The organism is Streptomyces erythrochromogenes (genome assembly GCF_036170895.1).
GTDB classification, from domain to species: Bacteria; Actinomycetota; Actinomycetes; order Streptomycetales; family Streptomycetaceae; genus Streptomyces; species Streptomyces erythrochromogenes.
Genome location: NZ_CP108036.1, coordinates 6,807,857 through 6,862,280, shown reverse-complemented (window position 1 = coordinate 6,862,280; position 54,424 = coordinate 6,807,857). Strand labels below are relative to the sequence as shown.

Below are 54,424 nucleotides of genomic sequence, written 5' to 3'. Positions count from 1 at the left end.
CTGCGCCGTCAGGGCGTCCGCGCCAAGCACACCGTCCCCGGCGCACGGCTGGTCCGCCTCCCGGGCTGCGGCCACGTCCCGATGAGCGACGATCCGGCGCTCGTCGCCCGCGTGGTGCTGGACACGGCACGCCGCGCCGCCGTCCCGGTCGCGTGAGTGTGCGGACCGGGTCCCGGTCAAGAGGTTGAACGTCTGAACGGATGAGCGGCCGGCGGCTGTTCATCCGCGGTTCGCGTGGGCGACGCGGCCGGGCCGGTGCGCGACCGCACGCTGGTCCGACCCGTCCTCGCCGCCCCCTGGAGACGCACCGATGGCATCGACCCCACACACCCGACGGTCCCTCATCGGCGGTTCCCTCGCCCTGTCCTCCGCGCTGCTTGCCGCTCCGACGCTCGCCGCCCCCGCCTTCGCCCGCTCCGGCCGGCCGAACGCGCACTGGGGCGTCCAGTCCGGCGAGATCACCGCGCACTCGGCCACCGTGTGGACCCGTTCCGACCGCCTCGCGCGGATGTACGTCGAGACCTCTCCCAGCGAGGCGTTCCGCTACGCCGTACGCCGCCACCGCGGCCCGCTGCTCGGCCCGTCGAGCGACTTCACCGGAACGACCGTCCTGCGCGATCTCCCGCCCGGGCAGCAGGTGCACTACCGGGTCGTCCTGGCCGACCCCGACGACCCCCGCCGCACCGCCGAGCCGGTCCACGGCACCTTCCGCACCACCCCGGTCTCGCGCCGCCGCGACGTGCGCTTCCTGTGGTCCGGGGACCTGGCGGGCCAGGGCTGGGGCATCAACCCCGACGTCGGCGGCTACCGCGTCTTCGACGAGATGGGCCGGCGCAACCCCGACTTCTTCCTCTTCAGCGGGGACACGATCTACGCCGACGGGCCGATCAAGTCGGCCGTGCCCCTGCGCGACGGCACCGTCTGGCGCAACGTCACCACGGCCGAGAAGTCCAAGGTCGCCGAGACCCTCGACGAGTTCCGCGGGAACTTCCGCTACAACCTCCTCGACCGCAACCTCCTCGACTTCAACGCCCAGGTCCCCGTCCTCGCCCAGTGGGACGACCACGAGGTGCGCAACAACTGGTACCCGGGCCAGCTGATCGACGACCCCCGCTACACCGTCAAGGAGGCCGACACCCTCGCCACCCGGGCCCGCCGCGCCTTCGGCGAGTACTTCCCGGTGACCGACCTGCGCGGCGGCCGCGCCGAGGGCCGGATGTACCGCGTGATGCGGTACGGCCCGCTCCTCGACGTCTTCGTGCTCGACATGCGCACCTACCGCAACGCCAACTCCCCCGGCGACCGGGCCGAGGACCCCATCGGCATCCTCGGCGCCGAGCAGCTGGCCTGGATCAAGCGCGAGCTATCCCGCTCCCGGGCCACCTGGAAGGTCATCGCATCCGACATGCCCCTGGGCATCGTCGTCCCCGACGGGGCAGCGAACTTCGAGGCCGTCGCCCAGGGCGACCCGGGCGCCCCTTTGGGCCGGGAGCTGCAGATCGCCGAGCTGCTGCGGCACATCAAGCACCAGCGGATCACCGGCACCCTCTGGCTCACCGCCGACGTGCACTACACCGCCGCCCACCACTACTCGCCCGAGCGGGCCGCCTTCACCGACTTCGCGCCGTTCTGGGAGTTCGTCTCCGGCCCCATCGGGGCCGGCGGCTTCCCGGCCGGGCGGCTCGACGCCACCTTCGGCCCGCAGACGGCCTTCGTCCAGTCGGCCCCCTTCGCCAACATGTCGCCGTCAGAGAACCCCCCGTACTACGGGGAGGTCGACATCGACGGCGGCAGCGGGGAACTCACCGTCCGGTTGCGCCGCCAGGGAGGGGACGTACTCTTCACCCGGACCCTCCAGCCCGGGCGCGTGGGCCAGTAGGGCGACCGGGAGAAGGCCCCGAAAACTGGGTGAAATCGGCCAGATGGACACTTAACCAGTCGGTCACAGATCGTTCGTGATCACGCAACACCCTTGGGCAACAGTGGTGTGCATGACTGACCGTACCCACGCCTCCGCCCAGCGTCCCCACCGCCACCACTGGCGCCGCGACGTCGTCGAACTCGCCGCACTGTTCTGCGCCGTCGCGGTCGCCGACGCCATCGCCAATCTCGTCGTGCACGGCCCCCGGGGCCCGATCCTGCTGGTCGCCTCGGCCATCGCGCTGCTGGTGACCGCGGCGTTCCACACGTGGTGGGCGCGGCGCCACAGCCATGCGCCGCCGCCCAGCACACCGCCGCCGGGCGATCCGGCACCGTCGGCGGCCGCCGCCCCCGGGTCCGCCGGGGCCACCGCCCTGTGGCGGATGCGCACGACCGTACGCGACCAGCCCGGCTCCCTGGCCGTCCTGTGCACCGCCCTCGCCCGCAACGGCGTGGACATCCTGACCCTCCAGACGCACCCGCTGCCCGAGGGCGGCACCGTGGACGAGTTCCTGCTGCGCGCCCCGCAGCAGCTCCCCTCCGGCGACCTCACCCGCGCCGTCTCCCGGGCCGGAGGCCACAGCACCTGGATCGAGCGCGCCGACGCCCACGACCTCGTCGACACCCCGACCCGGTTGCTGGGCCTGGCCACCCGCACCGCGCTGGACGCCGCCGAGCTCCCCCTCGCCCTGCGCCAGCTGCTCGGCCGGTGCACGATCCACTCGATCCCGGCGACCACCCTCTCCGGACGCCCGAACGCCGGCGCGGACGCCCCCGTCGAGGGCGTGCTGGAGGCGACGGTCATGCGGCTGCGTGACCCCTCGGGCGGTGCGATCACCGTGGAGCGGCCCTACCTGCCCTTCACGCCGACCGAGTTCGCCCGGGCCCGCGCCCTCGTCGAGCTCGACGCCCGGCTCGGCCCGCGCGTCCCGCGCAGCCAGGACGTACTGACCCTCCCCGAGGGCAACGAGATCACCGTGCGCCGTGCCGACGCCTCCGACCTGCCCGCGGCCCGCGCGATGCACGACCGCTGCTCCGAGCGGACCCTCGGGCTGCGCTACCACGGCCCCGTCGCCGACGCCGACCGCTACCTCGGCCACCTGCTCAGCCCCCGCTTCGGCCGCACCCTCGCCGCCACCACCGCCTCCGGCAAGCTCGTCGCCCTCGGCCACCTGCTGTGGGACGGCGACGAGACCGAGATCGCCCTGCTCATCGAGGACGACTGGCAGCGCCGCGGCATCGGCTCCGAGCTGCTGCGCCGGCTCGTCGCCATGGCCGTCGAGGCCGGGTGCGACAGCGTGTACGCCGTCACCCAGGCCGCCAACACCGGCATGGTCGCCGCCATGCGCGGCCTCGGCCTCCCCCTCGACTACCAGATCGAGGAGGGCACGCTGGTGATCACGGCCCGGCTGGACGCGAAGCCCGTCGGCTCGCGGCTCCCGTACGAACTCCCCCTCGGGCTGCCGCACGAGCACCAGGCTCCGCGCCGCCCGCACTGAGCCCCGGCCGACCGCGGAACCCCCGGGCGCCCGCTCCGGCCGGAGCGGGCGCCTCCGTTCAGATCCGGCCAAACTCCGGACCTCGCCGTCACCGGCCGCGTCCCCCGGATCCCCTGAAGTCGCTTGTGCGCAGGGCCGGTTGATCACTTCGCGCCGCTTCCGACAGCCGTGCTCCAGCCCGTGTCAGGAGGCTGACGACAATCGGTGATGACGGGAGTACGCATGACATACGAAGATGGCCGCATGTCAGAGACCCTCCACACCGGCAGCGCCCCCCGGCTGCCCCGCCAGGTGGCCGACGATTACGTCGACGGCCTCATCGCCCTCGACCCGATCACCGGCACCTACCTGGGTGTAGCCGAGAGCTCCGCCAAGCTCCCCGACTTCTCCCCGGCGGGCCGCGCCGCCGTCGCCGAGCTCTCCCGTGAGACCCTCGCCCGCCTCGACGCCGCCGAGGCGCTGCCCGGCGCCGACAGCGATGCCGAGCGCCGCTGCGGCCGCCTGCTCCGCGAACGCCTCACGGCCGAGCTCGCGGTGCACGAGGCCGACGAGGACCTGCGCGCGGTCAGCAACATCCACAGCCCCGTGCACTCGGTCCGCGAGGTCTTCTCCCTCACCCCGGCCGACACCGACGAGGACTGGGCGGCCATCGCCGAGCGGCTGCGAGCCGTCCCCACCGCCTTCGCCGGCTACCGCGAGACCCTGCAGCTCGGCCTGGACCGCGGTCTGTACGGCGGCCCGCGCGCCACCGAGACCATGATCGGCCAGCTGACCACCTGGGCCGGCCAGGACGGCTCCGCCGCGGCCTTCTTCGAGGACTTCGCCTCCGGCGGCCCCCAGGCCCTGCGCGCCGAGCTGGACACGGCGGCCGCCGGCGCCACCGCCGCCGTCGTCGAACTGCGCGACTGGATGGCCGCGGTGTACGCCCCCGCCGTCGAGGGCCGGCCCGACACGGTGGGCCGCGAGCGCTACGCCCGCTGGTCCCGGTACTTCAACGGCACCGACCTGGACCTGGACGAGGCGTACGCCTACGGCTGGTCGGAGTACCACCGGCTGCTCGCCGAGATGAAGACCGAGGCGGCCAAGATCCTCCCGGGCGCCGGCCCCTGGGAGGCGCTGAAGCACCTGGACGAGCACGGCACCCACATCGAGGGGGTGGACGAGGTCCAGGCCTGGCTGCAGGGCCTGATGGACGAGGCCATCGAGAACCTCGACGGCACCCACTTCGAACTGGCCGAGCGCGTCCGCAAGGTGGAGTCCCGCATCGCCCCTCCGGGCGGCCCCGCGGCTCCGTACTACACCTCCCCGTCGGAGGACTTCTCCCGGCCCGGCCGCACCTGGCTGCCCACCATGGGGCAGACCCGCTTCCCGGTCTACGACCTGGTGTCCACCTGGTACCACGAGGGCGTGCCGGGCCACCACCTGCAGCTCGCGCAGTGGACGCACGTGGCGGACCAGCTCTCCCGCTACCAGGCCACCGTCGGCTGGGTCAGCGCCAACTGCGAGGGCTGGGCGCTGTACGCGGAGCGGCTGATGGACGAACTGGGCTACCTCAAGGACGCCGAGCAGCGCCTGGGCTACCTGGACTGCCAGATGATGCGCGCGGCGCGGGTCATCGTCGACATCGGCATGCACCTGGGCCTGGAGATCCCGGCGGATTCGCCGTTCCACCCGGGCGAGACGTGGACCGTGGACCTCGCGCAGGAGTTCTTCGGCCTGCACAGCGGCCGGCCGGCGGAGTTCGTGGAGAGCGAGCTGACCCGCTACCTGTCCATGCCGGGGCAGGCGATCGGCTACAAGCTGGGCGAGCGCACCTGGCTGCTGGGCCGGGACAACGCACGTGCCGCGCACGGCGATTCCTTCGACCTGAAGGCCTGGCACATGGCGGCGCTGTCGCAGGGTTCGCTGGGGCTGGACGACCTGCTGGACGAGCTCTCGAAGCTCTGACGGCACCGCAGCCGGCTGCCGGACGAGGTACGGGCCGCTCCTCTCCCCCGGGAGCGGGCGGCCCGTGCGCGTGGGGCGGGCACATCAGCAGCCGCAGTCGTCCGAGTCGGTCGGCGCGGTCAGCGGGTCGGCCTCGCCGCGCTGCTGCGTGCCCTGCCAGGTCTCGACCTCGAAGCCCTCCCGGATCCAGTACTCGATGCCGCCGAGCATCTCCTTGACCTGGAAGCCCAGTTCGGCCAGGGCGAGGGCGGAGCGGGTGCCGCCGTTGCAGCCGGGGCCCCAGCAGTACGTCACCACGGGGAGGTCCTTGTCCAGGAGCCGCTCGGCCTGCTCCGGGACCAGGGCGGTGGGCAGGTGGATCGCACCGGGCACGTGCGCCTGGTCCCAGGAGGGCGTGGAGCGGGAGTCGACGAGCTGGAAGCCCAGCTCGGCGCCCGTCTCGCGGTGGGCCTTGAAGGCGCTCGCGACGTCCGAGACGTCCGCGTGGAAAGCCAGGCTGGCAGCGAAGTACGCGGCGGCCGCGGCCGGGGAGGCCGGGGGCACGCGGAGCACCGGGTTGGTGGCGGCGGGGGCGGAGGAGGCGTTCTGCGTCGTCGTCATGGCCAGAAATCTACGATCTGTTGATCATCCCTGGAAGTCGGTTTCCCCGGCCTTCTCCTTGTCTCACCGGGGAATCCCCTGCTAGACCTGCCACATGACCGACTATTCCCCTGACGCCACCGACTGGCGGATCCTCGAAGCGCTCCAGCGGGACGGCCGCGCCAGTTTCACCGAGCTCGCCCGCTCCGTGTCCATGTCCGCGAGCGCCGTCACCGAGCGGGTCCGCCGGCTGGAGGAGGCCGGAGTGATCACCGGCTACACGGCCGTGGTGGACCCGGAGAAGCTCGGCAAGTCGATCCTGGCGCTGGTGCGGCTGCGCTATCCGCACGGCAACTACAAGCCGTTCCACGACTTCCTGGAGGCCACCCCGGAGATCCTGGAGGCCCATCACGTCACGGGCGACGACTGCTTCGTCCTCAAGGTCGCGACCCGCTCGATGGGGCACCTGGAGGAGGTCACCGGCCGGATCTCGGGACTCGGCTCGGTGACGACGAGCATCGTCTACTCCTCGCCGCTGCCCCGCCGCCCGCTCAGCCCGTGAGCCTTCCGGGCCCGCTCGGTCCGTGATCCGCTCAGTCCGTGAGGGCCGCCGTGCGGTGGCGCACCACCGAGCCGCCGCGCTGCTTGACGATCTCCAGCTGGGCCTGGACCCGGGTCCGCAGGTCGGCGACGTGGCTGACGATGCCGACACTGCGGTCCCGCTCGCGCAGCGAGTCCAGCACGTCGAGCACCTCGTCCAGCGCCTGGTCGTCGAGGCTGCCGAAACCCTCGTCGATGAAGAGGGTGTCGAGGCGCGTGCCGCCCGCCTCGTCGGTGACCACGTCGGCGAGGCCCAGCGCGAGGGCGAGCGAGGCGAAGAAGGTCTCGCCGCCGGACAGGGTGGCGGTGTCCCGCTCGCTGCCGGTCCAGGCGTCGACCACGTGCAGCCCGAGGCCGGAACGCCCCCGTCCACCCGCTCGCGCGTCGGAGTGGACCAGGGTGTAGCGGCCACCGGACATGCGCAGCAGCCGTACCGTCGCGGCGGCGGCAACCTGCTCCAGGCGGGCGGCCAGTACGTAGGCCTCCAGGCGCATCCTGCGCTCGTTGTCGGCGGAGGTGCCCGCGGTCAGGCCGGCCAGCCGGGCCACCCGGTCGTAGGCCTCCCGCAGCGGGCCGAGCGCGCGCAGTTCCTGCTCCATCTGCCGGGAGAGCCGGTCCAGCTCGGTGCAGCGGACCCGGGCCGCGTCACAGGCGGAGCCTGCCGTACGAAGCTTCGCCGCGGCCCGTACCGCGTACGCCTCGGCCGCGTCCGGTGCGGCCGGAGGCAGCGCCGCCGCCTCGGCGGTGCCGCTCTCGCCGAGGCGGTCCGCCAGGAGGGCCTCCTCCGCCTGCCAGGCGTCCGACCGGTGCTGGAGCGCGGTGCGTTCGTACTCGGGGAGGACGGCGTCGGCGGCGGCCTCGATGGTGTCGAAGCCGGCCTTGAAGGCGGCGTCGGCGAGCTGGTCGTCGGCCTCCTTCAGCCGGGCGGCGGCCGTCTCGGCCCGGCGCAGGCAGGCCGCGGCCCCGGCGACGATGCGGACCCGGTCCTCCAGGGTCCGGGCACGGGCCGCGACGGTGGGCGCGTCGCGGCGTACGAGGGCGAGTTCGGCCTCCAGCGAGGCCTGCTCCCGGTCCAGGGCCTCGCGGCGGGAGGCGCGGGCGGCGGCCCGGGTCTCGGCGTCGAGCCGGTCGGCACTGCGCGCGGAGTGCTCCCGTTCGGCCCGGGCGAGCTGCTCGCGGGCGGCGTGCAGGCCGGCGGCCGCCGCGTGGGCGGCGGCGTGGCGGGCACTCAGGTCCGCGGTCAGGGCCAGGAGTTCGGCGGTGGTGGCGTCCCCGGCGGCGGAGGCCGCCTCGGCGCGGGCTTCCCGGGCGGCGGCCAGGCGGCGCTCGACGGCGGCCCGGGCCTGCTCGGCCTCTTCGAAGGCGGCGTGGGCGGCGTCCTCGGCGGCCCGGTCCACGTGGCCGGGGGCGGGGCGGGCCGGAGCGGGGTGCTCCGCGGATCCGCACACGGTGCAGGCCTCTCCGGCCACCAGTGCCTCGGCGAGCTCGGCGGCGATTCCGCGCAGCCGGGCCTCCTTGAGCTCCAGCCAGCTTTCGCGCGCGGCGGCCGACTCCTCGCGCAGGTCGAGCAGTTCGCCCTCGGCACGTTCGGCGTCGGCGGCGAACTCGTCCCGCCTGCGGGCGGCGTTCAGGTTCATCCGGGCCGGTTCCAGCCGGCCCGCGAGCTGCTCGGCCAGCGTGGCGGCCTGCTGCGCGGCGTCCACCCGCTCCTGGAGGGCGGTGCGGGTCTCCTGCCAGCGCTCCAGCCACTCGGCGGACTCCTGGTGCTGCTCCTCGGCGGCCCGCGACTCCCGTTCCAGGTCGGCCCGTTCACGGCCGATCCCGGCGCAGCGCTGCTCGGCGCGGTGGGCGGCGCCGAGCGCGCCCAGCTCCTCGCGCAGCCGCTGCTCGACGGTGGCGAGCTGCTCGGCGCCCGCCTCCCGCAGCGGGGGCGGCAGTTCCGCCCGCGCGGCCGTCTCGGCGTGCGCGGCGGCGAGGTGCGCCGAGGAGGCCGCGCCGCGCAGTTCCAGGGCGGGGGCCACCAGGGCGCCCCGCCGGGCCCCGTCCAGCAGGCCGCGCACGCGCTCGCGCTCGGGCCCCGCCTCGGCGAGCAGGGCGGCGCGGCGGGCGGTCTCCGCGTGCCGGCGCTGGAGCCGGTCGAGCTCGCGCGCGTCCTCGGCGGCCAGCCGGGCGGCGGCGTGCCGGCTTTCGACGGCGGCCAGCGCGTACTCGGCGACGTCGAGCCGTTCCCGGGCCGAGCAGCGGGCGACGGCCGCCCAGGCGCGGACCGCCCCGGCCAGCCCGGGGTCTCCCGGCTGGTGTCCGGGCAGCGGCCAGGCCCGCAGATCGGCGCTGTCCCCGGCGGCCTGGGCGAGCCGCTGGGCGGTGTGGAGCACCTTCTCGTCGCCGGCCCGGACCCTGGCCTCGGCGGCGCGGCGCCGCTCCCCGAGCAGGGTCTCGACCGCGGCGAACCGGCGGGTGTCGAAGAGCCGGCCGAGGAGCCGGCCGCGGGCCGCCTCGTCGGCGCGCAGGAACCGGGCGAACTCCCCCTGCGGCAGCAGCACGACCTGGCAGAACTGCTCGCGGCTCATGCCGAGCAGCTGCTCGACCTCCTCACCGATCTCCTGGTGGGAGCGGCTGAGCGCCTCCCAGCCCTCGCCGGTGTGCTCGCGCAGCCAACTCTGCGCCTTGTCCTTGGTGGTGCCCGTGCCCCGCTTCTTCGGACGCTCCTGTTCGGGGCGGCGGGTGATCTCCAGGCGGCGGCCGCCCGCGGTGAGTTCGAGGGTGACCTCGGTGGGCGTGCCGGCGGCGGCGTGGTCGCTGCGCAGGCTGGTGCCGGGAGCCTGCCGGGCGCCGGGCACGGAACCGTAGAGGGCGTAGCAGACGGCGTCGAGCACGGAGGTCTTGCCCGCGCCCGTGGGGCCGTGCAGCAGGAAGATCCCGGCGCCGGACAGGGCGTCGAAGTCGATCTCCTGTGGGTCGGCGAAGGGCCCGAAGGCGGTGACGGCCAGCCGGTGCAGCCTCATCGGTGGGTCTCCCGGCGGCTGTCGTCGGCGCGTACGTCGTCGAAGGCGCCCTGGAGGACGGCCCGTTCGGCCTCGTCCGGGTGTCCGCCGCCGCGCACGTGGGCGACGAAGTCCTCGGCGATCTGCTGGTCGGTGCGGCCGCGCAGCCGCTGGGCGTAGGAGGCGCCGGTCTCCTCCTGGCGGCCCTCGGGGTCGAAGGCGAGGGTGAGGGTGTGCGGGAAGCGGGCGGCGAGGCGGGCCATGGGATCCTCGGGACGGACCGGGTCGGTGAGGGTGGCCTCCACCCACGCGTCCTCGTGCACGGCGTACGCGGGGTCGTCGAGCAGGTCGTCGATCCGTCCGCGCAGCCTCGCGAGGGCGCGCGGCACGGGGGTGTCGATGCGCTCGGCGGCGGCGATCTCTCCCTGCGCCCCCAGTTCGATCAGCCACATGGTCTTGCGGTGGTCCGCCTCGGAGAAGGAGTAGGCGAGCGGGGAACCGGAGTAGCGGACCCGTTCGTTGATCGTCTGGCAGCCGTGGAGGTGGCCGAGGGCGGCGTAGTCCACCCCGTCGAAGACGGAGGCGGGCACGGCCTCGACGCCGCCGACGCTGATGTCGCGCTCGCTGTCGCTGGCCTGCCCGCCGGTGACGAAGGCGTGCGCCAGGACGACGGAGCGGGTGCCGGGCGGGCGGGTGGCGAGGTCGGCCCGGATCCGGTCCATGGCCGCGCCCAGGACCGCCTCGTGGCTGACCTTCCGCGCGGCGAACTCGTCCTTGACCAGGGCCGGCTCCAGGTAGGGCAGCCCGTACAGCGCCACGTCACCGTGTACGTCGGCCAGCACGACGGGGTCGGCGCAGCCGGCCGGGTCGGTCCGCAGGTGGATCCCGGCGCGGCCGATCAGCCCGGCCCCGACCCCGAGCCGGCGCGCGGAGTCGTGGTTGCCGGAGATCATGACGGTGGGCACCCCGAGCCCGGCAAGCCGGTGCAGGGCCCGGTCGTACAGCTCGACGGCGGGCAGCGGGGGCACGGCACGGTCGTAGACGTCGCCGGCGACGAGGACGGCGTCGACCTCGTGCGCGCGGACCGTCTCGACGAGGTGGTCCACGAAGGCGGCCTGGGCGCCGAGCAGGTTCACCCGGTGGAAGGCCCGGCCGAGGTGCCAGTCGGAGGTGTGCAGGAACTTCACTCGCCGGCCCCGCCGCACATGCCGTCTCCCCCTGGTCGTCTCCCGCTCGCTGAACCCCACTACGCTAACCCGTCCCCGGGGGCGCTCAGGGCGCGTACGTCTCCCCGCCGAGGGTGAGGGCGGCCGTACCGGCCGTGCTGTCGGCGAGCCAGGCCTCGAAGGCGGGCAGATCCGCCTCGGGGAGGGCGACCTCGATCTCCACGGCGGCCCCGTAGCGCAGGTCCACCACGGTCCGGCCGGTGGAGCGCAGGTCGTTCTGGGTCTTGCCGGCCCGCTGGTGGTCGACGGTGACGGTGGCCAGCCGGTAGCGCCGCCGGGTCACGGTGCCGAGTTCGTCGAGCGCCTCGCCGACGACGCCGCCGTAGGCCCGGATCAGCCCGCCTGCGCCGAGCTTGACGCCTCCGTAGTAGCGGGTGACGACGGCGACGGCGTAGCGGACGTCCCGGCGCATGAGCATCTGCAGCATGGGCACCCCGGCGGTACCGCCGGGCTCCCCGTCGTCACTGGCCTTCTGGACGGCTGCGTCGGCGCCGATGACGTAGGCGTAGCAGTTGTGCGAGGCGGTGGGGTGCTCCTTGCGGATGCGTGCGACGAACTCCTGCGCCTCCCGCTCGGTCGCGGCGGGCGCGAGCGAGCACAGGAAGCGCGAGCGGTTGATCTCCGACTCGTGCACGCCCTCACGGGCCACCGTCACGTACTGGTCTGCCTTCACCGCTCCACCCTAGTCCGTGGCCGCTCAGGCCCCGGCGCCCCGCTGCGGCACCGCCTTCCCGGGCGGGCCCGGCCTGCCGGGCGGGGTGTGTGCCGAGCGGCCAGCGGGAATCGGGGGTGCGGGATTTCGGTTGATGCGGCTGAGCAGCAGACGACGGCAGACAGCAGCAGGAGGCGGCACGCGTGTACGGCGATCCGGCAACCATTCGCAAGATCCTCACCGAGCTCGGCGACACCTGGGCCGTGGTGGGCCTCTCGAACAACCGGGACCGGGCGGCCTACGGGGTGGCCCGTGTGCTCCAGCAGTACGGCAAGCGCGTGGTCCCCGTGCACCCCAAGGCCGAGACCGTGCACGGCGAGCCGGGGTACGCCTCGCTGGAGGCGATCCCGTTCAAGGTGGACGTGGTGGACGTCTTCGTGAACAGCGAGCTGGCCGGGGCCGTGGCCGACCAGGCGGCCGCCGTCGGCGCCGAGGCCGTCTGGTTCCAGCTCGGCGTGATCGACGAGGCCGCCTTCGACCGGACCCGCGAGGCCGGGCTGACGATGGTGATGGACCGCTGCCCGGCGATCGAGATCCCGGCCCTTTAACCTTCCCGGCCCGCGGCCGTGCCGCCGTGTGCGTGCGCGGTCGCGGTCGCGGGGACCGGCGCGGACACCGGCGGGACCGACACCGCGAGGGTCATCTCCATCGGCACGGAGCCTTCGTTGCGGTAGGAGTGCGGGAGGTTGGCCTCGAAGGCGGCCGCGGCTCCGGTGGGGACGCGGAACTCCTCCTCGCCGACCACCAGGGTCAGCTCCCCGGCGGTGACGTGCAGCATCTCGATGGTGCCGGAGGGGTGCGGGACGGAGTCCGTGCCCTCCCCCGGTACCAGGTGCCAGGTCCACAGCTCCATGGGCCCGCGCTCGTCGGTGCCGATCAGCATGGTCGTGGAGCTGCCCGCCTCGCTCGACCAGATCCGCACCACCTGCTCCGGTGGGACGACCCGGACCTGGGGGCCGCGGTCGTAGTCCAGGAGCGCGGAGATGCTGACGCCCAGCGCGTCGGCCAGCCGGACCGTGGTGCCCACGCTGGGGTTCGTACGGGCCTGCTCGATCTGGATGATCATCCCGCGGCTCACGCCGGCGCGGGCCGCCAGGGAGTCCAGCGTGAAGCCGCGCTCTCCGCGCCACCTCTTGAGGTTCCGGGCGAGCGCCTGGCTGAGCTGTTCGAGATCCGACACCATTCCGTCCAATATCCTGGATGACACGGTCCAACAGGGTGCACTAACGTGTTCCGTATTCGATGCTGCACTCCGGCGTTCACTGCACTGTACTGCGAGGCCTCCCGATGACCGCCCTCTTCGCCCTGGCCACAGCCGTGCTGTGGGGCCTCGCCGACTTCGGCGGCGGGCTGCTGACCCGCAAGATACCGGCGCTCACGGTGGTCGTCGTCTCGCAGGTCGTCGCCGTCGTCGTGCTGGGCGCCGTGGTCCTCGGCACCGGCGCCTGGCACGAGGCCGACCCCCGGCTGTGGTTCGCCGTCGCCGCCGGCCTGGTCGGACCGGTCGCCATGCTCAGCTTCTACAAGGCGCTGGCCCTCGGCCCGATGGGCGTGGTCTCGCCGCTCGGCTCCCTCGGCGTGGTCGTGCCCGTCGCCGCCGGGCTGATGCTGGGCGAGCGGCCCGGCCCGGGCCAGTTCGCCGGTATCGCCGTGGCCGTCGTCGGCATCGTCCTCGCCGGCGGACCCGAACTGCGCGGCGCCCCCGTCCAGCGGCAGGCCGTGGTCCTCACCCTGGTCGCGGCCTTCGGCTTCGGCGCCGTGATGGCCCTGATAGCGCAGGCCTCCACCACCCTCACCGGGCTCTTCCTCGCCCTGTTCGTCCAGCGGGTCACCAACGTCGCCGTCGGCGGCGCAGCCCTCTGGGTGCAGTCCCGGCGCGGTGTCCCCGCCCTCCCGGAGGGCACCGGCCCGCGGATCCTGTGGGGGCTGCTGCCCGCGCTGGCCTTCGTCGGCCTGGCGGACGTCGCGGCGAACGGCACGTACTCCGTCGCCGCCCAGAACGGCCCCGTCACCATGGCCGCCGTACTGTCCTCGCTCTACCCGGTGATCACCGCGCTCGCCGCCTTCGCCTTCCTCAAGGAGCGACTGCGCACCGTCCAGGCGGCGGGTGCCGGCCTGGCCCTCGCGGGAACGGTCCTGCTGGCCGCCGGCTGAGGCTTCCCTACGGGCGCCCTACTTCTCGGCCTCGGCGAGCTCGGCCCCCGCGTGCCCGGCCCCCGCGCGCCCGGCCTCCGCGTGCTCGGCCTCCGCGTGCTCGACCTCCGCGTGCTCGGCCCCCGCGTGCTCGACCTCGGCCAGCTCGGCCTCGGTGAGCTCGGCCAGCCCCCGCAGCTGCTGCGATGTCATGCCGTCCGGGATCGGAACGGGCGCCGGGGTCCGCAGCGGCGGCTGCCAGCCCGTCTCCGGCGTCCAGCGCCGTACGATGCGCGCCGGCGCCCCCGCGACCACGGCGTGATCGGGCACTTCGCCCCGTACCACGGCCCCCGCGGCCACGACGACGTTGCGACCCAGTCGCGCGCCCGGCAGGATCACCGAACCGGTGCCGAGCCAGCAGCCGGAGCCGATCTCCACCGGTGCACTGCGCGGCCACTGCCGCCCGATGGGCTCGTGCGGATCGTCGTAGCTGTGGTTCGTGGACGTGATGTAGACGCCGGGCCCGCAGAAGGTGTTCGACCCGATCGTGATGCGGGCGTCCGCGATGACGTGACTGTCCCGGCCGATGACCACCCCGTCGCCGAGCACCAGCATCGGTTCGGCGCCCAGGTCGAGGTCCGGCATCATGCCGGCGGTCAGGGTGACCTGCTCGCCGATGATGCAGTGCCCGCCGAGCCGGATCCACCGCTCGCCGAAGACCGTGCCCTGCGGGAACGCGAGCCGGGTGCCGTCCCCGATCGCACCGAACCGCAGCCGGCCCGGAGTCTGCGCGGTCACGGCGCCGGCCTGCTGCATCCAGCGCCAGCCGGTGTGGACCACGCGGCTCGCCAGCCTGCGGCGCAGGGCCGCCACAGATGAGAACGTGTTCTGTTTCTTCGGCACCCGGCCACGGTAGTGCGCCGGGCCCCGGTCGGCCGGACGACGATCCTGTGATCTTCACCCCATCGCGGGAGCGGTGGGCCGTGTGCCCTACCGTGCTGTTGGCGCGGCACCAGGACGACAGACCACTGACCACAGACGACGGACGGCAGAGGAAGAGAACATGACGCACCAGGCGGCCCAGGCACTCGTGGCGGGTGTCGGCGGAAAGACCCCGGACATCGACCCCACGGCCTTCACCGCGCCCACCTCGGTCGCGGTCGGCGACGTCACCCTCGCCGCCGGCGCCAGCATCTGGTACTCGGCGGTGCTGCGCGCCGACTGCGGCCCGATCGCCCTCGGCGCCGACAGCAACGTGCAGGACAACTGCACGCTCCACGTGGACCCGGGCTTCCCCGTGTCCATCGGGGAGCGCGTCTCCATCGGCCACAACGCCGTCGTGCACGGCTGCACCGTCGAGGACGACTGCCTGATCGGCATGGGCGCCACCATCCTGAACGGCGCGGTCATCGGCGCCGGTTCCCTGGTCGCCGCGCAGGCGCTGGTCCCGCAGGGCATGGTCGTCCCGCCCGGCTCGCTCGTCGCGGGCGTCCCCGCGAAGGTGCGGCGCGAGCTGACCGAGGAGGAGCGCGAGCACATCCGCATCAACGCCCTGATGTACGTGGAGCTGGCCAAGCAGCACCGCGCCTCGGTCACCCCGGACGCCTAGGACGCCGTCCCCGGATGCCGCTCCCGCCCTTCCCGAACCGTCCGCTCGGTGGGGCGGCGCCGCGTGCGAGAGCCCTCCCGGCCCCCGTCCGACCACTCCGGCCGGCCGGTCCGGCCCCGGCGTCTCCGCCGCCGTCAGTCGCCGACGGTGGCGCGGGCCGCCGACTGCGCGGGGATCTCCGCGCCGGCTGCCCCGGCGGCCTCGGCCGCCTTCTTCATCCGGCTGCGCACCACCAGGGTCACGACGAGCCCGAACACCACGGCGAGGCCCAGGGCCAGCCAGGAGAACCGCTTCAGCCAGGGCTCAGCGACGATGCCGACCGAGTAGATGACGGCGGTCGTTCCGCCCGCCCAGAGGATCCCGCCGAGGACGTTGGCGACGAGGAACCGCCAGTACGGCATCTGCAGCACGCCCGCCAGCGGCCCGGCGAAGATCCGCAGCAGCGCCACGAACCGGCCGAAGAAGACGGCCCACATGCCCCACTTCTCGAAGGAGCGTTCCGCCAGGGCCACCTGCTGGGGTCCGAAGTGCTTCGGGAAGCGCCGGCCCAGCCGGTCCAGCAGCGGCTTGCCGCCCCTGCGCCCGATGGCGTAGCCGATCGAGTCGCCCACGATGGCGCCGGTGATCGCGCAGAGCCCCAGTACGACGGGGTCGATCTCCCCGTGCTGCGAGGCCAGCAGCGCCGAGCTGACCAGGACGATCTCGCCGGGCAGCGGGATGCCGAGGCTCTCCAGGCCGATGACCAGACCCACCAGGAGATAGATGCTGACCGCCGGAATCGTCTCCAGCCATTCCTGGATGTGCACCGGTACGTCCTCCCGAATCGTCCCCGGCGCGCCCCCTGTGACACGCCGAACGGGCAGCCTATCGGCTCGCCGGCACGACCTTTGACCTCAGAGGCAGTTCCCGCGAGGAACGTCCCGCGAACACCTCGCGGCGGCCGGTGCCCCGCACCCAGGCGTGCTTGTCCGGGTCCCACGACGACAGCGTCCGGGCATCGATGTCGACGGTGACGCGCTGCGCCGCGCCCGGCGCGAGGGTGATCCGCCGGTAGCCGGCGAGTGCGCGCACCGGCTGGTCGAGCCGGAGCTCCTCGGAGGGGCCGACATACACCTGGGCCACGTCCGTGCCCTTGCGCCGGCCGGTGTTGCGGACCGTGAACTCCACGCGCAGCCCGCCGCGCTGCGGCCGGACCGTGAGCTTCTCGTACTGCCAGGTCGTGTAGGACAGGCCGTGCCCGAAGGGGAAGAGCGGGGTCTCCCGCTCGGTGTCGTACCAGCGGTGGCCCACGTGGACGCCCTCTGCGTACTCCTGTCGGCCGCCCACCCCCGGGTAGCGCGACGGGTCCGAGCCGACCGGGGTCGTCCGCTCGTCGGCCGGGAAGGTCTGGGTGAGGCGGCCCCCGGGGTCCACGTCGCCGAAGAGCACGTCGGCGGTGGCTCCGGCACCCTCCTGCCCCGGGTAGTACATCTGGAGGACGGCTCCGGTACGGGAGAGCCACGGCATGGTGGTGGCGGACGAGGTGTTGAGCACGACCGTCGTACGGGGGTTCGCGGCGGCCACCGCCTCGATCAGCCGCTCCTGCCCGCCGGGGAGCGCGAGCGAGGTGCGGTCCCTGCCCTCGGTGGAGTCCTCGTAGGCGAACAGGACCACGCTGCGGGCCGCCTTCGCGGTGCGCACCGCCTCGGCGAGGTCCGCGGCCCGGATCGCCCCGGTGATGTGGCGCAGGCGCAGGCGCTGGCCCTTGTCCCCGCCGGCGGCGGTCAGGGCGAGCCGGTGGGTGCCCGCCTTGAGCGCGAGGGTGCGGCGGCGCACGGCCATCCCGTCGGGTGCGGAGCCGAGCAGTCCGCCCGCGTAGTGCTCGGCCATGCCCGGCCGGACGGGGAACAGCTCCTCCCCGTCGAGGCGTACGCCGGGCCGCTTCCCGGTGTAGTGGACCAGCAGGGTCCACTCGTCGTCCGCCGCCAGGCGGAACTCGCCCTCGTACGTCCACACGCGCCCGGGGCCGACCTCGCGGGCCTCCAGGTCCGCGGCCGGAGTCAGCAGCTTCGCGGGGAGCGGCCGCCCGTAGAGGTCCTCGCCGAGGGCGTGGTGCACGGCCCCTCCGTTCCCGGCCCGCCGCCGGATGGCGGTGAGCGGGGCGGCCGCGCCGTCGGGGACCACGTGCGAGCTGCCCCCGCCGCCGGTGAACGGCACCTGGGCGGTGGGCCCGATCACCGCGATCGAGCGGGCCGCGGCCCCGGTCAGCGGCAGGGTGCCGTGCTCGTTGCGCAGGAGCACCGCCCCGGCGGTGGCCACCTTGCGGGCGACGCGGGCCCCGGCCGCGGCGTCGCGCGGGGGCCGGGCGGATTGCCGGGCCGCGAGCAGCCCGAAGCGGTCCATGGTGGTCAGGATCCGGTGCACGGCCTGGTCCACGGCGGCCTCCGGTACCGAGCCGCCGCGCACCGCCTCGCGCAGCGGCTCGCCGAAGTGGGTGCCTCCGGGCATTTCCATGTCGAGGCCGGCGCGGATGGCGGCGACGGTGCTGTGGGCGGCACCCCAGTCGGAGACCACCCAGCCGTCGAACCCCCAGCTCCCCCGCAGCAGTTCGTCGAGCAGGGGCCCGCTCTCGCAGGCGTGGACGCCGTTGACCTTGTTGTAGGAGCCCATGACGGCGCCCGCGCCGGCGGCGACGGCGGCCTCGAAGCCCCGCAGCTCGGTCTCGCGCAGGGTCTGCTCGCCGACGGTCACGTCGACGGTGTCGCGGCCCTGTTCCTGGTTGTTGAGGGCGAAGTGCTTGACGGTGGCGATGAGTCCCTCGTCCTGGATGCCGCGGACCAGCTCGCCGACCAGGTCGGCGGTCAGGCGCGGGTCCTCGGAGAAGGTCTCGAAGTTCCGGCCGGCGTACGGGGTGCGGATGAGGTTGACCATGGGGGCCAGGACGACGTCCTGGCCGAGGGCCCGGCCCTCGCGGCCGATGACGCGTCCGTACTCGCGGGCCAGCGCCGGGTCGAAGGCGGAGGCGAGCAGCACCGGCGCGGGCAGTGCGGTGGCGGGCCGGTCGACCCGCACCCCGGCGGGCCCGTCGGCCAGGCGCAGGGCCGGGATGCCCAGCCGCGGTACGCCGGGCACGTATCCGGCCTGGCCCCGGGGGGCGGGGTCGGCGGCCCCGTGCAGCAGGGCGGTCTTCTCCTCGAGGGTGAGCCGCTCCAGCAGGGCGTCGATCCGGGCGGCGCCTCCCGTGCCGGTGCCGGTACCGCTCCCGGCGGCGGGTGCGCCCGGTGCGCCGCCGGCGGACCCCCGCGGGACGGCGCCGGGCGGCGGCACGGTCGGGGCGCAGCCTCCGGCGGCGAGGGAAGCACCCGCAGTGCCCGCCGCCGCGATCAGCCTCATCGCCGAACGTCTGGACACGTCCTCGCTCATGGGTGCTCCCTGCGGCGTGGGTCGGCGGGAGCGGCCCGCGCCGGACCGCTCCCCGTGCCACTGTGCGCCGCGGGCCCCCGGGCCCTGCCGAGACGCGCCACCGGGGGCGCCCAGGTTCAGCCCTCCGGCAGGGGCGGCAGGCTGTCGGTGGTGCGCCGGGGCTCGTCCTGACGCTGGACACGGGCCTCGGTGCGGTGTCCGCGCGCGATGTAGTCCCGTACGACGGCCTCCACCGCGTCCTGCGGGGAGCCGACCCCGGCGAGCACCATCACCTCCACCACGAGCTCGGCGTCGAGGCTGATGTTGACCTTGGCCACGGGTACCCCCTCCATCGTCGTGCCAGGACTCTAGCGCCGGAAGCAGGACGTGCCCGCCGCCCCATGGGGCGGCGGGCACGTACCGGGCCGGGCGTTACGCGTTGGGGCGCAGGGTCCAGACGACCGTCATCTCGCCGGTCACGGCCTCGTCCTCGCGCTGGATGGCGATGGTGACCGGGAACTCGGGGCGGCCGCCCGCGTCGAGTTCGGCCACGACGTCGGCGGCCGGGCGGCCGAGGGTGGCGGTGGCGGTGACGACGCCCTTGGCGAGCTTCTTGTAGCCGATCTCCGCCTTCACGGCGAGGGGCACGGCCCGGGAGAGCTGGTCGCCGAAGGCGGCCAGGACGATGGCGCCGCTCGCGGACTCGGCGAGGGTGAACATGGCGCCGGCGTGCGGGCCGCCGACGTGGTTGTGGTAGTCGGGCTGGTCCGGAAGGCGGACGACCGCACGCTCGGGGGTGGTCTCCAGGAACTCGAGGTTCAGGGTCCGGGCCATCGGCACGGTCGCGGCGAGCAGTTCGCCCACGTTCATCTGATCTGCGCTCATGAAACGCGATGTTACCCGCGAGTAGACAGGATTGGCCAGAGCTCTTCAGGGGGCGGCCGTGGCTCCCCGGCACCGCTCCCACTATCGTTACCGGCCATGTGGCCAGGACAGCAGCAGCCGCCCGGGGGCGAGCAGAACCCCCAGGACGCGCATCAGAACCCGTACGCGCAGCCGCCGGGACAGCCGGCGCAGCCGAACCCGTACCAGCAGCAGCCGGGTTACGGATACCCGCAGCAGCCCGGCTACCCGCAGCAACCGGGCTACCAGCAGCCCCAGGCCGCCCCGGGCCAGCCCTGGGCCCAGCCCCAGCCGCCCCAGCAGCCCCAGCCCTCCGGCGGGAGCCCGTACTCGACGAGGACAGTGGCCATCGTCGCGGCCGCCGCGGTGGTCGTGGCGGCCGCCGCGACCGGCGCGTACGTCCTGACCCGGGACGACAAGAACACCGAGGCCAACGACAAGCCGGCCGCGAGCTCCTCGGCACCGGTGGAGGCACCCGCCCCGGCCGGCAGCAGCGCCAACCCGCGGGCCGGCGGCGCCATGCAGCCCGTCATCCCGGGCTGGAAGGTCGTCACCAACACGAAGTACAACGTCGCCTACGACGTGCCCCCGGAGTGGAACGTCAACGACCCCGGCGTCTCCCTCTTCTACGACGACGACGTCAAGAACGACGGCAAGCCGGTCATCACCATGTCCGGCACCGCCACCCTCAAGCAGGAGTGGTGCACGGTCGACAAGGACGCCGACGGCAACCTCGAGAAGTTCTCGATCGCTGACGCCGGCGTCAAGGGCGCCCAGGGAGCCAAGGACACCGCCCAGGCCGCGACCGACAACACCGGCACGTGGGTGTGGGCGGGCTTCGCCCAGAAGGAGCCCAAGGGAACGGTCAAGGTGACCGACCCCAAGGAGTTCACGACCGCCTCCGGGATCAAGGGCCACATGGTCGTCGCGACCGCGCCGAACGTGAAGAAGGAGCACAAGTGCTCCACCGACGGCAAGGCGGTCGGCTTCGCCTTCAAGAACGCCGCCGGTGACTTCGCCAGCTTCGCCCTGGTCACCGCCGCCGGTGTGAAGGAAGAGGTCCCGACGGACATCTCCGACAAGATCCTCAGCTCCATCCGGCTCAGCACCGGATGATCACCGGCTGAACCCGCCCCGGACCGGACCGGTAATCCATTTGGATTTCTCGGCCCGGGGCGGGGATAGTCCGGGGGTGAGCTCTCCACCCGACGCACCGCACCGCACACGCGCGCCCCGCCCCCGCCGCAGCCGGCCGGAGTGGGCCGGCCGCAACTACACCCTGCTCACGGGTGCGGCAGTGGTGACGAACCTCGGCAGTCACGGGGCGCTCATCGCCTCCGCCTTCGCCGTCCTGGAAGCCGGCGGCTCGGGCGGCGACGTGGGCCTGGTCGCGGCCGCCCGCACGCTGCCGCTCGTCCTCTTCCTGCTCGTCGGCGGAGCCGTGGCCGATCGGCTGCCGCGCCACCGCGTGATGGTCGCCGCCAACGCCCTGAACTGCATCTCGCAGGCCGTCTTCGCGCTGCTCGTCCTCACCGGCGACCCGCAGCTGTGGCAGATGATGCTGCTGACGGCCCTGTGCGGCACCGGTACGGCCTTCTTCAACCCTGCGGCCGAAGGCATGCTGCTCTCCACGGTCTCCGGCGAACACGCCAACCGCGCCTTCGCCCTCTTCCGCATGGCCATGAACGGCGCCGGCATCGGCGGGGCGGCCCTCGGCGGGGCGATGATCGCCGCGATGGGCCCGGGCTGGGTGCTGGCCGTGGACGCCGCCGCCTTCGCGATCGCCGGGGCGCTGCGCGCCTTCCTCGACGTCAGCCACACGCCCGACCGGGCACCCGGCGGCGGTCTCCTGGCCGACCTGCGGGAGGGCTGGGTGGAGTTCCGCACCCGGCCCTGGCTGTGGAGCATCGTGCTCCAGTTCTCCGTCGTCGTCGCCGTCGTCGGCGCCGCGGAGGCGGTCTACGGGCCGCTGGTCGCCCGGGACCAGCTGGGCGGGCCGGCGCCCTGGGGCCTGGCCCTGGCGCTGTTCGGCGTCGGCACCATCGCCGGGGCCGTCCTGATGGTCGCGTGGAAGCCGCGGCGGCTGCTGCTGGTCGGGACGCTGTGCGTGTTCCCGCTGGCGCTGCCGTCGGCCGGACTGGCCGTGCCGCTCCCCGTGTGGGGGCTGTGCGCGGTGATGTTCGTCAGCGGAGCCGCGATCGAGGTCTTCGGCGTGAACTGGATGACGACGATGCACCAGGAGATCCCGGAGGAGAAGTTCTCCCGGGTCTCCGCCTACGACTGGTTCGGCTCGGTCTCGATGCTCCCGCTCGCCACGGCCCTGGCCGGGCCGGTCGAATCGGCCTTCGGCCGCACCGAGGCGCTGTGGGGCTGCGCGGCCCTGGTCGTCCTGGTCACCGCTCTGGTCCTGCTGGTCCCGGACGTGCGCCGCATGACGCGCAAGCCGTCCGTCCACAAGACCGGGGGTCCGCTCGCGTCCGACCCCGCCGCTGCCGCGGCCCCCGCGGTGTCCTCGCCGTCCTCGTCCGGCCTCACCCCAGGCTGAAGGCGCCCTCCGGCGGAGCCGGCGAGGGGGCCGCGTCCGCGTCGGAGACGGTGGCCGCGCCCCTGACGAAGCGGGCCAGGCCGTCACCGTACTCGACTCGGGCGGGAAAGGCGTCGGACGCGCACCGCCGGGCCAGCGCCCCCACGTCCAGCGGGGCGTCGGAGGCCAGCAGCACGGCGTTCCCGAAGCGCCGCCCCCTCAGCACGGACGGCTCGGCGACGAGGGCGAGCTCCGCGAAGGCGGCGGCGAAGTTCGCCAGTTGCGTCCGCAGGAACTCGAAGGGCGCCCCGTCCGCCAGGTTCGCCGCGTACAGCCCGCCGGGCCGCAGCACCCGTGCGGCCTCCCGCGCGTACTCCAGCGAGGTCAGCTGCGCCGGCACCCGTGAGCCGCCGAACACGTCGGCCACCACCACGTCCGCGCTGCCCGCGGGCGCCGCCTCCAGCCAGGCCCGGGCGTCGGCGGTGTGCACGGTGATCCCGGCCCCCTCCGGCAGCGGCAGGTGCTCGGCGACCAACTCGACCAGGCCGGCGTCGAACTCCACCACCGACTGCCGGGATCCGGGCCGGGTTGCCGCGGCGTAGCGGGGCAGGGTGAGCGCGCCGCCGCCCAGGTGCAGCAGGTCCAGCGGGAGCCCCGGCTGCGCCGCGCAGTCCAGGACGTGCGCGAGGCGGCGTACGTACTCGAATTCCAGGTGCTGCGGATCGTCCAGGTCCACATAGGACTGCGGGGCCCCGTCGACGGTCAGCAGCCAGGCCCGTTCCCCGTCGACGTCCGGCATCAGCTTGGCGGTGCCCTGGCCCACGTCCCGTATCACCGGGATCCGTTCGTCGCTCACCGCTCCATTGTCCGGCAGGCGCCGGGCTACCGGAGCGGGGGCCTCAGGTCGCCCGGCCCGCGCGCCTCAGTCCGTCGCGCCCGACCAGACGGCAGCCGCCTCGGAGGCGTGCGCCGCGGCCTGCGCCAGGCCGGCGCGGGCCGCCGGGTCCCGCCGGGCCGGGTCCAGGACGTTGCGCCCGAAGGCCTTCCGGGCCGTGGCCGACGGGGTGATGAGCAGGACCTTCGCCCCGGCCTCGCGCAGCCGGGCCGCCTGCGCGGCCGGTGAGGGGACGAGCCCGGAGCCGAGTGCGATCGGGGCGATGATCACCACGCGCGCGTAGTCGGCGGCGAGGTCGGCGTTGGTGGCGGAGCGGATGCCTCCGTCGATGAAGCGGCGTTCGCCGACCGTCACCGGGGGCCACACCCCGGGCACCGCGCAGCTCGCCGCCACCGCGTCGACCAGCCCGCTGCCGCTCTCGCGGTCGAAGGCCTCGAGCTCACCGGTGAGCGCGTCCACCGCGGTGACCACGAGCCGCCGCTCGGGCCACTCGTGCGAGACCAGGCGGGCCGCCAGCACCTTGCGGCGCTCGGCCTCGGGGCCGGTGTCCGCGGCCAGGGCCATCGCCCCCACCCGCCGGCGGTACGCGGCCGCGTCGCTGCGCGAACGCACCATCGCCAGCGCGTACCGGGCGAAGACGCCCGCCCCCAGCTTCGCGGCGCTCTCCCCCGCCGCGTCGCCGAGCTGGCGCTCGTACAGCTCCTGTGCGCTGAGTCGTCCGGAGGTGAGCTGGGCGCCGACCACCGAGCCGGCCGAGGTGCCCACCACCAGGTCCGCGGTGGTGAGGTCCACGCCCGCGCGGGCGAGCCCGTAGAGGATTCCGCACTCCCAGCCGATGCCGGTCAGTCCGCCGCCGCCGAGCACCAGTGCCGTGCCGCCGCCCATTCCGCCCGCCCCTCCGTCGTGCGCATGTCTGTGGTGACGGCAGTCTGGCGCAGCCTTCCTGCCGCCACCACAGCGGGGTCCCGGTCGGGCGGGTCAGCCCAGGACGGCCGTCACCGTCCCGGCGCCGACGGTCCGTCCGCCCTCACGGATCGCGAAGCCGAGGCCCGCCTCCAGCGGGACGTCCCGTCCCAGCTCGACGGTCATCGCGACCGTCTCGCCGGGCCGGGCGACGCCCGCAAGGCCGAGGTCCACGTCCCCCACCACGTCGGCGGTGCGGATGTAGAACTGCGGCCGGTAGCCGCTGGCGACCGGCGTCGTACGGCCGCCCTCGCGCCCGGAGAGCACGTACACCTGCGCACTGAAGCGCCGCTTCGGCGTCACGCTGCCGGGGGCGGCCACCACGTGCCCACGGCGCACGCCGTCGCGCGGCACCCCGCGCAGCAGCAGCGCGACGTTGTCCCCGGCCTCGGCGGACTCCATCGGCTTCCCGAAGGTCTCCAGGCCGGTGACGACCGTCTCGAGCGGCTCGCCGTCGCCGCCCAGGAGGGCGACGCGGTCGCCGATGCGTACGCTGCCCCGCTCGACGGCGCCGGTCACGACCGTCCCGCGCCCGGTGATGGTCAGCACGTTCTCCACGGGCAGCAGGAACGGCGCGTCCGTGTACCGCACGGGCGTCGGCACGTACGTGTCCACCGCGTCCAGCAGCGCCTCGATCGCCCCCGTCCACCGTGGGTCGCCCTCCAGCGCCCCGAGCCCGGAGACCCGGACGACGGGTGCGCCGTCACCGCCGTACCCGTGCGCGGTCAGCAGCTCGCGGACCTCCAGCTCGACCAGGTCGGTCAGCTCGGGGTCCCCGGCGTCGGCCTTGTTGAGCGCGACGACGATGTGGTCGACGCCGACTTGGCGGGCGAGGAGCACGTGCTCGGCGGTCTGTGGCATGACCCCGTCGAGCGCGGAGACGACGAGGATCGCGCCGTCGAGCTGCGCCGCTCCCGTGACCATGTTCTTGATGTAGTCGGCGTGACCGGGCATGTCGACGTGGGCGTAGTGGCGGGTGTCGGTCTCGTACTCGACGTGCGTGAGGTTGATGGTGATGCCCCGCCGGGCCTCCTCGGGGGCCCGGTCGATGCGGTCGAAGGGCACGAAGGAGGCGCCCCCGCGCTCGGCGAGGACCTTGGTGATGGCGGCGGTGAGGGTGGTCTTGCCGTGGTCGACGTGACCCATGGTGCCGATGTTGAGGTGCGGCTTGGTCCGCACGAAGGCCGTCTTGGCCATGATCTCTTCCCGTTGCTCGAAGCGTGGACGGGACCCCTGAACCGAGCCGACCCTCCCCCTGCGGGGTCCGCCGGACGATCCGGGAAGGGTCAGCTTCGTGCGCCGTCGAATGCGGCGAAGACGGGTGCGTCCGCGAATTCGGCAGCCTTCGGCGCGTCCGCGACTGCGGACGGCGCTGCGGGGAAGGCGTACCGGGACATGTCCCCGATCCTGCCGGACCGTCCCGCGTCCGTCGAATGATTTACCGGGTGAACCCGCGGGCGCTCAGAGGTTCTTGAGCGCTTCGCGCACGGAAAGCGGGGACAGGGCGGCGCGTTCGGCGTCGACGAAGGCCCGCACCGCGTCGGGGTCCGTCTTCGCGTACTCGCGCAGGGACCAGCCGATGGCCTTGCGGAGGAAGAAGTCCGGGTGGCCGGCCTGGCGGCGGCAGTAGGCGAAGAGCCGGCCGGTGTCGGTGGCGTCCTTGTAGCGGAGTTGGTGGAGGAGGGCGGTGCGGGCGAGCCACAGGTCCTCGCCGGCGATCCATTCGTCCATCACGAGGGCGAGGCCGGGGTCTGCGGCCACCAGCGGGCCGACGGTGTGCGCGGCGAGCAGGTCGACGGTGTCCCACCAGGGAACGGTGGTGATCAGGTGCCGGGCGACCGGGAGGAGCCCGGAGGAGCACGTGTCGACGTGGCGGCGCAGGTAGTCCACCGCGAAGTAGTGGTACTCGCGCTCGGGGAGCCGCCAGCAGCGCAGCGCGAGCGCCGCGACGTCCGTCCCGGACGGCCGGGGAGTGTTCTTGGTCACTGCCTTCGACAGTTCGCGGCGCAGCGGTGTGGGGATGCCGAGGAAGGGCGCGACGTGCTTCATGTACGCGGTCATGGCCTCGGCCCGCGCGGGATCGGCCGCGGGTGCGTACGTTCCGGTCAGCCGCTCCAGCAGGGTGTCCGCGAGGGTGCTGCGGGGAACCCTGGGGGGCCGCCCGTCGTTCGACAGCATGAGGCCCAGATTACGGCGCGATGCCGCATAGCTGGGCTAGTCTCCCGGGATGTCCCTCCTCCTCGCGCCGTGGGCCCGGCTGGCGCTGCTCGTCGTGCTGCTCGCGGCGGCCGGTGTGTGCGTGCTGGTCTACGAACCCCAGCGGATCCTCTCGGAGGGCTGGCCCCCGGGTCTCCCGGTGGGCGCGGCTGTCCTGTTGTTCGCAGCCGTGTACGGCGTGTGCTCGGCGGCGTTCGTGCCGCGTCCCCTGCTCAACCTGGCTGCGGGAGCCGTCTTCGGCACGCAGTTCGGGCTCGTCGCGGCGGTCGGGGGCACCGTGCTGGGTGCCGGGATCGCCTTCGGGCTCGGTCGGGTGATGGGTCAGGAGGCTTTGCGTCCGTTGCTGCGCGGGCGCTGGCTGGAAGCGGCCGACGGGCAGCTGAGCCGGCACGGGTTCCGCTCGATGCTGGCGGTGCGGCTCTTCCCCGGTGTGCCCTTCGTGGTGGCCAACTACTGCGCGGCGGTGTCCCGCTGCGGCTGGGCTCCGTTCCTGCTCGCGACGGCGCTCGGCGTGGTCCCGAACACCACGGCGTACGTGATCGCCGGGGCCAGCGCGTCCTCCCCCGGCTCTCCCGCGTTCCTCATCTCGTTCGGCTTCATCGTGGTCTCCGTGGTGGCCGCGGGGATCGTCGGCTGGCGCAAGAGGCACCGCCTGGCACCCCCTCGTACCGGCGGTCCGGCGTATGAACTGACCTCACAGCACCCCCCAGTGGTCAGCGGTGCTTCGCACGGGCCCTAGCATCGGACCCGAACTGCCCGACGATCACAAGGACGAGCGCACCCCGACATGAGCTGGTTCGAATCCCTAATCCTCGGTCTCGTCCAGGGGCTTACGGAGTTCCTCCCGATCTCCTCCAGCGCCCACCTGCGGCTGACCGCGGCATTCGCCGGCTGGCACGACCCAGGAGCGGCCTTCACGGCCATCACCCAGATCGGCACCGAGGCCGCCGTTCTGATCTACTTCCGCAAGGACATCGCTCGGATCGTCTCCACCTGGTTCCGGTCCCTGTACACGAAGGCCCTGCGCTCCGAACAGGACGCCAAGATGGGCTGGCTGGTGATCGTCGGCTCGCTTCCGATCGGCATCCTCGGCCTCGTCTTCAAGGACGCGATCGTCGGCCCGGCCCGTGACCTGCGGCTGACGGCCACGACCCTGATCGTGATGGGCATCGTGCTGGGCATCGCCGACCGGCTGGCCGCGCGCGACGAGGAGGGCGGCCGGCACCGGGCGATCCGCGAGCGCAAGACGCTCCAGCAGCTGGGCGTCAAGGACGGTCTGATCTTCGGCTTCTGCCAGGCGATGGCCCTGATCCCGGGCGTCTCCCGCTCCGGTGCGACGATCTCCGGCGGTCTGCTGCTGGGCTTCACCCGCGAGGCCGCCGCCCGCTACTCCTTCCTCCTCGCCATCCCGGCCGTGCTGGCCTCGGGCGCTTTCGAGATCAAGGACGTGATCGAGGAGCCGGGCCACATCTCCTGGGGTCCGACGGTCTTCGCGACGGTCATCGCCTTCTTCGTGGGCTACGCCGTGATCGCGTGGTTCATGAAGTTCATCACCACCAAGAGCTTCATGCCCTTCGTGATCTACCGCATCCTGCTCGGCATCCTGCTCTTCGTGCTGATCGGCACGGACGTGCTGAGCCCGCACGCCGGCGAGTCCGGCTCGTAGCGCGCCGGATTCCACCACTTCGCGTGAATCGGAGGCCGCTCGGGAACGTTCCCGGGCGGCCTCCGCGTCGTTGTTCACGAAGAGAGCGGAAGGCAAGCAGCAGGGGGTGTCCCATGGGGCGAGTGGTACTGGAGCGTTTTCCGGCCGGAAGTCCGCGGGGGAGCTGGCCCGCCGAGGAGTACGCGGCGCAGCGGATGCGCGAGGGCGTACCGGCCGAGGTGGTCATGGATCTCGCGAGCGACGCGTTCCTCGTCGTGGTCCGGCAGCGGGAGGCACGTTCCGGTCACTGACGGGACGCGCGGGGATCCGGTCGGCGCACGCCCCTTGGCCTCGCGCCCGCGCAGCCCCACACTGACCCGATGACGCAGCGTGTGGATCTCGCGACGGTAATGGACCGGTTGGCGATCGACGACGTGGTCACCGGCTACGCGGTGGCCGTCGACGACGGCGACTGGGCCGCCTACCGGGCCCTGTTCACCGCCGGTGGGCGGGCCGACTACAGCTCGGCCGGCGGGATCGAGGGTCCGGTGGCGCAGGTCGCGGAGTGGCTGGAGCAGACCATGACGCTCTTCCCCGTGCGTCAGCACCTGATCGTCAACCGGCTGATCCGGCTGGAGGACGTCGCCGGCTCGCCCGGTGACAGCGCCGAGGTCCGGGCGGACTTCCTCAACCCGATGCGGCTGGAGGGCCCGGAGGCCGACGGTACGGTCACCTCCCCCAATTTCGTGGCCGCCGGCCGCTACACCTTCGCGCTGGCCCGCACCCCGGACGGCTGGCGGCTCACCCGCGTCACCGTGCACGAGAAGTGGCGGCACATGACCGCGTGAGCGCGTCCCCGCGGGCCCGTTCGCGCGGACCCGTTCGCGCGGTACCGGAGGGCGGTTCCGCCCTGCACTGCCACACTGGAAGCGGAGGCGCGCCATGATCCCGAAGCACGACGGGTGGTCCCGCCGCTGGCGCGCGCCCGCCGCGGTCGCCGCCGGGGCGCTGCCCGCCCTCGCGTTCCCCGCCCCCGCGCTGTGGTGGTTCGCCTACGTGGCCCTCGTGCCCTGGATGCTGCTGCTGCGCTCGGCCCCCGGCGGGCGGCGGGCGGCCCTGGAGGGCTGGCTGGGCGGCGCAGGGTTCATCCTGGCCGTGCACCACTGGCTGCTGCCGAGCCTGCACGTGTTCCTGATCCCGGTGGCGGCTCTGCTGGGGGTGCTGTGGATCCCCTGGGCGCTGCTGGTGCGGGAGCTGCTCGGAGGCCGCCCGTCGGCGGGCCGGGCGGCCTGCGCGGTGGTCCTCGTACCGGCGGGGTGGCTGTTGTCGGAGCTGGTCCGCTCCTGGCAGGGGCTGGGCGGGCCGTGGGGGCTGCTGGGAGCCAGTCAGTGGCAGGTCCCGCCGGCGCTCCGGCTGGCCTCGGTGGGCGGGGTGTGGCTGGTCAGTCTGCTGCTGGTGGCGGTGAACTGCGCCTTGGTGCTGCTGGTCGCCGTGCCCGGGGCACGGGTCCCGGCGGTGGCCGGGCTCGCGGGTTGTGCGCTGCTGACGGGCGCGGTGTGGGTGGGGGCGGTGCGGCCCGCGGAGTCGGGCGGGCTGCGGGTGGCCGTCGTACAGCCGGGGCCGGTGCCCGACGGCCCCGACAGTGCGGAGCGGCGGTTCGCGGCCGGTGAGCGGCTGACCCGGCCCTTGGCCGGGCAGCGGGTCGACCTGGTGGTGTGGGGCGAGAGCAGCGTGGGCGAGGACCTGTCGGCCCGCCCGGACCTGGCCCGCCGGCTGGCGGCGCTGTCCGCGGAGGTCGGGGCTCCGCTGCTGGTGAACGTCGACGCGCGGAGTGCGGACCGCCCCGGGATCTACAAGAGCGCGGTGCTCGTCGGGCCGGGCGGCCCGACGGGCGACCGGTACGACAAGATGCGGCTGGTCCCGTTCGGGGAGTACGTGCCGGCCCGGGCGCTGCTGGGCTGGGCCACCTCGGTCGGCAGGGCGGCCGGCGAGGACCGGATGCAGGGGGACGCCCCGGTGGTCATGGACCTGCCGGGACAGCGCGAGGGGGGCCCGGCCGTCCGTCTCGGCCCGCTGGTCTGCTTCGAGTCCGCGTTCCCCGACATGAGCCGGCGCCTCACCCGCGACGGCGCCTCCCTGCTGATCGCCCAGTCGGCGACCTCCACCTTCCAGGAGAGCTGGGCACCGGCCCAGCACGCCTCCCTGGCGGCCCTGCGCGCGGCCGAGAACGGGCGCCCGATGGTCCACGCGACCCTGACCGGGGTCAGCGTCGTGAACGGCCCGTCGGGCGAGCGCATCGGCTCCGCACTGCCCACGTCGGCGCGGACCGCCGAGGTGTACGAGGTGCCGCTCGCCCGGGGCTCGACCCTCTACGTCCGCTTCGGGGACTGGCCGGTGACCGCGGCCCTCGCCGCCCTGGCCTTCTACTGCGGTGCGGCGGGCGCCCGTTCGCTCAGGAGGCCTTCGCCGCCTGTTCCAGAGCCGAGTTCACCACCAGCTCGCACAGCTCGTGGGTGAGCAGCGCGTCGCGTGCGCTGAGGGTCCGTCCCGCCGCGACCGCCTGCAGGAAGTGGTCCACCACCTGCTCGATGCCGCGCTGGCGGGCGACGGACACCCAGTCCCCGCGGCGGCGCACGGTGGGCTGGCCCTTGTGGTCGATGACCTCGGCGAGGTTGACGACCTGCCGCTTGGTGTCCGTCCCGGAGACCTCCAGGACCTCCTCGTTGGAGCCGGACAGGCGGTTCATGATGCCGAGCGCGCTGAAGCCGGCGCCGGAGAGGTGCAGGACCACCTGGCACATCAGTCCGTCGCGCATCACCGCCCGCGCGTCGGTGTGCTCGACCTCGCCGGGCAGCAGGAAGCGCAGGGTGTCGACGACGTGGATGAAGTCGTCGAGCACCAGGGTGCGCGGGTCCTCGGGCAGGCCGACCCGGTTCTTCTGCATGACGATCAGGTCGCGCGGGTGGTCGGCGCACTGCGCGTACCCGGGCGCGAAGCGGCGGTTGAAGCCGACGGCGAGAGAGACCCCGCGCTCCTCGGCCAGCTCGACGAGGCGCCGTGACGCCGCCAACTCGTAGGTGAGCGGCTTGTCCACGTACGTCGCCACACCGGCCTCCAGCAGCCGGGAGACGATCTCGGGGTGGGCACCGGTCGGTGCGTGCACGAAGGCCGCGTCGAGCCCCTCGGCGAGGAGGGTGTCGAGATCGGTGTGCCGGTGTGCGGCGGGGACCCGGTGGACCGCGCCGACGCGTTCCAGCGTTTCGGGAGTACGGGTCTGCAGGTGCAGTTCGATGTCCGCGCGGGTGGTGAGGACGGGCAGGTACGCCTTCTGCGCGATGTCGCCGAGTCCGATGCAGCCGACCTTCACCGGGGCCTCCAAGTTCGGTCCTTGTGGGATCTTGGCAGCTTAATCCCTGGTGACCGGGGCCCGGTTCGCTCAGGATGGGCCCCATGACCACCAGTTCAGGATCACACCGCACCGAACCCTCCACCACCGCCGCCGAACGGGAGATGCTCGACGGCTGGCTCGACTACCACCGCGCCACCCTCCTGTGGAAGTGCGAGGGACTGCAGGACGAAGAGCTGCGCAGGACCCCGCTCGCGCCTTCCGAGTTGAGCCTCCTGGGGCTCGTACGGCACATGGCGGAGGTGGAGCGGTACTGGTTCCGGGAGATCATGCTGGGCGAGGACCTGCCCGAGCTGTACGTCACGGACGAGGACCGGGACGGCGACTTCCACTTCACCGAGGCGGCCACCTGGGCCGAGGCCGAGCAGGTGTGGCGGACGGAGGTCGAACGGGCACGGCAGGCCGCCGCGGGCCGGTCGCTGGACCTGGTGTCGAAGGCCGAGAGCCACCACCGCGGCGAGGTGTTCAGCCTGCGCTGGGTCTACACCCACATGATCGAGGAGTACGCGCGCCACAACGGCCACGCGGACCTGCTGCGCGAGCAGATAGACGGCGCCACCGGCGAATGAGCCGGCGGGCGGCCCGGGGCGGCCCGCGATCCGCCGGTCACCCCGCCGCCCGTCACCCGTCACCCGTGCGGGGTGAATATGGGCTCCCGGTTTCCACAACGGGGTCCTCGCACAGCAGAGTTGCGCGGGTGCATCCCACGCGAACCACGACAAAGCTGCTGCTCGGAGTCGCCTGCGCCGTTTCGGCGGTCTCCGGCTGTGTCAATGTGAGCCCCGGACCCGTGCAGCCCGCGGCGGCCCCCGCCGCCGGGGTCCCGCCCCGGCACGAGCCGCGCGGCGGGCCCGGGGCCGCCCCCGTGGCCGTCCGGGCACCCGCCCTGGAGGCGCTGGAGGCGGTCGAGGCGGCCCCGGAGCAGCCCGCGCGCCCGGCGGCCGAGGCACCCGCCGTACGGACCGCGGAGCGCCCGGGCCAGGGCGCCCCCGGCGGGCCCGTACCGGACGCTCCGCCGGTCCCCGACATCCCGGAGCCCCGACGGGCCGCCGAGCCCGCCCAGGGGCGTCCTGACGGCCCCCGGCGCCATGCCCGGCCCGACGCCGAGGCGGAACGTGAGCTGATGCGGAAGCTGCCGGTGCGGCCGGCCGACGTCTGCGCGCTGGGCCGGCGCCACGGCCGCTGGCACCCCGACAGCCCGGAGGCCCGGATCTGCGCGGGCGTCCACGGCGGCTGAGGAGCGGCCGGACGGGAGCGGCCGGACGGTGAGCGGCCGGACACCCTTACGACTGTTCGGGGAAGGGCCGGGGACGGCCGGCGCCCGGATCCGCGGCGAGGCGGCGCTCCAGTCGGGCGATGGCCGCCCGTACGCCGTTGCCGTAGCCGTCGTCGGACAGGGCCCCGGCGGCCGCGCGGGCCCGCGCCAGGTGGACCCGGGCGGCCTCCGGCCGCTGGAGCTTCAGGTAGTCGGCGGCCAGGCTCAGGTGCAGGGACGGGTAGAACACGCGCATCGCGGGAAGCGGTTCCCGCTGCGCCCGGCGCCCGTCCCCGCTCCCGGGCCCGTCGCCCAGGGCGTCGGCGGCGGTCAGGGCCCGCAGGTCCCAGGCCAGCTCGTCGGCGGGATCGTCCTGGGCGTCGGCCATGTAATGGGCGAGGGTGCACCGGTGCAGGGAGTCCCCCTCCTCGCCGATCTCCTGCCAGATCTCGCCGAGCCGGTTGCGGGCCTCCTCCCGGTCCCCGGCGTGCAGCAGGATGACCGCCTGGCCGATCCTCGTCATGACGGCGTCCTCCGACGCCTCCTGCTGCTCGGTCACGGCGGCCTCCGGCTTGCTCTGCCGGACCTGCTCCGGTCCGGTCGTCACGAAGCTAGCCGGAGGCACCGGCTGTGGCGCCGAGGCGCGGTGGGGCGTCAGCCGAGGTCCGGGATCCGCCAGTCGATCGGCTCATGGCCCTGGGCGGCGATGGCCTCGTTGATCTGCGTGAAGGGCCGGGAGCCGAAGAACTTCTTGGCCGACAGCGGGGAGGGGTGGGCACCCTTGACGATCACGTGCCGCTCCTCGTCGATGAGCGGGATCTTCTTCTGGGCGTAGGCGCCCCACAGGACGAAGACGGCCGGGTCGGGGCGCTCGGACACCGCGCGGATCACGGCGTCGGTGAACTTCTCCCAGCCCTTGCCCTTGTGCGAGTTCGGCTCGGCCTCCCGGACGGTGAGCACCGCGTTGAGCAGCAGGACGCCCTGCTGGGCCCACGGCATCAGGTAGCCGTTGTCCGGGACGGGAAGGCCGAGCTCCTCCTTCATCTCCTTGTAGATGTTGCGCAGCGAGGGCGGGGTCTTGACCCCGGGCTGCACGGAGAAGCACAGGCCGTGGCCCTGGCCGGCGCCGTGGTAGGGGTCCTGGCCGAGGACGAGCACCTTCACCTGCTCGAAGGGCGTGGCGTCCAGAGCCGCGAACACCTGCTCGCGGGGCGGGTAGACCGGCCCGTTCGCCCGCTCCTTCTCGACGAACTCGGTGAGCTCTTTGAAGTAGGGCTGGTCCAGCTCCCCGCCGAGGACGGGGAGCCAGGACTCGGGCAGCATCTGGGTCACGGCGACAACCTCCGGTACATGTTCGTGCAACTGCTCCAGAACCTACCGGGGGCCACTGACAACGCGTCGGCCGCCCGGGAGATCTCCCGGGCGGCACCACGGCTACCAGCTGGTCTTGCGGTACAGCTCCCACATCTGCATGGCGGTCTGCGGGTCGAGGGCCCGCTCGGCGCCCGCGATGTCCTCGCGTGCGGCTACGTGCAGCTTGCCCTGCCACAGGGGCAGCAGCCGGACGTCCTCGGCGAAGATCTGCTGGGCCTTCTCGAACTCCTGGACCCCGGAGGAGCGGTCGCTGTCGCGGCGGGACTTGGGCAGCAGGTCGGTCAGGATCTCGTTCTGCTCGTACGGGGTGCCGACCGCGTTCTCCTTGCCGACGAACGGCGCGATGAAGTTGTCCGGGTCGGGGAAGTCGGGGAACCAGCCTCGGCCGAAGACCGGGTACTCCTGGCCCTTGTAGCCCTCCTGGAAGGTCTTCCAGGGCTGGCTGCGCAGGGTGATCCGGAAGAGGTCGCTCTCGTCGAGCTGCCGCTTGATCTCGGTGAACTCCTCGGCGGTGGAGGAGCCGTAGCGGTCGGTGGTGTACCAGAAGGTCAGGTCGACCGGCTGGTTGATCCCGGCCTCCTTGAGGATCTTCTTGGCCTTGCCCACGTCCGCGGCGCCGTACTTGTCGTAGAACGGCGTCTTGTGGCCGACGACGCCCTTGGGGACCATCGAGTACAGCGGCTCCGCGGTGCCCTGGTAGACCTTGGAGACGAGGGTGCCGCGGTCGATGACCTGGGCGATGGCCTGGCGGACCGCGAGCTTGCTGACCGCCGCGTCCTTCGGGTTGAAGACCAGGTAGCGGATCTCGGCGCCGACGTTCTCGACGACCTGGACGCCCAGCGCCTGCGCGGCGGGGCTCTGGAGGTCGGTGATCTGCGGGGCGGACAGGCCTCGGTAGGTGGCGTCCAGCTCCTTGGCCTTCAGGGCCGCGACCATCTTCTCGGAGTCCGCGAAGTAGCGGATCGTCACGGCCTTGTTCTGGCGGTTCGCGAAGCCGGAGTAGCCCTTGTACTCGGACAGGACGGCCTCGCCGCCCTCCTTGTACGAGTCCAGCAGGTAGGGGCCCGAGCCGGTGATCTTGCCGTCCTCCCGCACCTTGTCCGCGGGGTAGTCCTTGGGGGCGACCAGCGAGGCCGCCGGCGAGCCGAGGACGTACGGGAAGGTGGCGTCCGAGGTCTTCAGGTGGAAGACGACGGTCAGCGCGTCCGGGGTCTCGATCTTGTCGAGGCTGCCGAAGAGGTCCTTCGGGCCGACCTTGGAGCCGATCGTCCTGATCCGGTCGAGGGAGTGCTTGACGGCCTTGGAGTCGAGGGGCTCGCCGTTGGAGAACTTCAGACCCTTGCGCAGGGTGCACCGGTAGGCCTGGCTCGCGCCGTCGGTGAACTCGCAGTTCTGGGCGGCGTCCGGCTGGGGCTTGGTGGAGCCCGTGGGGAACGCCAGCAGGGTCTGGTAGACGTTCCGGTACAGCTCCCAGGAACCGTCCCACGCCGCGGCGGGGTCGAGGGTGCTCGGCGCGCTCGTGGTCCCGACGACGATCCTCTTCGCTTCGTCGCCGTCGTCATCCGACAGCAGGCCGCAACCGGCGAGCAGGGATATGGACGCAAGGGCCGCAGTGATCTGCAGGCATCTGGTCCGGTTGAACACGTGCACGCTCCTCGATCAGCCAGGGGTGCGGCAGACCCTACCGCAGTGCCCCACGAATCCAATGGGTTGGTTTCGTGAGGCACTTGACCGGTTCCGTGCCTATTCGATACACATTTACCTCCCTTTCGGAGGCAAATACGTCCGATTATCGGTCAGTGCACCCCGGCATTGAGGAACATCCCACCGTCGACGACCAGAGTTTGCCCCGTGATCCATTCCGCTTGTGCAGATGTAAGAAACGCCGCGGCCCCTCCGATGTCCTCCGGGAGCCCGAGCCGGCCGAGCGGATAGGCCGCCGCGGCCTCCTGCTCGCGGCCCTCGTAGAGCGCCTGGGCGAACTTCGTCTTGACCACCGCCGGGGCGATCGCGTTGACCCGGACCCCCGGCGCCATCTCGTGGGCGAGCTGGAGGGTGAGGTTGACCATGGCGGCCTTGCTCATCCCGTACGCGCCGATGAAGGGCGAGGCGGAGACGCCGGCGATCGACGCGATGTTCACGATCGCGCCGCCGTTCTCCTTCTGCCACGCGTGCCAGGTCCGCTGCGCGAAGCCGAGCGCCGAGATCACGTTGGTCTCGAAGACCTTCCGCGCGACCCCGAGGTCCAGGTCCGCGATCGGACCGAAGACCGGATTGGTGCCCGCGTTGTTCACCAGGAAGTCGACCCGGCCGAAGGCCTCCATCGTGCGCTCGACCGCGTGGGCCTGGTGGGCCTCGTCGTGCGCCTTCCCGGCCACCCCGATCACCCGGTCCGCGCCGAGGCGCTCCACGGCCTCCTTGAGGGCCTCCTCGTTGCGTCCGGTGATGCAGAGCCGGTCGCCCCGGGCGACCAGCGCCTCGGCGATGCCGTAGCCGATGCCCCGGCTCGCCCCGGTGATCAGCGCGACCTTGCCGCTGTCGGTACCGCTGTACGTCATGACGTACGCCCTGCCTCTCGTCGTCGTGTCAGTTGAGGGGGCCGCCGGCCACGTACATGACCTGGCCGGAGACGAAGCCGGCGGCGTCGCCGGCGAAGAAGGCGATGGCGTTGGCGATGTCGTCCGGGCGGCCGACGCGCTGGACGGGGATCTGGGTGGCCGCGGCCGCCTGGAAGTCCTCGAAGCCCATGCCGACGCGGGCGGCCGTCTGGGCGGTCATCTCGGTGACGATGAAGCCGGGGGCGACGGCGTTGGCCGTGACGCCGAACTTGCCGAGCTCGATGGCCAGGGTCTTGGTGAAGCCCTGCAGACCGGCCTTGGCGGCCGAGTAGTTGACCTGGCCGCGGTTGCCGAGCGCCGAGCTGCTGGAGAGGTTCACGATGCGGCCGAACTTGGCCTCCACCATGTACTTCTGACACGCCTTCGACATCAGGAAGGCGCCGCGCAGGTGCACGTTCATGACCGTGTCCCAGTCGGTCTCGCTCATCTTGAAGAGCAGGTTGTCGCGCAGCACACCCGCGTTGTTCACCAGGATGGTGGGGGCGCCGAGTTCGGCGGCGACGCGCTCGACGGCCGCCTCCACCTGGGCGCCGTCCGAGACGTCGCAGCCGACCGCCAGGGCCCGGCCGCCGGCCGCCGTGATGGCCTCCACGGTGTCCTTGCAGGCCGCCTCGTCGAGATCGAGTACGGCGACGGCCCGGCCCTCGGCGGCCAGGCGCACGGCGGTGGCCGCGCCGATGCCCCGGGCCGCCCCGGTCACGATCGCGACGCGCTGCTCGGTGGTGGACATGCTGTTCTCCTCGCCCTTGAGAAGCGGTCACCCGGAGGTGAGCAACCGCTTAGTAGCTTCAGCTGAGGAGACGCTAGGAGCCATGGCACCCCGTGTCAACGGCCGCCGGTTCGACACCGGCCGCGGACACCCGCTAGCGGACGAGGAGGTCCAGCAGCCGTTCCACCTCCGCCGCGGGATCGGCCGTCAGGCCGGTGTGCACCGGCCCCGGCTGCACCACCGTGCTGCGCGGGGCGATCAGCCAGCGGAACCGGCGTCCCGCGTCGTCACCCGCCGCCTGTCCCGCCGCCTCGCCGCCGCCGCACACGCCCTCGACCCCGCGCAGGGCGGCCCGTACGCCGGCCACGTCGGCCCCCGGGTCCAGCGCGAGGAGCTTCGCCTCGTCGAGGTGGGTGCGCGCGGCGACGTAGGAATGCGCCCGGCAGTAGACGATCACACCGGCGTTGAAACACTCTCCGCGTTCCATCCGGGGCACCACGCGCACCAGCGCGTACTCGAACACGTCCCGCTTGGTCACTCGTCGCCGCTCTTCTTCTTGTGGGTCTTGTGGGGCCATTCCGGCAGGTGGTCGGTGAGCCAGCCGGGAGGCCCGGCCGGCGCCTTCACCTCGGCCTCCAGCGAGATCCTCTCGTGGATCGTGGCCGCGCGCGGCAGCAACGCCTCCACGTAGGCACGGCGCAGCGCGTCCGTGGAGTCGAATCCCGGCTCGTCGACCAGCCACTCGTCCGGCACCTCGGCGGTGACCTCGATGAGCAGCTCCTCGGTGACCAGCGGCGCGAGCGCGGCGGCCGCGGCCTCGATGTCCGGGCCCACGGGGGCCAGTACGTGGTCGGAGGCGTTGTAGGGCTTGGCGGCGGCGGCCTGGGCCGTGGGCCAGTTGTGGTGCCAGATCATGGTGGCGCCGTGGTCGATGAGCCACAGGTCCCCGTGCCAGACCAGCATGTTCGGGTTGCGCCACGAGCGGTCGACGTTGTTGATCAGGGCGTCGAACCAGATCACGCGCCCCGCCTCGGCCGCATCCACCCGGTACGCGAGCGGGTCGAAACCGATGGAGCCCGGCAGGTAGTCCATGCCGAGGTTGAGGCCGCCGCTGGCCTTGAGCAGCTCCTGGACCTCCTGGTCGGGCTCGGCGAGCCCGATCACGGGGTCGAGCTGCATCTGCACCAGCGTGGGGACCCTCAGGCCCAGCCGCTGGGCGAGGCGGCCGCAGATGACCTCGGCGACCAGGGTCTTGCGGCCCTGGCCGGCTCCGGTGAACTTCATGACGTAGGTACCGAGGTCGTCGGCCTCGACGATCCCGGGAAGCGAGCCGCCCTCACGCAGGGGCGTCACATAGCGGGTCGCGATCACTTCTGTGAGCATTTTCCCAGGCTATCGGGCGAACAAGGTGCACGATCAAAGGGTTTTCCCGCTCTGGGCGGAATCCGGCGGATCCGGCCGTTCCGGCTCTCACGCCGGGGCGTCCGCCTCCGCCGAGGAGGGCTGGGCCGTCGGGATGCGCTGGGTGAAGAACAGCGCGATGAGCGCGGCGAAGGACAGGATGGCGAGGGCCGCCCGCAAGCCGTCCAGCCTCGCCTCCTCGTTCGCCCCCAGCGCGGCCTCGGCCACCTCCGGGCTGACGCCCGCTTCGGCGAGCGCGCTCTCCAGCTGGGCGTCCGACAGGAAGGGCGCGCCGCTCGCGAGCTGCACGGTCGCCTGGCTCTTGACGCTGCTCGGGACGGCCGGGTTCGCCTGGACGCTCGTCAGGAAGGAGGACGTGAGCGCCGCGATCATGATCGATCCTGCGAGTGCCGTGCCGATGGAGGAGCCGAGGTTGGTGACGGCGTTCTGGACGCCGCCGACCTCCGCGGACTGCGATTGCGGCACCGCGGAGACGGTGACCGCTCCGAGCTGGGACGCCAGCGCGCCCATCCCGAGCCCGATCAGCAGCAGGGGGACGGTGACCACCTCCGCCCCGGCGTCCGCGTCGAGCGCCGCCATGAGGATCACCGCTCCCACGAGCAGGGCCAGGGTCCCGAGCCGGACCACGCGGCGCGGCGACACGTCGGGGAGGAACCGCGGGATCAGGACGGCGGCGGCCAGCAGGGTCACCGACAGGGGCAGCAGCCGGGCTCCGGTGGCCAGTGCCGACAGTCCGAGGGCCACCGACAGGTAGAGCGGGACGACGAAGAAGATGCCCATCATCACCAGGTACTGGAAGAAGAACATGGTCAGCCCGCCGGTGAGCTGCTTGTTCTCCAGCATGGCCGGGTCGACGAGGGGTTCCCGGCCCCGCCTCACGAGACGGTGCTCCCAGCAGAGGAAGAGCCAGACCAGGAGGATCCCGAGGAGCATGAGCCAGACGGTCAGGGAGACCCCGAACCAGGCCGGCCCGCCCGTCTTCGGCCGGAACCAGCCCCACTCGTCGGAGCGGAGCACGCCGTACACGAAGATCCCGAGCCCGAGCGCCGACAGGACGACGCCGACGAGGTCGATGCGCGGACGTTCCTCGCTCACGGCGTCCGCGATGGGGCGGGCGAGCAGGAGGATGCCGGCCACCACCAGCACCTCGCCGGCGAAGACCCACCGCCAGGAGAAGTAGGTCGTGGCGATCCCGCCGATGAGGGGCCCGAGCGCGATGGCGATCGCGCCGGCCGCCGCGACGAGACCGTAGGCGGCGGGCCGGCGTTCGACGGGGAAGTTGCCGGCGACGAGCGCGACGATCGCGGGCAGGATGAGTGCCGCCCCGACTCCTTCCAGGAAGGACCAGCCGATCAGCAGCACCGTCAGATTGGGTGCGAGCGAGGTGACGAGGGAGCCGCAGCCGTAGATGACGCAGCCGATGAGGAAGGCGCGTTTGCGGCCGATCAGCACCCCGACCTTGCCGCCGGGGATCATGAGCATGGCCATCACGAGGGTGTAGGCCGTGATGGCGCCCTGGATCCCGGTGACGGTCGTACCGATGTCGTCGGCGACCGTGGCGATGGAGACGTTCATGACGGAGCTGTCGAGCGCCATCAGGAACTGGCCCGACGCGAGTGTCATCAGGACGAGTCGCGCCTTCGCCGGGTTCCCGGTCGCCGTCCCTGCCCTGGATGTCATGGGGGCATGCTTCCAGCCTGTTGCGGGAGCGGCCGGACGACCCGCCCGGGAGTCAGCCGGACGGACAATCCGGCGGACAACCTGCCGGTCAGCCGGACGGTCAGCCGGCCGGTCAGCCGGCCGGGCAGTCGGCCACCGGGTCGTCGTGGACGAGGGCGCAGACCATCTGGGCGCCGCGCCCGCGCTCGGGATGGGCGGAGAGGAGTTCGTCCTTGAAGGCGTTCCACTGGCGGGTGATCTCGGCGGTGGCCCCCGCGGTGGCGTGGCGGAAGTTGTCGCCCGTCGCGGCCCGGGCGGACGCGGGGGTGTCCTTGTTCAGGTCGCGGTTGTGGGCGACGCGGCCTTCGCAGTCGGCGGGTTTGACCCCGGCGGAGTCGAAGTCCGGGTAGCAGCCGGTCGCGAGGTCCTCGGGGACCAGGGCCCGGACCTCCCGGTTCCAGTCGGCGTCCTTCATCCCGCTGTAGCGGCGGATGTCGAAGAACGGTGCGACGCCGGTACGGCCCAGCCCCGGCGGGTTGGCGACCCCGACCGCGCCGGGGGCCGCCTCGTCGGCCCAGTTGGAGTGCGAGTAGAAGTCCTCGAGCTGGTGCCAGCCGCGGCCGAGCTGTTCGAGGACGTCGCACTTGGCCGGTCCCGGCCGCTCGTCCCAGGTGCAGGGCGCGGACAGGTCGGTCTGGTCCGCACGGACCCTGCCGTCGGCGTCGACGAGGCCGTCGGCCGCCCGTACGGCATTGCGGAAGCGCGCCACGGACGTGCCGACGCAGGCGATGAGCTCGGTGGTGGCCTCGTCCCGGGTGCGGGGGTAGTGGGGGTCGTGGCGCGGCGCCAGGTAGTCGGCGTTGTCGCAGTGCAGGGGGCCGAGGTCGAAGTACGGGCGCTTGTCGTTGGCGTTGATCGCCCCGTCCCGGGCGTCGGCCATCTGCGCGAGCGTGGCGGGCTGCCAGGGCAGGGCGCCACGGGTGATGTCCTCGTGGTTGTCGCCGGTGAACGCCTGGGCCGGGCCGCCCGGCAGGACGACGAGGGCGGCGAGAGCGGCCGCCAGGAGGGTCGCGGCGGCGCGGGCCGACGGTGCGGGGCTCGTGCTCGGTCTCTTCACGGGATGCTCCCGGCGCGGGATCGTCGGACGGGGTGCTTCCATGCTGCGCACCGCCCTCCGTCCCCGCACCTGCACCCGCACCCGCACCGGCGGCCCGCGACCAACCCGCACGCCCTCCCGGAGGTGCCCCTGCGTACCGCGCCCACCCCGTACGGTGACCGCCCCGCGCCCTCGCGCGCCCGGCGGTCGGCAGACCTAGAGTTGAGGGCGAGGCTGCGTGCCGGGACTCGGGGCGGCCGCTCCCTCGGCGCTCAGCCCCAACCCCCGCGCCCGGCGCGGCAACACCCCAGGAGGACATGCGACATGTCCACTGCATCTGAAACCCCGGTTCTGGACACCCTTGCCGCCATGACGGGCGATTCGCTCGAGCGCTGTGGGATGGACCCGGGCACGCTGCTGCTCGTCCGCATCGCGGCCCTCGCCGCGTCGGACGCTCCCCCGATCTCCTACGCCGCGCACATCGACCCCGCCCTCAAGGCCGGTCTGACGGCGGAGCAGTTGCAGGACGTACTGGTCGCCATCGCCCCCATCGTCGGCACCGCCCGCGTGATGACGGCGGCGGGCAACATCACCCGGGCGCTCGGCGTGGCCATAGCCGTCGCCGAGGCGGAGGCCGAGGCCCGGATGGACGCCATGGGCTGAGGCGGAGCGAACGCCCGCAGGTCACCCCGGGGCCCGCCCGGCCGCTGTTCCCGGGGTGCGGGCGGCGTGCGTACGAACCGCGGACCGTCAGCCGGTCAGCGGCACGGGCAGCCGGTAGACAGGCAAGCAGGCAGACCAGTCGGTCCGGCCGGCAGTCAGGAGGGCTCCATGTCCCGGAGTGCGATCACCGCGATGCGCGCGGTGCCCGATGCCACGCCCGAGGAGCGCATGGCGATGGGCAGGGAGGCCCGACGCCGCTGCCCCAGGTCGGGGCACGCCGTGTACCAGCCGTCTCCCGACCGGCCGGACCCCTTGGCGATCCTGGAGGCGCAGTCCGCGACGCGGGTGTCCGAGCTGGTCCCGATCCGCTACGCCCGGATGACGGAGTCCCCGTTCCGCTTCTACCGTGGTGCCGCCGCGATCATGGCGTCCGACCTGGCCGGCAGCCCGGACTCGGGCATCTCGGTACAGCTCTGCGGTGACGCGCACCTGCTGAACTTCCGCCTGCTGGCCTCGCCGGAGCGGCGGCTGATGTTCGACATCAACGACTTCGACGAGACGCTGCCCGGCCCCTGGGAGTGGGACGTCAAGCGGCTGTCCGCGAGTCTCGTCATCGCCGCCCGGGCGAACGGCTTCGACGAGGGCGAGCGCGCCCGCATCGTGAACTCCGCGGTGCGCTCGTACCGCGAAGCGATGTCCGGCTTCGCCGGGATGGGCAATCTCGACGTCTGGTACGCGAAGATCGACGCGGAGGGCCTGAAGGCCCTCGTCACCGAACAGCTCGACAAGCGCGGCCGCAAGAAGCTGGCCACGGCGATGGCGAAGGCCCGGTCCCGTGACAGCCTGCAGGTCTTCGACAAGCTCACCGAGGTGGTCGACGGCCGGCCGAGGATCGCGGCGGACCCCCCGCTCCTGGTCCCGCTCGCCGACCTGCTGCCGGATTCCGAGCGCGACGAGCTCGTGGACCGGCTGGGCGCACTGGTCGGCCACTACGGACACACACTGGAGAGCAACCGGCGGGCGCTGCTGGAGGACTACCGCCTGGTGGACGTCGCCCGCAAGGTGGTCGGCGTCGGCAGTGTCGGCACCCGGTGCTGGATCCTGCTCCTGCTCGGCAGGGACGGCCGCGACCCGCTCTTCCTCCAGGCCAAGGAGGCCGACACCTCCGTGCTCGCCGACCACGTCGGCGCCAGCCTCTACGGGAACCAGGGTGAACGCGTGGTCTCGGGACAGCGGTTGATGCAGGCGGCGAGCGACATCTTCCTCGGCTGGGAGCGGGTGGACGGCATCGACGGCAGGAAGCGGGACTTTTACATCCGGCAGCTGCGCGACTGGAAGGGCATCGCGATGCCGGAGACGATGCCGCCCGCGCAGCTGGAGACCTTCGGCAACGCCTGCGGGATGACCCTGGCCCGCGCGCACGCGCGGTCAGGCGACCGGGTGGCGATCGCCGCGTACCTCGGCCGGGGCGACGTCTTCGACCGGGCCCTCGCCGAGTTCGCCGAGGCGTACGCCGACCAGAACGAGCGCGATCACCAGGCCCTGGTCGACGCGGTGCGGGCGGGCCGGCTGCCCGCCGAAGAACTTCCGGCGGCCTGACCGCGGCGGCCCGGACGCGGCCGGACGGCGCCCCCTCCCCCCGCGGCGCCGTCCGGCGGGGCAGGTCGGATCAGAACGCGAAGACCGCGTTGCCGTTCAGGGTCGCGCCCATGGTGCAGGAGTTGGAGAAGGTGTGGTCCCAGGCCACGCGGCGGCCCTCCCACACGCCGACCGCGGACACGGTGACGGGCGCGTAGTGCATCGGGCACGCCCGGTCCGGGTCGGGCGTGGACAGCAGCCGGTCGAAGGTGCCGCCGGTGGACTTGAGGGCCGCGCAGGCGGCCTTGGGGTCGGGGTGCGTCCCCTGGGCACCGGGCGCGCAGCTGACCGTGGTGGCGCGCAGGACGGTGGGCGCGGTCACGTCGTCGCCCTGGGCGACGCTGAAGACCATGGCCGAGGGGGCGTACAGGCTTTCGGGCTGGGCCTGCGCGATGCCGGTGGCACCGGCCAGACAGAGGAGTGCGGCGGCGGAGACGGCGGCTGAGCGACGGTGACGCACGGGAAGACTCACTTTCGATTCAATGGTTGAACGCGACCATTACTTTCGGTATCGCGTTCCGTTGCACCAAAGCCTCGCGGAGTCCAAGGGGCATTGCACATCGACGACCGATTTACGGACACCCTGTTCGCATAACGGAGATCGAATGGTCATTCGAGCAGCTCAGACAGGGTGCGATGGTTCCGTCACTCCGCGCGACCATCGAAGGTCCCGGACGGTGACGTGCGACGTTGCGGACGCCGCACCGCTCGCGGGCGCCCCGGGTTCACCGGACGGCTACCCAGCTTGTCCGGAAGTGCACGCTCCGCGCCGGCCCCGACGGCGCTCAGCCCGTGGGGGCCCACTGGTCGAGCAGCGCCTCGGCCGTGGTGATGGCCGCCACCAGCGCGAGCGAGTTGCGGATCACCTCGGCGGTGCAGGAGGCGGGCACTCCGGCGATGGCGTCGGCCGGGACCACGACCTGGTATCCGAGGTTCACGGCGTCGAAGACGGTGTTCGGGATGGCGATGTTGGAGGAGACCCCGGTGACGACGAGGGTGCGGATCCCGAGATTGCGCAGGAGCGCGTCCAGGTCGGTGCCGGCCATGGGCGAGAGTCCGTGCAGCCGGCGTACGACGAGGTCCCGCTCGGCCACCGTGATGGGCGCGGCCACCTCCACCGCGCGGCTCCCGGTCAGCTGCCGCACCGGCAGCTTTCCGGCGGCCCGGAAGAGCCGTGCGTTGGTGTTGGCCCCGAGCCCGTCCGGCCGCCGCTCGGCGACCGCGTGCAGCACCTGTACGCCGGCCCCGCGCGCGGCGTCGACCAGCGCGGCCACCCGCCCCAGCATCCCGGAGTCCCGCGCCTCCTTGGCGAGTTCGGGCAGCGCACCCTCCTCGCCCACGACGCCGTTCTGGCACTCGACGGTGAGCAGCGCGGTCGTGGCGGGATCGAGATCCGGCATGACTCCCCCTGGCGTGGCGTCGGAAGAGCCCTCATGATTCCTGACACACAGTCAGATGTGAAGGGGCGCGGGACCGATGGACGAGACTCAGCGGCGGGGCCGCCGCATCATGATGAGCGGGGCGGAAGTGGACGCGTTCCTGCGGGAGCAGCGGACCTGCCGGGTGGCGACGGTGTCGCCCGACGGGCGCCCGCACGTGGGCGCCCTGTGGTTCGCGTGGGACGGCAGCTCGCTGTGGCTGTACTCGATCACCCGCAGTCGGCGCTGGGCGGACCTGCGCAAGGACCCGCGGATCTCGGTGGTCGTGGACGCCGGCGAGTCGTACGACGAGCTGCGCGGCGTGGAACTGTCCGGCAGCGCGGTCTTCGTGGGCGAGGCCCCGCGCACGGGCGAGCCCTGCCCCGAACTGGCCGAGGCGGAGCGGATCTTCCCGGTCAAGAACTTCGGGATCGAGGAGATGCCGCACGACGGCCGGCACGCGTGGATCCGCCTCACCCCGGACACGGTCGTCTCCTGGGACTTCCGCAAGATCTGACGCCCGGCGGGACCGAGGGCACCTACGCGTGCTGGAGCTCGGCGGAGGTCGTCCGGAGGGCGTAGACCGCGGCCCGGATGGAGGGCCGGCGATCGGCGTCCGCGCGCCAGACGGCGTACACGTGGCGGCGTACGGCGTCGCAGACGGGCAGCAGCCGCACCCCCGGCGGCACCGGGCCGCGGCCCAGCTTCGGCGCGACGCACACCCCGAGCCCGGCCTCGACGAAGGCGAGCTGGGTGTGGTGCTCCTCGGCGATGTGCGCGATGCGCGGCTCGATCCCCGTACCGCGCAGGGTGAAGACCAGCCACTCGTGGCAGAACTGGCCCTCGTTCCAGGAGATCCATTCGTCGTCCGCGAACTCGGCGAGGGAGATCGCGGCCCGGTCCGCCAGCCGGTGGCCGGCCGGGACCGCGATGTCGACGGAGTCGTCCAGCAGGTGCGTCCGGGTGAGCTCCGCGGGCACCGGCATCCGCTTGTTGTGCCAGTCGATCGCGAGCGCCATGTCGAGGTCGCCGCGCACGACGGCCGCCATGCTCTCCTCGGGTTCCTGCTCGCGCACCCGGACCCGCAGGTCCGGGTGGCCGGTGCGCAGCGCGGTCAGGGCCTGGGGCAGCAGGCCGCGCATGGCGGTCGGGAAGGCGCCGATGCGCAGCTCACCGACGGCGCACCCGCGCTGGGCCTCGACGTCGGCCTGGGCCTGCTCCACCTGGGAGATGATCCGGGCCGCGTGGTCGGCGAGCAGCCGTCCGGCGTCGGTGAGGCGGACCCCGCGGCCGTTCTTCGCCAGCAGCGGCTGGCCGACCTCGCGCTCCAGCTTGGCCATCTGCTGGGACACGGCGGAGGTGGTGACGTGGAGCCCGTCGGCCGCGCCGCTGACCGAGCCGTGGCGGGCGAGGGCGTCGAGGGTGCGCAGGCGCTCCAGGTTCAACATGTAAGCGATGCTACGCCGTCACCACGAGAAACTTTCGCTTGTCCTACGAAGTTGATACGAGCACAGTAAAGGTCATGAGCGCACCCGCAGCCCCTCGGCCGACCCTTCCGACCCCCTCCACCGGCTCCGCCGCCGCGGCCGCGGCGGCGCCCGGCTCGGCCGCGGTCACCCGTCGGCGCGGCGTCCTCGACTGGCGCGTGCGGTTCGCGATCCTCTCGGTGGTCTGGGGCTTCAGCTTCCTGCTGATCAAGGTCGGCACCGAGGCGTACGCGCCCTTCCAGGTGGCCCTGGGCCGGGTCCTGTTCGGGGCGCTCGCCCTCATGGCCGTGCTACTGGTGCGCCGCGAGCCGCTCCCCCGGGGTCTGCGCACCTGGGGCCACCTCACCGTGGCGGCGCTCCTGCTCAACACCGCGCCCTTCTCGCTCTTCGCGTACGCGGAGCTGAGCATCCCCTCCAGCCTGGCCGGCATCTGCAACGCCACGTCCCCGCTGTGGGGCATGGCGCTGTCGCTGGTCGCCCTCTCCGAGGACCGCCCGACGCGCCGCCGCTTCGCCGGCCTGGGCCTGGGGTTCCTCGGCGTGCTGACCGTGCTCGGCGCCTGGCAGGGCTTCTCCGGCGTCGACGCCAAGGGCACCGCGTTCGCCCTGCTGGCCTCGCTCTGCTACCCCATCGGCTGGATCTACGTCCGCCGCACGCTGGCCGGCACCCCCGGCTCCCCGGTGGCCCTGACCGGCGGGCAGCTCACGGTCTCCACGCTCCAGCTCGCGCTGGTAAGCGCCCTGTTCACCTCGGCCCCGACCTCGTTCCCGCTCTGGCCCACCGTGTCGGTGATCGCGCTGGGCGCCCTCGGCACCGGCATGGCCCTGCAGATGCAGTACGGCCTGGTGACGGAGGTCGGCCCGACCACCGCCCAGATGGTCACCTACTTCATCCCCGTCATCGCCACGACGGCCGGCGTGCTGGTCCTCGGCGAGCAGTTGCACTGGAACACCCCGGTCGGGGCCGCGATCGTCCTGGCGGGCGCCGCCCTCACCCAGACCCGAACCGCCCCCCGCAAGCCGGCCTGACCGGCGCCTGCGGGGCCGCGTCCACAGCCTCCAGCCCGCTCCGGTGGTCCTGTCGGCAGGACCACCGGAGCGGGCGGGCAGGGCCGGCTCTCAGGGGCTCGCCCTCCCGCCGACGGGACCCGCGGTCAGTCGTTGCGCCCGCCCGGCAGGCCGGGCCGGACCGCCGCGGCCACGGCGTCGGCCAGCGCCGGCACCTCCGCCACCGCCAGCTGGGACACCGTCAGCCGCACCCCCGGTCCCGCCTCGACACGGAAGATGGCCCCGGGTGCCACCCCCCACCCCGCGGCGAGCAGCCTCGTGACCACCACCGTCTCGTCGGCCACCGGCACCCACACGTTCAACCCGGTCCGCCCGTGCGCCCGCACCCCCCGCTCCCGCAGGGCCTCGACCAGGGCGTCCCGCCGCTCCCCATAGGCCCGCGCGACCGCCGTCCGGTCGACGGCGTGCGAGGTCCACAGCTCGACCACCGCGTGTTGCAGCAGCCGGCTCACCCACCCCGGGCCCAGCCGTTGGCGTCCCCGCACCCGGTCCAGGGTCACCTCGTCGCCGGTCAGCACGGCGAGCCGCAGGTCGGGCCCGTACGCCTTGGCCGTGGACCGGATCATCACCCAGTGCCGGGTCACCCCGCCCAGCGGATGGACCGGCAGGTCGACGATCCCGTGCCCGTGGTCGTCCTCGATCAGCAGCACGCCGGGATGGCGCGCCAGCAGCTCCCGCAGCTCCCCCGCCCGCTGCGCGCCCACCGCCGCGCCGGTCGGGTTCTGCGCCCGGGAGGTCACCACCAGTGCCCGCGCCCCTGCGTCGAGGGCCCGGGCCACCGCGTCGGCCTGTGGCCCGTCGTCGTCCACCGCCACCGGCAGCACCCGCAGCCCGAGGGCGGGGACCAGGTCGAGCGAGCCGCCCCAGCCCGGATCCTCGACCGCCACCGCGTCGCCGGGCCTCAGGTGGGCGGCCAGGACCCGTTCGATGGCGTCCAGTGCACCCGAGGTCACCGCGACCGGCCCGGGCGGCACCCCGTCCGCGTCGAAGTCGGCGCGGGCGATCCGCGCCAGGTCGGGCGCGACCGGGTCCGCGCCGTAGAGGGTGGGCGAACGCCCGTGGCGGAGGGCGGCGGCCGCCAGCGCCCCGTCCAGCGCGGGGAGCAGCGACACGTCCGGATTGCCCTCCGCGATGTCGCGCACGCCCGCCGGCACCACCATCCGCAGCGCGTCCCGCGGGGTGCTCGCCGGGCGGGAGCGCACGCGGCTCCCGCGCCGCCCGTCCGTTTCGATGACCCCGCGCTCGCGCAGTGTCCTGTAGGCGGCCGCCACGGTGTTGGGATTGACGCCCAGCACGCCCGCCAGCTCCCGCATCGGCGGCAGCAGCGATCCGGGCGGCAGTTCGCCCGACGCGACGCCCGCCTCGACGCTGGCCGCGATTTCAGATGTGCGACGCCCTGCGATCCGATACTCTCCTAGCACAAACCACATTATGCACTAGTGCAATGGAGTTCGCACCATGACCGCCACGCCTGCCACGGAGACGACGGACAGTACCGGGACGACCGGTGCGTACGATCCCACCGACCGCACGGTCCCCACCCGCTCCCGCGACCGGGCGCGCTACGACCGCGAGACGGTGCACTCGATACTCGACGAGGCCTACATCTGCCACCTCGGCTACGTCCGCGACGGCGCGCCGGTTGTCCTGCCGACGCTGTTCGCCCGGGTCGGGGAAGCGCTCTACATGCACGGTTCCACCGGATCCCGCCCGCTGCTCGCGGCCGGCCGCACCGACCCGGGCCTGCCCGTCTGCGTCACCGTCACCCACGTGGACGGCCTGGTGCTGGCCCGCTCGGCCTTCCACCACTCGCTCAATTACCGCTCGGTGGTCGTCCACGGCACCGCCCACCAGGTGACCGACGAGGAGGAGTGCCGGACGGCCCTGGACGCCATGATCGACGCCGTCGCCCCGGGCCGTTCCGGCGACGTGCGGCCGGCCAACGCCAAGGAGCTCGCCGCCACCGCGGTGATCCGGGTGGACCTGGACGAGGTGTCCGCGAAGCTCCGTACGGGACCGTCGAACGACGACGCCGAGGACCTGGGCCTGCCGCACTGGGCGGGCGTGGTCCCGGTCGGCACGACGTACGGGACCCCCGTGCCCGCCGCCGACCTGGACCCCGGCATCGCCCTGCCGGACTACCTCGCCGCGCTCTGAGGAGCCGGCCGTACGGCGGCGGATCCGGCCGGCTCGGCGGGCCCAGCGGGTCCGCCCGCTGGACGGCGGGACTCCGCGGCGATCAGCGCACCGACCGCCGTCAGCAGCAGTACGGTGCCCAGCACCACGGCGCCGGTCAGCCGCTCCCCGAGGACGAGGACGGCGATCGCCGCCGCGCTCACCGGCTCGATCAGCATGATCACCGAGACGGTCGCGGCGCGCACGGCCGCGGCGCCCGTGAAGTAGAGCGCGTACGCCAGCGCCGTCGGCACGGTGGCGACGTACAGCAGCAGCCAGAGCACCCGGCCCAGGTCCGCGGTGTGCGGCAGCAGCCCCTCCGCCGCGGCGAGCGGCAGCAGGCACACCGCGCCCACCGCCACGGACCAGGCGGTGGTCACCAGCGGATCGCCGGCCGCCCCGCGCTGCCCGAGCCGGCGGGCCCGCAGGGTCATCCCGGCGTACCCGGCCGCCGACAGCAGCGCCCAGCCGACGCCGAGCGGGCGCACCTCGGCGCCACCGCTGCCCAGGACCAGGACGGCGAGTCCGGCGAGCGCCCCCGCGACGGCGAGCGCACCGCCGCGGCCGAGTCGTTCCCCCATCCAGGAGCGCGCGCCGAGCGCGATGAGCACGGGCCCGGCGCCGAGGGTGACCACGGTGCCGACGGCCAGCCCGGTCTCGCGGACCGCGGCGAAGTAGGCGGCCTGGAAGAGGGTGAACAGCAGCCCGGTGACGATCAGCGAGCCCGCCGAGGGCGAACCCGGCGAGGCCACACCCGCAGCAGGCCTGGCCCGCCCCCGCCCGGAGTGGGCCCGCCGTACGGCGAGCACCCCGAGCAGCACGACGAGCCCGCCCGCGCACCGCCAGAACGACAGGGCGAGCGGGCCGAGGTCACTGGCCAGGAAGAGGAGGGAGGCGGCCGCCCCGGCGGTGCCCCAGGCGGCTCCGGCGACGACGAGGTACAGCAGACTGCGCCCGGCAGCGGGCGAGTGGTTCGACACGTGTGTTCTCCGCGCGTGCGTGAAGGATGAGTGGATCGGGTCATCGCTTCGCGGGCAGCACCGACCCGCCCGGGTACTCCCCGGGCCGGGTCGTCGTCGTGGGGGCGCCGCCCGCTAGGACGCGGGAGGCGGAAGCACGGTCGAATGCATGCCCGCCACCCTACAGCGGGGCTTTCGCGGGTTCGCGGTCCGCCGGGACCGGTTCGGCCGCGGGCTGCGGGGTCGGCCGGGAGGACTGTGCGATGAAGGCACCGCCCAGCACCAGGGCTCCGCCGACGATCTGCCAGGTCGAGAGGTACTCGCCGAGCAGGATCCAGGCCAGCACGGTGGCGACGACGGCCTCCAGGAAGGCCACCACGCCCGCGACCTGGGGCGAGAGCCTGCGCACCGAGACCACGCCGGTCACATAGGCGAAGACGGTCGCGACGAGCACGACCCAGCCGAGCAGCACTGGCGCGGGCACCATCGTGCCGCCGACGGAGGCGTCCCCTCCCAGTACCTGCCAGTCGATCTCCCACGGCCGGGCGATCACCGTCATCACCAGCGCGCCGATGAGCATCCCGTAGGCGATCACCCCGAGCGGGTCGGGGGCGTCCTCGCCGTCGGCGCCCTGGTCGGCGAAGACGAAGTAGAAGGCCTGGCAGCAGGCCGCGGCGAGACCGAAGAGCACACCGAGCAGGTCCAGGCTCAGCCCGGCCCAGATCTCGACCACGCAGGCCAGGCCGACGACGGCCACGGCCGCACCGGCGGCGGCCCCGCGCGTCACGGGCTTGCGCTGCACGAAACGGATGTAGCCGAGCAGCAGCGCGGGGCCCAGGTACTCCAGCAGCAGGGCCACGCCGACCGGGATCCGGGACAGGGAGGCGAAGTAGAAGGCCTGCACGCCCGCGACGGCGACCAGGCCGAAGCCGGCGAGCAGCGCGGGCCTGCGCAGGAGGAGGTCGCGGTGGCGCCAGGCCAGCGGGGACAGCACGAGTGCCGCGCCGGCCACCCTGAGCCAGACCATGTGGAGGGGGTCGAGACCCGCCTCGATCAGCGGCTTCGCAGCCACTCCGGAACCACCGAACGCGAACGCCGAGACGAGGGCGAGGCCCAGTCCGGCGTTTTTCCCTGACGCTTGCATCCGGCCATCATGACAGGGCCGGTCAGGAGCGTCACTGCGGTGACACCTGTTGAGACAGACCTGAGATCACGCCCGCCCGCCCCCACCGGATCTGACAGGTCGTCAGTATTGAATGTTTCCGCCGCCGGGGCTACCTTCCGCGCACGTACCCGACGAGAAGGGGTGGTCGCATGGCTGAAGTCACCGCGGAATCACGCATCGAGGCGTCCGCCGCGCAGCTCTGGTCCCAGCTGACGGACTGGGACGCGTACGGGCAGTGGAGCATGACCCACACGAACTTCCCGCAGGGCGGTCCGCAGACCCTGGCGGTCGGATCGACCTTCGCCGAGAACATGAAGATGATGGGATTCCCGGCCGAGGTCGTCTGGACCGTCTCGGAGCTGGAGGACGAACGCCTCTTCGCCATCACCGGCAAGGGCCCGATGGGTGTCGCCGTCCTCACCCGCTACACCCTGACGCCGGACGGCGGGGCCACCACCGTCCGCATCGACGGCGAGTTCACCGGGGCCGCCGTCTCGCTGATGGCGGGCAAGCTGAAGGACTCGGCCACCGCCGCCCTGAACGAGTCGCTGCGCAAGCTCGCCGGCCTGGTCGCCTGACCCGGCCCGCAGCCACCGGCGCACGGAGGGCGGCGCGCCCCGCGACGAGATGTCGCGGGGCTCGCCGCCGCCGTACGGGCGGGCCGGCCGGCCGGGCTCAGTCCTCGTCGGCCAGGATCAGGTAGAGCTTCTTGCGGGCGTCATTGAGGACCGCGAGCGCCTTCTGCCGCTGCTCGGGCGAGCCGGTCCTGAAGACCTGCCCGAAGGCCTCCATCAGGCCGGCGCCGGCCTGCCGGACCTCGTGCATCGCCTCGAAGTCGAAGCCCCGCCCGGCGTCCTGCCAGGGGGCGTCCGGCCCCGACTCGGCCTCGGCACGGCCGGCCTCGGTGAGCGTGAACAGCTTCTTGCCGCCCCCGCTCTCGCTGCTGATGAGCCCCTCGTCCTCCAGCAGGCTCAGGGTCGGGTAGACCGAGCCCGGGCTGGGCTTCCAGGCCCCGCCGCTGCGCTCGCCGATCTCCTGGATCATCTCGTAGCCGTGCATCGGCCGGTCCGCGAGCAGCGCCAGGATCGAGGCGCGCACGTCTCCGCGCCGGGCCCGTCCCCGCGGTCCCCCGCGGCCGCCGCGGCCGCCGAAGGGCCCCGCGCCGAAGGGCGGCCCGAAGGGGCCGAAGGCCGCGCGGAATCCCTGGAATCCCTCCCGACGGTCCGGCCCGCAGTGGCCGTGGCCCCGTCCGTGCTCGTGCCCGTGGCCGTGCTGTCCGTGCTGTCCGTGTGAACGCATGCCTGCGCTCCTTTCGCCACTTCGTGTCCGTTCATCGGTTCTCCGATGCATCCACTATCGATGAGCGATCGCGATCCGTCAACGATATATCGGAAACTATTCACCGAACAGTCTCGGAGGAGGCCAGTCACCCCGGATTGGCCTTTGTCGACGATCAAGGAACCGTCCTAACGTCGGTCCATGCGCATCCGAATCGTCGACGCCTTCACCGACCGCCCCTTCCACGGAAACCCCGCCGGAGTCCTGCTCCTCGAGGGCGGGTTCCCCCCGGACGCCTGGCTGCAGCAGGTGGCGTCCGAGGTGAACCTCTCCGAGACCGCCTTCGCCCACCCCCTGCCGCCCGGCGGGGACGCCGACTGGGCGCTGCGCTGGTTCACCCCGGCCGCCGAGGTCGACATGTGCGGCCACGCCACCCTCGCCACGGCGCACGTGCTGGCCACCGGCGGACTCGCCGAGGGGCTGATCCGCTTCACCGCCCGCTGCGGCGTCCTCACCGCCGAGACCGCTGCGGACGGCACGATCACGATGGACTTCCCGACGTCGTCACTGACCCCGGTCCCGGCGCCGCCCGCCGTGGACCACGCGCTCGGCGGGGTGCCGATCCTCTCCGTCCACGACACCGCCGCGCACATCGGCGACCTCGTCATCGAACTCGCCGACGAGAAGACCGTCCGCGAGCTGGAGCCGGACCACGCCGCCCTGCGCGCCTTCGCCAAGCGGGGGGTGATCGTCACCGCCCCCGCCGAGGACCCCTCCCTCGGGTACGACTTCGTCTCCCGGGGCTTCTTCCCGGCCTTCGGGATCGACGAGGACCCGGTCACGGGCAGCGCCCACACCGCGCTCGCCCCGTTCTGGGCGCAGCGCCTGGGCCGCGCCGAACTGACCGGCCTCCAGGGCGGCGCCCGGCAGGGGCTCGTACGGGTGACCCTGGCGGGCGACCGCACCCTGCTGACCGGCCACGCCGTCACCGTCGTCGACGGCGAGCTCCTCACCGCCCCGTGACCGGACGTCAGGGGTGAGCAGGCAGTGCCGGCACGGGGCGCGGGCGGCGGAGCCGGGTCAGCCCGCCGGCCCGTCCCGCTCCCCGCGGGCCGCCTTGGCCCCCTCCTTCGCCTCCGCCCTCGCGCGCGCCGCAGCACGCCGCTTGCGCTCGTTCTCCTCCCAGGCGTCCGAGTCGATGCGCTTGCGGTAGACCTGTCCCGGCTCGGCCCGCCCCAGCCGCACGGTCCACAGCCACAGGACGGCCGACACCACGAAGAGGACGAACGCCGTCAGGA

The 54,424-nt window shown here is 73.3% G+C and carries 56 protein-coding genes (2 of these 56 cut by a window edge); 24 read left to right on the top strand and 32 right to left on the bottom strand.

Annotated elements, in window-relative coordinates:
* The 4 genes from OHA91_RS31485 to OHA91_RS31470 form a co-directional block, all read left to right on the top strand.
* On the top strand, positions 1-156 hold the end of the coding sequence (locus tag OHA91_RS31485) for an alpha/beta fold hydrolase (RefSeq protein ID WP_031149981.1). The gene continues 696 nt to the left of window position 1, outside the view; 156 of the gene's 852 nt are visible here — the last part of the coding sequence; the start codon falls outside the window, past its left edge; the stop codon is at positions 154-156.
* Between the two features lie 154 nt (positions 157-310).
* The gene (locus OHA91_RS31480) at positions 311-1,879 is read left to right on the top strand and encodes an alkaline phosphatase D family protein (RefSeq protein ID WP_266503292.1); all 1,569 of its coding nucleotides are present in this window, start codon (positions 311-313) and stop codon (positions 1,877-1,879) included.
* Between the two features lie 112 nt (positions 1,880-1,991).
* The gene (locus tag OHA91_RS31475; protein ID WP_031149977.1) at positions 1,992-3,419 is read left to right on the top strand and encodes a GNAT family N-acetyltransferase; all 1,428 of its coding nucleotides are present in this window, start codon (positions 1,992-1,994) and stop codon (positions 3,417-3,419) included.
* Positions 3,420-3,662: 243 nt separating this feature from the next.
* Positions 3,663-5,366: a DUF885 domain-containing protein gene (locus OHA91_RS31470; protein WP_031149976.1), complete on the top strand. Its 1,704-nt coding sequence runs from the start codon at positions 3,663-3,665 to the stop codon at positions 5,364-5,366.
* Between the two features lie 84 nt (positions 5,367-5,450).
* Here the strand turns inward: OHA91_RS31470 and OHA91_RS31465 are convergent, their stop codons facing one another.
* A complete protein-coding gene (locus OHA91_RS31465) occupies positions 5,451-5,966 on the bottom strand; it encodes a rhodanese-like domain-containing protein (protein WP_031149974.1) in 516 nt (171 codons plus the stop codon).
* A gap of 94 nt (positions 5,967-6,060) precedes the next feature.
* Between OHA91_RS31465 and OHA91_RS31460 the strand changes: the two genes are divergently transcribed.
* Positions 6,061-6,507, top strand: a complete 447-nt coding sequence (locus tag OHA91_RS31460; protein WP_031149972.1) for an Lrp/AsnC family transcriptional regulator — start codon at positions 6,061-6,063, stop codon at positions 6,505-6,507.
* A gap of 31 nt (positions 6,508-6,538) precedes the next feature.
* On the opposite strand, the gene OHA91_RS31455 is transcribed toward OHA91_RS31460, so the two are convergent.
* From OHA91_RS31455 to OHA91_RS31445, 3 genes are all read right to left on the bottom strand, one after another.
* Positions 6,539-9,550 carry an AAA family ATPase gene (locus OHA91_RS31455; protein ID WP_266503287.1) on the bottom strand — a complete coding sequence of 1,004 codons (3,012 nt, stop codon included), beginning with the start codon at positions 9,548-9,550 and terminating at the stop codon, positions 6,539-6,541.
* Entirely contained in the window at positions 9,547-10,716 is a 1,170-nt protein-coding gene (locus OHA91_RS31450; protein WP_266503285.1) for an exonuclease SbcCD subunit D, read from the bottom strand. Before OHA91_RS31450 ends, OHA91_RS31455 begins: the two co-directional genes overlap by 4 nt.
* Before the next feature lie 85 nt (positions 10,717-10,801).
* A complete protein-coding gene (locus tag OHA91_RS31445; RefSeq protein ID WP_031149966.1) occupies positions 10,802-11,428 on the bottom strand; it encodes a YigZ family protein in 627 nt (208 codons plus the stop codon).
* Between the two features lie 182 nt (positions 11,429-11,610).
* On the opposite strand from OHA91_RS31445, the gene OHA91_RS31440 reads away from it, so the two are divergent.
* A complete protein-coding gene (locus tag OHA91_RS31440; RefSeq protein ID WP_030841981.1) occupies positions 11,611-12,015 on the top strand; it encodes a CoA-binding protein in 405 nt (134 codons plus the stop codon).
* Here the strand turns inward: OHA91_RS31440 and OHA91_RS31435 are convergent.
* On the bottom strand, positions 12,012-12,647 hold the full coding sequence (locus tag OHA91_RS31435; RefSeq protein ID WP_078959254.1) for a helix-turn-helix domain-containing protein: 636 nt from the start codon (positions 12,645-12,647) through the stop codon (positions 12,012-12,014). The genes OHA91_RS31440 and OHA91_RS31435 overlap by 4 nt on opposite strands.
* Before the next feature lie 107 nt (positions 12,648-12,754).
* Here OHA91_RS31435 and OHA91_RS31430 point away from each other — a divergent pair, with 107 nt between their 5' ends.
* Positions 12,755-13,621, top strand: coding sequence for a DMT family transporter (locus OHA91_RS31430; RefSeq protein ID WP_031149961.1), 867 nt, complete (start codon positions 12,755-12,757; stop codon positions 13,619-13,621).
* Between the two features lie 18 nt (positions 13,622-13,639).
* Here the strand turns inward: OHA91_RS31430 and OHA91_RS31425 are convergent, their stop codons facing one another.
* Entirely contained in the window at positions 13,640-14,503 is an 864-nt protein-coding gene (locus OHA91_RS31425; RefSeq protein ID WP_328740460.1) for an acyltransferase, read from the bottom strand.
* A 160-nt stretch (positions 14,504-14,663) separates the two neighbouring features.
* On the opposite strand from OHA91_RS31425, the gene OHA91_RS31420 reads away from it, so the two are divergent.
* Entirely contained in the window at positions 14,664-15,209 is a 546-nt protein-coding gene (locus tag OHA91_RS31420; protein WP_031149957.1) for a gamma carbonic anhydrase family protein, read from the top strand.
* Positions 15,210-15,343: 134 nt separating this feature from the next.
* On the opposite strand, the gene OHA91_RS31415 is transcribed toward OHA91_RS31420, so the two are convergent.
* The 4 genes from OHA91_RS31415 to OHA91_RS31400 all read right to left on the bottom strand — a co-directional run bounded on the left by OHA91_RS31415 (position 15,344) and on the right by OHA91_RS31400 (position 19,460).
* Complete coding sequence (locus OHA91_RS31415; RefSeq protein ID WP_031149955.1) at positions 15,344-16,015, bottom strand: DedA family protein; 672 nt, start codon at positions 16,013-16,015, stop codon at positions 15,344-15,346.
* 58 nt (positions 16,016-16,073) lie between these two features.
* Positions 16,074-18,611 carry a glycoside hydrolase family 3 C-terminal domain-containing protein gene (locus tag OHA91_RS31410; protein ID WP_328740458.1) on the bottom strand — a complete coding sequence of 846 codons (2,538 nt, stop codon included), beginning with the start codon at positions 18,609-18,611 and terminating at the stop codon, positions 16,074-16,076.
* A 116-nt stretch (positions 18,612-18,727) separates the two neighbouring features.
* Positions 18,728-18,928, bottom strand: coding sequence for a type II toxin-antitoxin system VapB family antitoxin (locus OHA91_RS31405; RefSeq protein WP_031149951.1), 201 nt, complete (start codon positions 18,926-18,928; stop codon positions 18,728-18,730).
* A gap of 94 nt (positions 18,929-19,022) precedes the next feature.
* A complete protein-coding gene (locus tag OHA91_RS31400) occupies positions 19,023-19,460 on the bottom strand; it encodes a DUF4442 domain-containing protein (RefSeq protein WP_031149949.1) in 438 nt (145 codons plus the stop codon).
* A gap of 111 nt (positions 19,461-19,571) precedes the next feature.
* Between OHA91_RS31400 and OHA91_RS31395 the strand changes: the two genes are divergently transcribed.
* On the top strand, positions 19,572-20,609 hold the full coding sequence (locus tag OHA91_RS31395; protein WP_328740457.1) for a hypothetical protein: 1,038 nt from the start codon (positions 19,572-19,574) through the stop codon (positions 20,607-20,609).
* A gap of 76 nt (positions 20,610-20,685) precedes the next feature.
* Positions 20,686-22,038, top strand: coding sequence for an MFS transporter (locus OHA91_RS31390; RefSeq protein ID WP_328740456.1), 1,353 nt, complete (start codon positions 20,686-20,688; stop codon positions 22,036-22,038).
* On the opposite strand, the gene OHA91_RS31385 is transcribed toward OHA91_RS31390, so the two are convergent.
* The 4 genes from OHA91_RS31385 to OHA91_RS31370 form a co-directional block, all read right to left on the bottom strand.
* Positions 22,025-22,816: a spermidine synthase gene (locus OHA91_RS31385; protein WP_266504261.1), complete on the bottom strand. Its 792-nt coding sequence runs from the start codon at positions 22,814-22,816 to the stop codon at positions 22,025-22,027. The two genes, OHA91_RS31390 and OHA91_RS31385, sit on opposite strands and share 14 nt — an antisense overlap.
* 123 nt (positions 22,817-22,939) lie before the next feature.
* Entirely contained in the window at positions 22,940-23,797 is an 858-nt protein-coding gene (locus OHA91_RS31380) for a patatin-like phospholipase family protein (RefSeq protein WP_031149940.1), read from the bottom strand.
* A 93-nt stretch (positions 23,798-23,890) separates the two neighbouring features.
* On the bottom strand, positions 23,891-25,072 hold the full coding sequence (gene tuf, locus OHA91_RS31375) for an elongation factor Tu (RefSeq protein WP_031149938.1): 1,182 nt from the start codon (positions 25,070-25,072) through the stop codon (positions 23,891-23,893).
* Between the two features lie 264 nt (positions 25,073-25,336).
* The gene (locus OHA91_RS31370) at positions 25,337-26,053 is read right to left on the bottom strand and encodes a DNA alkylation repair protein (protein WP_031149937.1); all 717 of its coding nucleotides are present in this window, start codon (positions 26,051-26,053) and stop codon (positions 25,337-25,339) included.
* A gap of 49 nt (positions 26,054-26,102) precedes the next feature.
* Between OHA91_RS31370 and OHA91_RS31365 the strand changes: the two genes are divergently transcribed.
* The 5 genes from OHA91_RS31365 to lnt all read left to right on the top strand — a co-directional run bounded on the left by OHA91_RS31365 (position 26,103) and on the right by lnt (position 30,254).
* Positions 26,103-26,831 (top strand): TVP38/TMEM64 family protein, encoded by a 729-nt coding sequence (locus OHA91_RS31365; protein WP_031149935.1) that lies wholly within the window; start codon positions 26,103-26,105, stop codon positions 26,829-26,831.
* 48 nt (positions 26,832-26,879) lie between these two features.
* Positions 26,880-27,758, top strand: a complete 879-nt coding sequence (locus OHA91_RS31360) for an undecaprenyl-diphosphate phosphatase (RefSeq protein WP_031149933.1) — start codon at positions 26,880-26,882, stop codon at positions 27,756-27,758.
* Positions 27,759-27,871: 113 nt separating this feature from the next.
* The gene (locus OHA91_RS31355) at positions 27,872-28,048 is read left to right on the top strand and encodes a hypothetical protein (RefSeq protein ID WP_106967693.1); all 177 of its coding nucleotides are present in this window, start codon (positions 27,872-27,874) and stop codon (positions 28,046-28,048) included.
* 69 nt (positions 28,049-28,117) lie between these two features.
* Positions 28,118-28,585, top strand: a complete 468-nt coding sequence (locus tag OHA91_RS31350; RefSeq protein WP_031149931.1) for a nuclear transport factor 2 family protein — start codon at positions 28,118-28,120, stop codon at positions 28,583-28,585.
* Positions 28,586-28,679: 94 nt separating this feature from the next.
* On the top strand, positions 28,680-30,254 hold the full coding sequence (gene lnt, locus OHA91_RS31345; protein WP_031149929.1) for an apolipoprotein N-acyltransferase: 1,575 nt from the start codon (positions 28,680-28,682) through the stop codon (positions 30,252-30,254).
* Here lnt and OHA91_RS31340 read toward each other — a convergent pair.
* The gene (locus tag OHA91_RS31340) at positions 30,190-31,104 is read right to left on the bottom strand and encodes a Gfo/Idh/MocA family protein (RefSeq protein ID WP_328741187.1); all 915 of its coding nucleotides are present in this window, start codon (positions 31,102-31,104) and stop codon (positions 30,190-30,192) included. The genes lnt and OHA91_RS31340 overlap by 65 nt on opposite strands.
* A gap of 83 nt (positions 31,105-31,187) precedes the next feature.
* On the opposite strand from OHA91_RS31340, the gene OHA91_RS31335 reads away from it, so the two are divergent.
* Positions 31,188-31,712: a DinB family protein gene (locus OHA91_RS31335; RefSeq protein ID WP_031149925.1), complete on the top strand. Its 525-nt coding sequence runs from the start codon at positions 31,188-31,190 to the stop codon at positions 31,710-31,712.
* A gap of 128 nt (positions 31,713-31,840) precedes the next feature.
* Entirely contained in the window at positions 31,841-32,380 is a 540-nt protein-coding gene (locus tag OHA91_RS31330) for a hypothetical protein (protein WP_063835535.1), read from the top strand.
* A 46-nt stretch (positions 32,381-32,426) separates the two neighbouring features.
* Here OHA91_RS31330 and OHA91_RS31325 read toward each other — a convergent pair whose 3' ends face one another.
* The 9 genes from OHA91_RS31325 to OHA91_RS31285 all read right to left on the bottom strand — a co-directional run bounded on the left by OHA91_RS31325 (position 32,427) and on the right by OHA91_RS31285 (position 41,297).
* Positions 32,427-32,957, bottom strand: coding sequence for a hypothetical protein (locus OHA91_RS31325; RefSeq protein WP_051893105.1), 531 nt, complete (start codon positions 32,955-32,957; stop codon positions 32,427-32,429).
* A gap of 95 nt (positions 32,958-33,052) precedes the next feature.
* Positions 33,053-33,721: a uracil-DNA glycosylase gene (locus OHA91_RS31320; protein ID WP_031149919.1), complete on the bottom strand. Its 669-nt coding sequence runs from the start codon at positions 33,719-33,721 to the stop codon at positions 33,053-33,055.
* A gap of 111 nt (positions 33,722-33,832) precedes the next feature.
* Complete coding sequence (locus OHA91_RS31315) at positions 33,833-35,416, bottom strand: ABC transporter substrate-binding protein (RefSeq protein ID WP_031149918.1); 1,584 nt, start codon at positions 35,414-35,416, stop codon at positions 33,833-33,835.
* Between the two features lie 152 nt (positions 35,417-35,568).
* Positions 35,569-36,330, bottom strand: a complete 762-nt coding sequence (locus OHA91_RS31310; RefSeq protein WP_031149915.1) for an SDR family oxidoreductase — start codon at positions 36,328-36,330, stop codon at positions 35,569-35,571.
* A 28-nt stretch (positions 36,331-36,358) separates the two neighbouring features.
* The gene (fabG, locus tag OHA91_RS31305) at positions 36,359-37,120 is read right to left on the bottom strand and encodes a 3-oxoacyl-ACP reductase FabG (RefSeq protein ID WP_031149912.1); all 762 of its coding nucleotides are present in this window, start codon (positions 37,118-37,120) and stop codon (positions 36,359-36,361) included.
* A 133-nt stretch (positions 37,121-37,253) separates the two neighbouring features.
* Positions 37,254-37,637, bottom strand: coding sequence for a DUF3037 domain-containing protein (locus tag OHA91_RS31300; RefSeq protein WP_030960016.1), 384 nt, complete (start codon positions 37,635-37,637; stop codon positions 37,254-37,256).
* Positions 37,634-38,482, bottom strand: a complete 849-nt coding sequence (locus tag OHA91_RS31295; RefSeq protein ID WP_031149909.1) for a HipA family kinase — start codon at positions 38,480-38,482, stop codon at positions 37,634-37,636. The genes OHA91_RS31300 and OHA91_RS31295 overlap by 4 nt, the downstream gene beginning before the upstream one ends.
* Before the next feature lie 87 nt (positions 38,483-38,569).
* Complete coding sequence (locus OHA91_RS31290) at positions 38,570-40,201, bottom strand: MFS transporter (RefSeq protein WP_266503257.1); 1,632 nt, start codon at positions 40,199-40,201, stop codon at positions 38,570-38,572.
* Positions 40,202-40,313: 112 nt separating this feature from the next.
* Entirely contained in the window at positions 40,314-41,297 is a 984-nt protein-coding gene (locus OHA91_RS31285) for a hypothetical protein (protein ID WP_328740452.1), read from the bottom strand.
* A 303-nt stretch (positions 41,298-41,600) separates the two neighbouring features.
* Here OHA91_RS31285 and OHA91_RS31280 point away from each other — a divergent pair, with 303 nt between their 5' ends.
* Entirely contained in the window at positions 41,601-41,939 is a 339-nt protein-coding gene (locus OHA91_RS31280) for a carboxymuconolactone decarboxylase family protein (RefSeq protein WP_031149903.1), read from the top strand.
* Between the two features lie 168 nt (positions 41,940-42,107).
* The gene (locus OHA91_RS31275) at positions 42,108-43,538 is read left to right on the top strand and encodes a DUF2252 domain-containing protein (RefSeq protein WP_031149901.1); all 1,431 of its coding nucleotides are present in this window, start codon (positions 42,108-42,110) and stop codon (positions 43,536-43,538) included.
* Between the two features lie 70 nt (positions 43,539-43,608).
* On the opposite strand, the gene OHA91_RS31270 is transcribed toward OHA91_RS31275, so the two are convergent.
* Together OHA91_RS31270 and OHA91_RS31265 are read right to left on the bottom strand one after the other, a co-directional pair.
* Positions 43,609-44,037: a subtilase-type protease inhibitor gene (locus OHA91_RS31270; RefSeq protein WP_031149899.1), complete on the bottom strand. Its 429-nt coding sequence runs from the start codon at positions 44,035-44,037 to the stop codon at positions 43,609-43,611.
* A gap of 325 nt (positions 44,038-44,362) precedes the next feature.
* Complete coding sequence (locus tag OHA91_RS31265; RefSeq protein ID WP_051893095.1) at positions 44,363-44,977, bottom strand: cysteine hydrolase; 615 nt, start codon at positions 44,975-44,977, stop codon at positions 44,363-44,365.
* Between the two features lie 76 nt (positions 44,978-45,053).
* Here OHA91_RS31265 and OHA91_RS31260 point away from each other — a divergent pair, with 76 nt between their 5' ends.
* Positions 45,054-45,512, top strand: a complete 459-nt coding sequence (locus OHA91_RS31260; protein ID WP_031149895.1) for a pyridoxamine 5'-phosphate oxidase family protein — start codon at positions 45,054-45,056, stop codon at positions 45,510-45,512.
* Between the two features lie 22 nt (positions 45,513-45,534).
* On the opposite strand, the gene OHA91_RS31255 is transcribed toward OHA91_RS31260, so the two are convergent.
* Complete coding sequence (locus OHA91_RS31255) at positions 45,535-46,443, bottom strand: LysR family transcriptional regulator (protein WP_328740451.1); 909 nt, start codon at positions 46,441-46,443, stop codon at positions 45,535-45,537.
* A gap of 74 nt (positions 46,444-46,517) precedes the next feature.
* Here OHA91_RS31255 and OHA91_RS31250 point away from each other — a divergent pair, with 74 nt between their 5' ends.
* On the top strand, positions 46,518-47,510 hold the full coding sequence (locus OHA91_RS31250; RefSeq protein ID WP_328740450.1) for a DMT family transporter: 993 nt from the start codon (positions 46,518-46,520) through the stop codon (positions 47,508-47,510).
* A 125-nt stretch (positions 47,511-47,635) separates the two neighbouring features.
* On the opposite strand, the gene OHA91_RS31245 is transcribed toward OHA91_RS31250, so the two are convergent.
* Positions 47,636-48,970: an aminotransferase class I/II-fold pyridoxal phosphate-dependent enzyme gene (locus OHA91_RS31245; protein ID WP_209441492.1), complete on the bottom strand. Its 1,335-nt coding sequence runs from the start codon at positions 48,968-48,970 to the stop codon at positions 47,636-47,638.
* A gap of 37 nt (positions 48,971-49,007) precedes the next feature.
* Here OHA91_RS31245 and OHA91_RS31240 point away from each other — a divergent pair, with 37 nt between their 5' ends.
* Positions 49,008-49,706, top strand: a complete 699-nt coding sequence (locus OHA91_RS31240) for a pyridoxamine 5'-phosphate oxidase family protein (protein WP_328740449.1) — start codon at positions 49,008-49,010, stop codon at positions 49,704-49,706.
* Here the strand turns inward: OHA91_RS31240 and OHA91_RS31235 are convergent.
* Both OHA91_RS31235 and OHA91_RS31230 read right to left on the bottom strand, forming a co-directional pair.
* Positions 49,688-50,704, bottom strand: a complete 1,017-nt coding sequence (locus tag OHA91_RS31235; protein WP_037632195.1) for a DMT family transporter — start codon at positions 50,702-50,704, stop codon at positions 49,688-49,690. The two genes, OHA91_RS31240 and OHA91_RS31235, sit on opposite strands and share 19 nt — an antisense overlap.
* A gap of 160 nt (positions 50,705-50,864) precedes the next feature.
* The gene (locus OHA91_RS31230) at positions 50,865-51,827 is read right to left on the bottom strand and encodes an EamA family transporter (RefSeq protein ID WP_328740448.1); all 963 of its coding nucleotides are present in this window, start codon (positions 51,825-51,827) and stop codon (positions 50,865-50,867) included.
* A 170-nt stretch (positions 51,828-51,997) separates the two neighbouring features.
* On the opposite strand from OHA91_RS31230, the gene OHA91_RS31225 reads away from it, so the two are divergent.
* A complete protein-coding gene (locus OHA91_RS31225; protein WP_031149881.1) occupies positions 51,998-52,426 on the top strand; it encodes a type II toxin-antitoxin system Rv0910 family toxin in 429 nt (142 codons plus the stop codon).
* Positions 52,427-52,523: 97 nt separating this feature from the next.
* On the opposite strand, the gene OHA91_RS31220 is transcribed toward OHA91_RS31225, so the two are convergent.
* Positions 52,524-53,147: a PadR family transcriptional regulator gene (locus tag OHA91_RS31220; RefSeq protein ID WP_328740447.1), complete on the bottom strand. Its 624-nt coding sequence runs from the start codon at positions 53,145-53,147 to the stop codon at positions 52,524-52,526.
* 180 nt (positions 53,148-53,327) lie between these two features.
* Between OHA91_RS31220 and OHA91_RS31215 the strand changes: the two genes are divergently transcribed.
* Positions 53,328-54,149 carry a PhzF family phenazine biosynthesis protein gene (locus tag OHA91_RS31215; RefSeq protein WP_328740445.1) on the top strand — a complete coding sequence of 274 codons (822 nt, stop codon included), beginning with the start codon at positions 53,328-53,330 and terminating at the stop codon, positions 54,147-54,149.
* Between the two features lie 57 nt (positions 54,150-54,206).
* On the opposite strand, the gene OHA91_RS31210 is transcribed toward OHA91_RS31215, so the two are convergent.
* Positions 54,207-54,424, bottom strand: the final stretch of a protein-coding gene (locus tag OHA91_RS31210) for a hypothetical protein (RefSeq protein WP_158714764.1). It continues 499 nt past the right edge of the window; the window shows 218 of its 717 coding nt (coding positions 500-717); its start codon lies beyond the right edge, outside the window; its stop codon occupies positions 54,207-54,209.

What these genes read in the sequence shown, in the direction of transcription:
- OHA91_RS31480 (WP_266503292.1), top strand. Translation starts at nt 311, where the DNA reads ATGGCATCGACCCCACACACCCGACGGTCCCTCATCGGCGGTTCCCTC.
- OHA91_RS31475 (WP_031149977.1), top strand. Translation starts at nt 1,992, where the DNA reads ATGACTGACCGTACCCACGCCTCCGCCCAGCGTCCCCACCGCCACCAC.
- OHA91_RS31470 (WP_031149976.1), top strand. Translation starts at nt 3,663, where the DNA reads ATGTCAGAGACCCTCCACACCGGCAGCGCCCCCCGGCTGCCCCGCCAG.
- OHA91_RS31465 (WP_031149974.1), bottom strand. Translation starts at nt 5,966, where the DNA reads ATGACGACGACGCAGAACGCCTCCTCCGCCCCCGCCGCCACCAACCCG.
- OHA91_RS31460 (WP_031149972.1), top strand. Translation starts at nt 6,061, where the DNA reads ATGACCGACTATTCCCCTGACGCCACCGACTGGCGGATCCTCGAAGCG.
- OHA91_RS31455 (WP_266503287.1), bottom strand. Translation starts at nt 9,550, where the DNA reads ATGAGGCTGCACCGGCTGGCCGTCACCGCCTTCGGGCCCTTCGCCGAC.
- OHA91_RS31430 (WP_031149961.1), top strand. Translation starts at nt 12,755, where the DNA reads ATGACCGCCCTCTTCGCCCTGGCCACAGCCGTGCTGTGGGGCCTCGCC.
- OHA91_RS31420 (WP_031149957.1), top strand. Translation starts at nt 14,664, where the DNA reads ATGACGCACCAGGCGGCCCAGGCACTCGTGGCGGGTGTCGGCGGAAAG.
- OHA91_RS31410 (WP_328740458.1), bottom strand. Translation starts at nt 18,611, where the DNA reads ATGAGCGAGGACGTGTCCAGACGTTCGGCGATGAGGCTGATCGCGGCG.
- OHA91_RS31400 (WP_031149949.1), bottom strand. Translation starts at nt 19,460, where the DNA reads ATGAACGTGGGCGAACTGCTCGCCGCGACCGTGCCGATGGCCCGGACC.
- OHA91_RS31395 (WP_328740457.1), top strand. Translation starts at nt 19,572, where the DNA reads ATGTGGCCAGGACAGCAGCAGCCGCCCGGGGGCGAGCAGAACCCCCAG.
- OHA91_RS31385 (WP_266504261.1), bottom strand. Translation starts at nt 22,816, where the DNA reads ATGCCGGACGTCGACGGGGAACGGGCCTGGCTGCTGACCGTCGACGGG.
- OHA91_RS31380 (WP_031149940.1), bottom strand. Translation starts at nt 23,797, where the DNA reads ATGGGCGGCGGCACGGCACTGGTGCTCGGCGGCGGCGGACTGACCGGC.
- tuf (WP_031149938.1), bottom strand. Translation starts at nt 25,072, where the DNA reads ATGGCCAAGACGGCCTTCGTGCGGACCAAGCCGCACCTCAACATCGGC.
- OHA91_RS31370 (WP_031149937.1), bottom strand. Translation starts at nt 26,053, where the DNA reads ATGCTGTCGAACGACGGGCGGCCCCCCAGGGTTCCCCGCAGCACCCTC.
- OHA91_RS31365 (WP_031149935.1), top strand. Translation starts at nt 26,103, where the DNA reads ATGTCCCTCCTCCTCGCGCCGTGGGCCCGGCTGGCGCTGCTCGTCGTG.
- OHA91_RS31360 (WP_031149933.1), top strand. Translation starts at nt 26,880, where the DNA reads ATGAGCTGGTTCGAATCCCTAATCCTCGGTCTCGTCCAGGGGCTTACG.
- OHA91_RS31355 (WP_106967693.1), top strand. Translation starts at nt 27,872, where the DNA reads ATGGGGCGAGTGGTACTGGAGCGTTTTCCGGCCGGAAGTCCGCGGGGG.
- OHA91_RS31350 (WP_031149931.1), top strand. Translation starts at nt 28,118, where the DNA reads ATGACGCAGCGTGTGGATCTCGCGACGGTAATGGACCGGTTGGCGATC.
- lnt (WP_031149929.1), top strand. Translation starts at nt 28,680, where the DNA reads ATGATCCCGAAGCACGACGGGTGGTCCCGCCGCTGGCGCGCGCCCGCC.
- OHA91_RS31335 (WP_031149925.1), top strand. Translation starts at nt 31,188, where the DNA reads ATGACCACCAGTTCAGGATCACACCGCACCGAACCCTCCACCACCGCC.
- OHA91_RS31320 (WP_031149919.1), bottom strand. Translation starts at nt 33,721, where the DNA reads ATGCTGCCCGAGTCCTGGCTCCCCGTCCTCGGCGGGGAGCTGGACCAG.
- OHA91_RS31310 (WP_031149915.1), bottom strand. Translation starts at nt 36,330, where the DNA reads ATGACGTACAGCGGTACCGACAGCGGCAAGGTCGCGCTGATCACCGGG.
- fabG (WP_031149912.1), bottom strand. Translation starts at nt 37,120, where the DNA reads ATGTCCACCACCGAGCAGCGCGTCGCGATCGTGACCGGGGCGGCCCGG.
- OHA91_RS31295 (WP_031149909.1), bottom strand. Translation starts at nt 38,482, where the DNA reads ATGCTCACAGAAGTGATCGCGACCCGCTATGTGACGCCCCTGCGTGAG.
- OHA91_RS31290 (WP_266503257.1), bottom strand. Translation starts at nt 40,201, where the DNA reads ATGACATCCAGGGCAGGGACGGCGACCGGGAACCCGGCGAAGGCGCGA.
- OHA91_RS31280 (WP_031149903.1), top strand. Translation starts at nt 41,601, where the DNA reads ATGTCCACTGCATCTGAAACCCCGGTTCTGGACACCCTTGCCGCCATG.
- OHA91_RS31275 (WP_031149901.1), top strand. Translation starts at nt 42,108, where the DNA reads ATGTCCCGGAGTGCGATCACCGCGATGCGCGCGGTGCCCGATGCCACG.
- OHA91_RS31265 (WP_051893095.1), bottom strand. Translation starts at nt 44,977, where the DNA reads ATGCCGGATCTCGATCCCGCCACGACCGCGCTGCTCACCGTCGAGTGC.
- OHA91_RS31260 (WP_031149895.1), top strand. Translation starts at nt 45,054, where the DNA reads ATGGACGAGACTCAGCGGCGGGGCCGCCGCATCATGATGAGCGGGGCG.
- OHA91_RS31255 (WP_328740451.1), bottom strand. Translation starts at nt 46,443, where the DNA reads ATGTTGAACCTGGAGCGCCTGCGCACCCTCGACGCCCTCGCCCGCCAC.
- OHA91_RS31250 (WP_328740450.1), top strand. Translation starts at nt 46,518, where the DNA reads ATGAGCGCACCCGCAGCCCCTCGGCCGACCCTTCCGACCCCCTCCACC.
- OHA91_RS31240 (WP_328740449.1), top strand. Translation starts at nt 49,008, where the DNA reads ATGACCGCCACGCCTGCCACGGAGACGACGGACAGTACCGGGACGACC.
- OHA91_RS31230 (WP_328740448.1), bottom strand. Translation starts at nt 51,827, where the DNA reads ATGCAAGCGTCAGGGAAAAACGCCGGACTGGGCCTCGCCCTCGTCTCG.
- OHA91_RS31225 (WP_031149881.1), top strand. Translation starts at nt 51,998, where the DNA reads ATGGCTGAAGTCACCGCGGAATCACGCATCGAGGCGTCCGCCGCGCAG.
- OHA91_RS31220 (WP_328740447.1), bottom strand. Translation starts at nt 53,147, where the DNA reads ATGCGTTCACACGGACAGCACGGACAGCACGGCCACGGGCACGAGCAC.
- OHA91_RS31215 (WP_328740445.1), top strand. Translation starts at nt 53,328, where the DNA reads ATGCGCATCCGAATCGTCGACGCCTTCACCGACCGCCCCTTCCACGGA.